At 68.2% G+C, this 54,839-nt stretch carries 53 protein-coding genes and 1 pseudogene (1 of these 54 only partly in view); 22 read left to right on the top strand and 32 right to left on the bottom strand.

Going from position 1 to position 54,839, the window contains the following annotated elements:
- The first annotated feature begins 442 nt into the window (after positions 1-442).
- A complete protein-coding gene (locus tag AB0L53_RS21300; RefSeq protein WP_363996243.1) occupies positions 443-856 on the top strand; it encodes an Imm7 family immunity protein in 414 nt (137 codons plus the stop codon).
- Positions 857-1,376: 520 nt separating this feature from the next.
- The gene (locus tag AB0L53_RS21295) at positions 1,377-2,330 is read left to right on the top strand and encodes a serine hydrolase (RefSeq protein ID WP_363996240.1); all 954 of its coding nucleotides are present in this window, start codon (positions 1,377-1,379) and stop codon (positions 2,328-2,330) included.
- Positions 2,331-2,572: 242 nt separating this feature from the next.
- Here the strand turns inward: AB0L53_RS21295 and AB0L53_RS21290 are convergent, their stop codons facing one another.
- The 5 genes from AB0L53_RS21290 to pstS are packed head-to-tail and all read right to left on the bottom strand — an operon-like array spanning position 2,573 to position 7,057.
- Positions 2,573-3,268, bottom strand: a complete 696-nt coding sequence (locus tag AB0L53_RS21290) for a response regulator transcription factor (RefSeq protein WP_358557449.1) — start codon at positions 3,266-3,268, stop codon at positions 2,573-2,575.
- A 26-nt stretch (positions 3,269-3,294) separates the two neighbouring features.
- Positions 3,295-4,071 carry a phosphate ABC transporter ATP-binding protein PstB gene (gene pstB / locus AB0L53_RS21285; protein WP_363996237.1) on the bottom strand — a complete coding sequence of 259 codons (777 nt, stop codon included), beginning with the start codon at positions 4,069-4,071 and terminating at the stop codon, positions 3,295-3,297.
- Between the two features lie 14 nt (positions 4,072-4,085).
- Entirely contained in the window at positions 4,086-4,961 is an 876-nt protein-coding gene (gene pstA, locus AB0L53_RS21280; protein ID WP_358450525.1) for a phosphate ABC transporter permease PstA, read from the bottom strand.
- Positions 4,958-5,938: a phosphate ABC transporter permease subunit PstC gene (pstC, locus tag AB0L53_RS21275; protein ID WP_357643166.1), complete on the bottom strand. Its 981-nt coding sequence runs from the start codon at positions 5,936-5,938 to the stop codon at positions 4,958-4,960. Before pstC ends, pstA begins: the two co-directional genes overlap by 4 nt.
- A 6-nt stretch (positions 5,939-5,944) precedes the next feature.
- The gene (pstS, locus tag AB0L53_RS21270; protein ID WP_363996233.1) at positions 5,945-7,057 is read right to left on the bottom strand and encodes a phosphate ABC transporter substrate-binding protein PstS; all 1,113 of its coding nucleotides are present in this window, start codon (positions 7,055-7,057) and stop codon (positions 5,945-5,947) included.
- Positions 7,058-7,178: 121 nt separating this feature from the next.
- Here pstS and AB0L53_RS21265 point away from each other — a divergent pair, with 121 nt between their 5' ends.
- Both AB0L53_RS21265 and AB0L53_RS21260 read left to right on the top strand, forming a co-directional pair.
- The gene (locus tag AB0L53_RS21265) at positions 7,179-7,652 is read left to right on the top strand and encodes a low molecular weight protein-tyrosine-phosphatase (RefSeq protein WP_363996230.1); all 474 of its coding nucleotides are present in this window, start codon (positions 7,179-7,181) and stop codon (positions 7,650-7,652) included.
- Positions 7,639-8,424 (top strand): fructosamine kinase family protein, encoded by a 786-nt coding sequence (locus tag AB0L53_RS21260; RefSeq protein ID WP_363996228.1) that lies wholly within the window; start codon positions 7,639-7,641, stop codon positions 8,422-8,424. Before AB0L53_RS21265 ends, AB0L53_RS21260 begins: the two co-directional genes overlap by 14 nt.
- Here the strand turns inward: AB0L53_RS21260 and hisN are convergent.
- From hisN to aroA, 3 genes are all read right to left on the bottom strand, one after another.
- Entirely contained in the window at positions 8,419-9,204 is a 786-nt protein-coding gene (hisN, locus tag AB0L53_RS21255) for a histidinol-phosphatase (protein ID WP_358557428.1), read from the bottom strand. The two genes, AB0L53_RS21260 and hisN, sit on opposite strands and share 6 nt — an antisense overlap.
- A gap of 121 nt (positions 9,205-9,325) precedes the next feature.
- A complete protein-coding gene (gene rsgA / locus AB0L53_RS21250; protein WP_358450547.1) occupies positions 9,326-10,366 on the bottom strand; it encodes a ribosome small subunit-dependent GTPase A in 1,041 nt (346 codons plus the stop codon).
- A gap of 190 nt (positions 10,367-10,556) precedes the next feature.
- Positions 10,557-11,858, bottom strand: a complete 1,302-nt coding sequence (aroA, locus tag AB0L53_RS21245; RefSeq protein ID WP_363996226.1) for a 3-phosphoshikimate 1-carboxyvinyltransferase — start codon at positions 11,856-11,858, stop codon at positions 10,557-10,559.
- Positions 11,859-11,952: 94 nt separating this feature from the next.
- Here aroA and AB0L53_RS21240 point away from each other — a divergent pair, with 94 nt between their 5' ends.
- Both AB0L53_RS21240 and AB0L53_RS21235 read left to right on the top strand, forming a co-directional pair.
- Positions 11,953-12,699: an SOS response-associated peptidase gene (locus tag AB0L53_RS21240; RefSeq protein WP_363996224.1), complete on the top strand. Its 747-nt coding sequence runs from the start codon at positions 11,953-11,955 to the stop codon at positions 12,697-12,699.
- 153 nt (positions 12,700-12,852) lie between these two features.
- A complete protein-coding gene (locus tag AB0L53_RS21235; protein ID WP_363996222.1) occupies positions 12,853-13,185 on the top strand; it encodes a TraR/DksA C4-type zinc finger protein in 333 nt (110 codons plus the stop codon).
- 37 nt (positions 13,186-13,222) lie between these two features.
- Here AB0L53_RS21235 and AB0L53_RS21230 read toward each other — a convergent pair whose 3' ends face one another.
- Positions 13,223-14,038, bottom strand: coding sequence for a methyltransferase domain-containing protein (locus tag AB0L53_RS21230; RefSeq protein WP_363996220.1), 816 nt, complete (start codon positions 14,036-14,038; stop codon positions 13,223-13,225).
- A gap of 234 nt (positions 14,039-14,272) precedes the next feature.
- Between AB0L53_RS21230 and AB0L53_RS21225 the strand changes: the two genes are divergently transcribed.
- The 7 genes from AB0L53_RS21225 (at position 14,273) to AB0L53_RS21195 (ending at position 20,978) form a co-directional block, all read left to right on the top strand.
- The gene (locus tag AB0L53_RS21225) at positions 14,273-14,878 is read left to right on the top strand and encodes a sigma-70 family RNA polymerase sigma factor (protein WP_214640210.1); all 606 of its coding nucleotides are present in this window, start codon (positions 14,273-14,275) and stop codon (positions 14,876-14,878) included.
- Complete coding sequence (gene rsrA, locus AB0L53_RS21220; RefSeq protein WP_225301833.1) at positions 14,875-15,141, top strand: mycothiol system anti-sigma-R factor; 267 nt, start codon at positions 14,875-14,877, stop codon at positions 15,139-15,141. Before AB0L53_RS21225 ends, rsrA begins: the two co-directional genes overlap by 4 nt.
- Before the next feature lie 9 nt (positions 15,142-15,150).
- Positions 15,151-16,089 (top strand): NAD-dependent epimerase/dehydratase family protein, encoded by a 939-nt coding sequence (locus AB0L53_RS21215; protein ID WP_363996216.1) that lies wholly within the window; start codon positions 15,151-15,153, stop codon positions 16,087-16,089.
- A 243-nt stretch (positions 16,090-16,332) separates the two neighbouring features.
- Positions 16,333-17,688 (top strand): HD-GYP domain-containing protein, encoded by a 1,356-nt coding sequence (locus AB0L53_RS21210; protein WP_357949560.1) that lies wholly within the window; start codon positions 16,333-16,335, stop codon positions 17,686-17,688.
- Positions 17,685-18,947, top strand: coding sequence for an HD domain-containing phosphohydrolase (locus AB0L53_RS21205; protein WP_363996212.1), 1,263 nt, complete (start codon positions 17,685-17,687; stop codon positions 18,945-18,947). The genes AB0L53_RS21210 and AB0L53_RS21205 overlap by 4 nt, the downstream gene beginning before the upstream one ends.
- 418 nt (positions 18,948-19,365) lie before the next feature.
- On the top strand, positions 19,366-20,724 hold the full coding sequence (locus tag AB0L53_RS21200) for a biotin carboxylase N-terminal domain-containing protein (RefSeq protein WP_363996209.1): 1,359 nt from the start codon (positions 19,366-19,368) through the stop codon (positions 20,722-20,724).
- A gap of 41 nt (positions 20,725-20,765) precedes the next feature.
- Entirely contained in the window at positions 20,766-20,978 is a 213-nt protein-coding gene (locus AB0L53_RS21195; protein WP_185089469.1) for a biotin/lipoyl-binding carrier protein, read from the top strand.
- Positions 20,979-21,054: 76 nt separating this feature from the next.
- Here AB0L53_RS21195 and AB0L53_RS21190 read toward each other — a convergent pair whose 3' ends face one another.
- Positions 21,055-21,435, bottom strand: a complete 381-nt coding sequence (locus tag AB0L53_RS21190) for a hotdog domain-containing protein (RefSeq protein WP_363996206.1) — start codon at positions 21,433-21,435, stop codon at positions 21,055-21,057.
- A gap of 257 nt (positions 21,436-21,692) precedes the next feature.
- On the opposite strand from AB0L53_RS21190, the gene AB0L53_RS21185 reads away from it, so the two are divergent.
- On the top strand, positions 21,693-23,387 hold the full coding sequence (locus tag AB0L53_RS21185; protein WP_363996203.1) for a protein kinase: 1,695 nt from the start codon (positions 21,693-21,695) through the stop codon (positions 23,385-23,387).
- Between the two features lie 117 nt (positions 23,388-23,504).
- On the opposite strand, the gene AB0L53_RS21180 is transcribed toward AB0L53_RS21185, so the two are convergent.
- From AB0L53_RS21180 to AB0L53_RS21160, 5 genes are all read right to left on the bottom strand, one after another.
- Entirely contained in the window at positions 23,505-25,151 is a 1,647-nt protein-coding gene (locus AB0L53_RS21180; protein WP_363996200.1) for an acetolactate synthase, read from the bottom strand.
- A gap of 85 nt (positions 25,152-25,236) precedes the next feature.
- Positions 25,237-26,007, bottom strand: coding sequence for a hypothetical protein (locus AB0L53_RS21175; protein WP_363996197.1), 771 nt, complete (start codon positions 26,005-26,007; stop codon positions 25,237-25,239).
- On the bottom strand, positions 26,004-26,657 hold the full coding sequence (locus AB0L53_RS21170) for a response regulator transcription factor (protein WP_358203762.1): 654 nt from the start codon (positions 26,655-26,657) through the stop codon (positions 26,004-26,006). The genes AB0L53_RS21175 and AB0L53_RS21170 overlap by 4 nt, the downstream gene beginning before the upstream one ends.
- Positions 26,648-27,808 (bottom strand): histidine kinase, encoded by a 1,161-nt coding sequence (locus tag AB0L53_RS21165; protein WP_363996194.1) that lies wholly within the window; start codon positions 27,806-27,808, stop codon positions 26,648-26,650. The genes AB0L53_RS21170 and AB0L53_RS21165 overlap by 10 nt, the downstream gene beginning before the upstream one ends.
- A 100-nt stretch (positions 27,809-27,908) precedes the next feature.
- Positions 27,909-28,877, bottom strand: coding sequence for a hypothetical protein (locus tag AB0L53_RS21160; RefSeq protein ID WP_363996192.1), 969 nt, complete (start codon positions 28,875-28,877; stop codon positions 27,909-27,911).
- Between the two features lie 100 nt (positions 28,878-28,977).
- On the opposite strand from AB0L53_RS21160, the gene AB0L53_RS21155 reads away from it, so the two are divergent.
- Entirely contained in the window at positions 28,978-29,559 is a 582-nt protein-coding gene (locus AB0L53_RS21155; RefSeq protein ID WP_363996190.1) for a hypothetical protein, read from the top strand.
- A gap of 10 nt (positions 29,560-29,569) precedes the next feature.
- Here the strand turns inward: AB0L53_RS21155 and AB0L53_RS21150 are convergent, their stop codons facing one another.
- Positions 29,570-30,289: a GntR family transcriptional regulator gene (locus AB0L53_RS21150; protein ID WP_358557384.1), complete on the bottom strand. Its 720-nt coding sequence runs from the start codon at positions 30,287-30,289 to the stop codon at positions 29,570-29,572.
- A 485-nt stretch (positions 30,290-30,774) separates the two neighbouring features.
- On the opposite strand from AB0L53_RS21150, the gene AB0L53_RS21145 reads away from it, so the two are divergent.
- Positions 30,775-32,247, top strand: coding sequence for a PAS domain-containing sensor histidine kinase (locus AB0L53_RS21145; protein ID WP_225301849.1), 1,473 nt, complete (start codon positions 30,775-30,777; stop codon positions 32,245-32,247).
- A gap of 132 nt (positions 32,248-32,379) precedes the next feature.
- On the opposite strand, the gene AB0L53_RS21140 is transcribed toward AB0L53_RS21145, so the two are convergent.
- Positions 32,380-32,634, bottom strand: coding sequence for a WhiB family transcriptional regulator (locus tag AB0L53_RS21140; protein ID WP_225301850.1), 255 nt, complete (start codon positions 32,632-32,634; stop codon positions 32,380-32,382).
- A gap of 279 nt (positions 32,635-32,913) precedes the next feature.
- Positions 32,914-33,879: a diacylglycerol kinase family protein gene (locus AB0L53_RS21135; RefSeq protein WP_363996185.1), complete on the bottom strand. Its 966-nt coding sequence runs from the start codon at positions 33,877-33,879 to the stop codon at positions 32,914-32,916.
- Between the two features lie 90 nt (positions 33,880-33,969).
- Here AB0L53_RS21135 and AB0L53_RS21130 point away from each other — a divergent pair, with 90 nt between their 5' ends.
- Positions 33,970-34,362 (top strand): hypothetical protein, encoded by a 393-nt coding sequence (locus AB0L53_RS21130; RefSeq protein ID WP_363996182.1) that lies wholly within the window; start codon positions 33,970-33,972, stop codon positions 34,360-34,362.
- Between the two features lie 47 nt (positions 34,363-34,409).
- Here the strand turns inward: AB0L53_RS21130 and AB0L53_RS21125 are convergent, their stop codons facing one another.
- The 3 genes from AB0L53_RS21125 to sodN form a co-directional block, all read right to left on the bottom strand.
- A complete protein-coding gene (locus AB0L53_RS21125; RefSeq protein WP_357949601.1) occupies positions 34,410-35,189 on the bottom strand; it encodes an RNA polymerase sigma factor SigF in 780 nt (259 codons plus the stop codon).
- A gap of 17 nt (positions 35,190-35,206) precedes the next feature.
- Complete coding sequence (locus AB0L53_RS21120; protein ID WP_214640148.1) at positions 35,207-35,632, bottom strand: anti-sigma factor; 426 nt, start codon at positions 35,630-35,632, stop codon at positions 35,207-35,209.
- 127 nt (positions 35,633-35,759) lie between these two features.
- Positions 35,760-36,161, bottom strand: coding sequence for a superoxide dismutase, Ni (sodN, locus tag AB0L53_RS21115; RefSeq protein WP_214640147.1), 402 nt, complete (start codon positions 36,159-36,161; stop codon positions 35,760-35,762).
- Between the two features lie 30 nt (positions 36,162-36,191).
- Here sodN and AB0L53_RS21110 point away from each other — a divergent pair, with 30 nt between their 5' ends.
- Positions 36,192-36,548, top strand: a complete 357-nt coding sequence (locus tag AB0L53_RS21110; protein WP_363996177.1) for a S24 family peptidase — start codon at positions 36,192-36,194, stop codon at positions 36,546-36,548.
- Here AB0L53_RS21110 and AB0L53_RS21105 read toward each other — a convergent pair.
- From AB0L53_RS21105 to AB0L53_RS21090, 4 genes are read right to left on the bottom strand one after another with little or no spacing between them, the layout of a single operon-like run.
- Positions 36,518-36,955, bottom strand: coding sequence for a CGNR zinc finger domain-containing protein (locus AB0L53_RS21105; RefSeq protein ID WP_363996174.1), 438 nt, complete (start codon positions 36,953-36,955; stop codon positions 36,518-36,520). The genes AB0L53_RS21110 and AB0L53_RS21105 overlap by 31 nt on opposite strands.
- Positions 36,956-37,012: 57 nt before the next feature.
- Positions 37,013-37,756, bottom strand: coding sequence for an amino acid ABC transporter ATP-binding protein (locus AB0L53_RS21100; protein WP_363996171.1), 744 nt, complete (start codon positions 37,754-37,756; stop codon positions 37,013-37,015).
- On the bottom strand, positions 37,753-38,631 hold the full coding sequence (locus tag AB0L53_RS21095) for an amino acid ABC transporter permease (protein WP_363996168.1): 879 nt from the start codon (positions 38,629-38,631) through the stop codon (positions 37,753-37,755). The genes AB0L53_RS21100 and AB0L53_RS21095 overlap by 4 nt, the downstream gene beginning before the upstream one ends.
- Positions 38,586-39,452 (bottom strand): ABC transporter substrate-binding protein, encoded by an 867-nt coding sequence (locus AB0L53_RS21090; RefSeq protein ID WP_363996166.1) that lies wholly within the window; start codon positions 39,450-39,452, stop codon positions 38,586-38,588. Before AB0L53_RS21090 ends, AB0L53_RS21095 begins: the two co-directional genes overlap by 46 nt.
- Positions 39,453-39,713: 261 nt before the next feature.
- Between AB0L53_RS21090 and AB0L53_RS21085 the strand changes: the two genes are divergently transcribed.
- On the top strand, positions 39,714-40,916 hold the full coding sequence (locus AB0L53_RS21085) for an NADP-dependent malic enzyme (RefSeq protein ID WP_357949616.1): 1,203 nt from the start codon (positions 39,714-39,716) through the stop codon (positions 40,914-40,916).
- 140 nt (positions 40,917-41,056) lie between these two features.
- Positions 41,057-42,403: a hypothetical protein gene (locus AB0L53_RS21080; protein ID WP_363996163.1), complete on the top strand. Its 1,347-nt coding sequence runs from the start codon at positions 41,057-41,059 to the stop codon at positions 42,401-42,403.
- 64 nt (positions 42,404-42,467) lie between these two features.
- Here the strand turns inward: AB0L53_RS21080 and AB0L53_RS21075 are convergent, their stop codons facing one another.
- The 7 genes from AB0L53_RS21075 to AB0L53_RS21045 all read right to left on the bottom strand — a co-directional run bounded on the left by AB0L53_RS21075 (position 42,468) and on the right by AB0L53_RS21045 (position 52,609).
- Positions 42,468-43,955, bottom strand: coding sequence for a hypothetical protein (locus AB0L53_RS21075; protein WP_363996160.1), 1,488 nt, complete (start codon positions 43,953-43,955; stop codon positions 42,468-42,470).
- A gap of 215 nt (positions 43,956-44,170) precedes the next feature.
- Positions 44,171-45,679, bottom strand: coding sequence for a hypothetical protein (locus AB0L53_RS21070; RefSeq protein ID WP_363996157.1), 1,509 nt, complete (start codon positions 45,677-45,679; stop codon positions 44,171-44,173).
- 433 nt (positions 45,680-46,112) lie between these two features.
- Positions 46,113-47,615, bottom strand: coding sequence for a hypothetical protein (locus AB0L53_RS21065; protein ID WP_363996154.1), 1,503 nt, complete (start codon positions 47,613-47,615; stop codon positions 46,113-46,115).
- Between the two features lie 394 nt (positions 47,616-48,009).
- A complete protein-coding gene (locus AB0L53_RS21060) occupies positions 48,010-49,176 on the bottom strand; it encodes a hypothetical protein (protein WP_363996151.1) in 1,167 nt (388 codons plus the stop codon).
- A 189-nt stretch (positions 49,177-49,365) separates the two neighbouring features.
- The gene (locus tag AB0L53_RS21055) at positions 49,366-50,466 is read right to left on the bottom strand and encodes a trypsin-like serine protease (RefSeq protein ID WP_363996148.1); all 1,101 of its coding nucleotides are present in this window, start codon (positions 50,464-50,466) and stop codon (positions 49,366-49,368) included.
- Positions 50,467-50,780: 314 nt separating this feature from the next.
- Complete coding sequence (locus tag AB0L53_RS21050) at positions 50,781-51,068, bottom strand: hypothetical protein (protein WP_363996145.1); 288 nt, start codon at positions 51,066-51,068, stop codon at positions 50,781-50,783.
- 227 nt (positions 51,069-51,295) lie between these two features.
- Positions 51,296-52,609, bottom strand: a complete 1,314-nt coding sequence (locus tag AB0L53_RS21045; RefSeq protein WP_363996143.1) for a transposase — start codon at positions 52,607-52,609, stop codon at positions 51,296-51,298.
- Positions 52,610-52,632: 23 nt separating this feature from the next.
- On the opposite strand from AB0L53_RS21045, the pseudogene tnpA reads away from it, so the two are divergent.
- Together tnpA and AB0L53_RS21035 are read left to right on the top strand one after the other, a co-directional pair.
- Positions 52,633-53,060 (top strand): annotated as a pseudogene (gene tnpA / locus AB0L53_RS21040) (IS200/IS605 family transposase).
- 781 nt (positions 53,061-53,841) lie between these two features.
- Positions 53,842-54,839 carry the 5' portion of an acetyl-CoA synthetase gene (locus tag AB0L53_RS21035; RefSeq protein WP_363996140.1) on the top strand. It continues 442 nt past the right edge of the window, so 998 of the gene's 1,440 nt are visible here — the first part of the coding sequence; it begins with the start codon at positions 53,842-53,844; its stop codon lies beyond the right edge, outside the window.

The raw sequence follows: 54,839 nt of genomic DNA, 5'->3' as shown, positions 1-54,839 counted from the left end.
GCGGAAATTGGGCTCCACGCATACGCGTGGGGCCCTTTTTCGTGTTGCGGGGCCTTGCGCGTGGCGCGTGGGGGCCCTTTTCTGCGTTGTGGGGTCAGGCGCCGTTTCCGGGCATTGCCGTTCCCGGGCATTTCTACGTTCCCGGGCCTCGCGCCGTTCTCGGGGCCTGGAGAGTTCGGACCGCACGAGGCGGCCTGCTGGAGCGACGGCGAAGGTGCTGGCGGTCCGCGTGAGGCAGCCTGCTGGAGCGACCGCGGCGGTCCGCGCAAGGCGGTCTGCTGGAGGGATGGCGACGGCGGGAGGGGGACGGCCGACGGTAACGCGGCTTCCCGCTCAGGCGTTGCTGCCCTCTCGGCGGTCCGCGTGAGGCAGCCTGCGGGAGGGATGGCAAGGTCGGAGGGGACTGCGAGGGTGATGGAGAGACGGCGACGGCGGCAGGGGGATGGCGGTGATGGAGTACCACGGGTGGGTGACCATCCGTCAGACGGCCCGCGCTGACGACGACGGATCCGATGGCCTCCTGAAGCGGCAGGTGGAGGAGATCAGTGCCTATCTGGCGCAGCTCCCCGACTACGGTTTGATCGACCTGCGCTGGTTGAACGGCATTCCCTCCTTGCACGTGGCCGGCCAACCCAACCGCGACGGCGGCTGGAGCGGCATCATCATCGAGCTGTTCCAGCGGGTCGGCCAGATCGCGCCCGGCTCCTACGGGCTGCTCCACCTCTGGGACGACGAAGGCGCTCACCCGAACGAGTTCCGCGTCTACCGGCTCGTACGCGGCCGGCTGAGCGAGCACGCCGACACCCTGCTCTCTCCCACGATCCCGACCCTCGAAGACCCCGAACCGCACTCCTGACCCAAGCCGGACTCCTGACCTGAGCCGCACTTCCAACCCGAGCTGCACTTGGCCCGAGCCGGATTCCCGGCCCGAGCCGCACTCCTGGTCTGGCTCCTGACCTGGGCTATCAGTCCGTCAATAGGAACTCGAGATGATACGACTTGGGCGGCCAGCGAGATCGTGGTGTCCGCGCGAGCAAGCCCGTGGTGTCCGTGCGGGCGCAGGAACGTTGGCGTCCGTGCGTCCGTCCGAGCTGACTGAGCTCGTTGGTGAGCATCTCCCGCGGAACAGGCGCGCTGGCAGCTCGTGCTCGCCCTGGCCAGGTCGGGCCGCCAAGCAACTGCCCCACTGAGCGGGGCCGCCCCACTGGGCGGGCGGCCTCACAGAACGAGACCGCCCCACTGAGCGGGTCGGCCCCGCAGGGCGAGGCCACCCCAGAGGGGTTGCCGAATGGGACATCTGTGGCGTCGGCTCGATCGTCAAACTGGGCACCACTGGCCACTAGCGTCACATCGGCACCATTCGTGATAATTCACGAATGGTCGGGGGCAGAGGCGTCGGGGGATTCTCCCGCGTGGCCCTAACGGGGCTTCTCCTGCTGCTCTTGGCCGTCTGGCCGGTGCCGCCCCAGCGGGAGCCGGGTCAGCGTCCGGCCGCCTTCCACCAGCACGCCCCGGTCCTGGTCCAGCAGCAGGCACTGGTCGAGGTCCCCGCGCCGGTGAAGCATCGCAAGAAGCCCAAGCCGGATCCGCCGATCGTGGCCAAGAAGATTACCAAGCGGCTCGATCGCTACCTGGCCGGGCGTCCGGGGCCCGTCACAGCCATGGTCGAAGATCTCACCACCGGGCGCCTCTACCGTTATCACCGCAACGAACGACTGATCACCGCGAGCACCGCCAAAGTGCAGATCCTCATGGCGCTCCTCCTCAAGACCCCCTGGCACAAGCTCTCGAAGGCCACCAGGCACGACGCCGACCTCATGATCCGCTACAGCGACAACCACGCCGCCGACCGTCTCTGGCTGCGCATCGGTGGGGCCGCCGGGTTCACGAAGGCGGGCAAGAAGTACGGGCTGCGCCACACTCAGGGTGTTCCGGGTGACTGCGTTGACCTGTACTGCTGGGGCATCACCAGCACCTCGGCCGAAGACCAGGTGCGGCTGATGAAGGCCCTCGTGTCGGCCAAGAGCCCGCTCCGGGCCAAGGATCGTGCGCAGGTGCTCAGGCTGATGGGCAAGGTGATCGACGGCCAGAACTGGGGCGTGAGCGCCGCCAAGTGCAAGGGCGACCATGTCGCGCTGAAGAACGGCTGGCTGAAGCGCGTGTCCACCAAGCGCTGGGCCATCGTCAGCGTCGGACTCATTCACGGCCACGGCCATGACTACGCGCTGGCCGTACTGGCCGAGAACAACGCCGACACCGGCCAGGGCATCGCGACCGTTCAGGGCGTGGCCGAGCGGATCATGAAATCTTTCCGGTCGTGCCACGCCTGACCGCGCGGGGTAACGCGGGGCCGGTTGTGCCACGCCTGGCCGAAGGGGGTCACGCGGGGCCCGGATGGAGCGTCCCACGGGCTGAACGGGGTTAAGCGGGGTTAAGCGGGGCGGAACGTAGTCGCACAGAGCTGAACAGCTTCACGGGGTCAAGCCCCAAGGGTCATACAGGCCAAGCAGGGTCTTCACGGGGCCGTGCAGGGCCGTACAGGGCCATGCAGGCCGTACAGGGCCATGCAGGGTCACACAGAGTCGGAGGGGGCGGGGGCGATCAGGCGGTAGCCCACGCCGCGGACTGTCTGGATCAGTGCGTCCTCGTCGTCGCCCAGCCGGGCCCGCAGCCGCTTGACGTGCACCGCGATCGTGTTCGTCGAGGTGCTGGACACCGTGTGCCACACATGCCGCATGATCTGCTCCCGCGTGACCGTGCGGTTCGCGTTGCGCATCAGATACTGCAGCAGCTCGAACTCGCGCAGCGGCAGGTGCACGACCCGCCCGTCCACCCGTACCTGGTAGGCCTGCGCGTCGAGTTCGACGCCGCCCACGACCAGCACCTCGCGGCCCTCCGGGGAGGCCGCGTGGATGAACGGCAATAATTCCGGCACCCGGTACGGCCTGGCCACGCAGGCGACGGCACCGGCGGCGAGCGCCTGTACGGCCTGCTCGGCGTGCCCCTCGCCGACGCCGAGCAGAACGGGCACGGCCCGCGAGAGCCGTACCGCCCGTACGAAGTCGACGGCGCCGATGACCGGCAGCGTGGCCGATACGAGTACCACGTCAGGCTGCAGCGCCCCGGCCTGGATCAGGCCCTGGGCGCCGTCGGGGACGCCGGTGACCGAGACGCCCTCGCGTTCGAGGGCGGTGGCCACGTCCTCCACGACCCCGTTGTCCGGGTCCGCGATGAGCAGGATGGGCTTCGTCCTCGTGTCCCCGTTCACACTGGATGCCGCCTGCTGGTGGATCATCAGCCGAAGCGCCCGGTGATGTAGTCCTCGGTCGCCTTCTCTGTGGGATTGGTGAACATGCGGGAGGTCTCGTCCATCTCGACGACCTTGCCGGGCTTGCCCTGCTCGGCGAGGTTGAAGAAGGCGGTCCGGTCGCTGACCCGGGCGGCCTGCTGCATGTTGTGGGTGACGATCACGATCGTGTAGTCGTCCTTGAGCTTGGCCATCAGGTCCTCGATGGCCAGCGTGGAGATCGGGTCGAGCGCGGAGCAGGGCTCGTCCATCAGCAGCACCTGTGGCTGGACCGCGATGGCCCTGGCTATGCAGAGTCGCTGCTGCTGGCCGCCCGACAGGCCCGCGCCGGGCTTGTTGAGGCGGTCCTTGACCTCGTTCCAGAGGTTGGCGCCCTTCAGCGACGTCTCGACGACGCCGTCCATCTCCGACTTGGCGACGCGGCCGTTGAGCCGGAGCCCGGCGGCCACGTTCTCGTAGATCGACATAGTGGGGAACGGGTTAGGGCGCTGGAAGACCATGCCGATCATCCGGCGCACCGAGACCGGCTCGACGCTGGAGGCGTACAGGTCCTCGCCGTCGAGCAGCACCTTGCCCTCCACGCGTGCGCCGGGGATGACCTCGTGCATGCGGTTGAGCGTGCGCAGGAACGTCGACTTGCCGCACCCGGAGGGGCCGATGAACGCGGTGATCGAGCGCGGCTCGATGGTCATCGAGACGTCCTCGATGGCCTTGTGGCCTCCGTAGTAGGCGTCGAGGCCGGAGACCTGGATCTGCTTGGACATAGTGGCTTTACCCCTTATCGGCCTCTGGCAGGTGCGCGCCACCGGGCGATCAGGCGCGCGACCAGGTTGAGCAGCATGACGATCAGGATGAGCGTGAGGGCTCCGGTCCAGGCCCGATCCACGGCGGTGTCGTTGGGACGCCCCGCCTGGTCGAAGACGAACAGGGGGAGCCCCATCTGCGGCCCGCTGAACGGGTCGTTGTTGATGGAGTCGGTGAAGAACACGGTGAGCAGCAGCGGCGCGGTCTCGCCGGCGACTCTGGCCACGGCCAGCATGACGCCGGTGATGATGCCGGTCAGCGCGGTCGGCAGGACGACCTTCATGATCGTGCGCCACTTGGCCACACCCAGCGCGTACGAGGCTTCGCGCAGGTCGTTCGGGACCAGGCGGAGCATCTCCTCGGCCGATCTGACCACGGTCGGCATCATCAGGATCGACAGGGCCAGCGCCCCGGCGAACCCGGAGAACGGCTGGCCCAGGAACAGGACCCAGAACGCCAGGATGAACAGGCCGGCGACGACAGAAGGGACGCCGGTCATGACGTCCACGAAGAAGCTGATGTACCGGCTCAACCGGCCGCCGTTGCCGTACTCGACCAGATAGATCGCGGTCAGCAGCCCGATGGGGACGGAGATGACCGAGGCGAGCAGGACCTGTTCCAGCGTGCCGATGATCGCGTGGTAAGCACCGCCACCCGCGTCGCGGGCGCCGATGTTGCGCATCGAGTGCGTGAGGAAGTCCAGGTCGAAGCGCCCGAGACCGTTCTTGATCACCAGCCAGAGCACGGACACGAGCGGCACCACGGCCAGGGCGAACGCCAGGTAGACCAGCCCCTGGACGACGCGGTCCTTGATGCGGCGGCTGGTCGAGATGTGCTGGATCGCGGTCATGCGGCGGCCCTCGCGTACTCCTTGCGGCGGTTGATGATCATGCGGGCCGCTATGTTGACGAGCAGTGTGATGACGAACAGCACCAGGCCGGAGGCGATCAGCGCGCCCCTGCCGATCGGGGTGGCCTCACCGAAGCCGTTGGCGATGTTCGCCGCGATGCTGTTGGCGTGCGGGGTGAGGATCTCGAAGCTGATGTCGAAGGTGGCGGGGAAGATCAGCGCGACCGCGATGGTCTCGCCCATCGCCCGGCCGAGGCCGAGCATCGAGGCGCTGATGACGCCGGGACGGCCGAACGGCAGCACGGCCATCCTGATCATCTCCCAGCGGGTGGCGCCGAGCGCGAGCGCCGCCTCCTCGTTCATCTTGGGAGCCTGGAGGAAGACCTCGCGGGAGATGGCCGCGATGATCGGCAGGATCATGATCGCCAGGACGATGGCTCCCGCGATCATGGTCTTGCCGCCGATCGCGCCCTCGCCGGCGAAGAGCGGGAACCAGCCCAGGTTCTCGTTCAGCCACTGCGAGGGCGTCTTGAGCAGCGGCACCAGGAAGACCACGCCCCACAGGCCGTACACCACACTGGGGACGGCGGCGAGCAGGTCGATCAGGTAGCCGAGTGGCCCGGCCAGGCGGCGGGGCGCGTAGTGGGAGATGAACAGCGCCACGCCGACCGCGATGGGAGTCGCGATGACGAGCGCGAGGGCCGAGCTGAGCACGGTGCCGAACGCCAGGGCGGCGATGCCGAAGACCTGGCTGCCGTTCGGGTCCCAGACCAGCTCGGAGAAGAAGTGACCCTTGTTCGCCTGCAGGGCGGGGATCGCCTCGCTGATGAGGAAGACGGCGATCGCCGCCATGATCCCCAGCAGGATGACGCCCGCGCCGGTGGCGGCGTAACGGAAGGGCCCTTCACCATGGCTGCGCCGCGAGGCGGACCGGCTCGTGGCCGATCCGCCGTCACGGGTACGAACGTTGGTCGTCATCGGCTGCTAGGAGATCGCCTCGACAGCGGTGCGGACCTTGGTCAGCAAATCGCCCGCGAGCGGGGCGTAACCGAGGTCCTTCAGCGCGGCCTGGCCCTCGTCGCTGGCGGTGTAGGTGAGGAAGGACTTGACCAGCTTCGCCTGGTCGGCGGGCAGGCCCTTCTCGCAGGTGATCTCGTACGTCACCAGGACGATCGGGTAGGCGCCCGCGGTCTTGGTGGCGTAGTCGATGCCGAGCTTCAGGTCGTTGCCCGTGCCCTTGATCTCCGCGGTCTCGATCGTCTTGGCGGCGCTGTCGGAGTTCAGCTCGACGAACTCGCCCGCGCCGTTGGCGACCTTGGCCTTCTGGAGCTGGGAGTTCTCGGCGAACGACAGCTCGACGTAGCTGATCGAGCCCTCGGCGCCCTTCACCGAGGAGGCGATGCCGTCGGAGCCCTTGGCGCCCTGGCCCTTGGCCTCGGCGGGCCACGCCTTGGCGGGCTCGTACGGCCACTCGGCCGTGGCCTTGAGGAACTTGGTGAAGTTGTCGCTGGTGCCGGACTCGTCAGCCCGGTGGAAGGCCTGGATCGGCGTCGAAGGCAGCTTGGCCTGGGGGTTGTCGGCCTTGATGGCCGCGTCGTCCCACTTGGTGATCTTGCTGCTGAAGATGCCGCCGAGGGTCTTGGGGGACAGCTGCAGCCCGTCGACGCCCGGGAGGTTGTAGACGACCGCGATCGGGCCGGTCACCATCGGGATGTTGATGGCCTTGCCGGTCTTGCACCGGGCGTCGGCCTGGGCGGGCTCGCCCTTGTCGTCCTTGAGGGCCGAGTCGGAACCCGCGAAGGCGACCGTACCCTGGATGAAGGCCTGGACGCCCGCGCCAGAACCGCTGGGCTGGTAGTTCAGGCTGGCCCCGGGGTTCTTGCTCTGGAAGTCCTTCTTCCACTGGTCGATCGCGTTGGCCTGGGCCGAGGATCCGGCGGCGTTGATCGTGCCGCTCAGACCGTTGTCGTTACCCGCGGCGGTGGTGGCACCGGCGGACGCGGTGGCGTCGGCGCCGCTGTTGTTGTCTGTGCCGCACGCAGCGAGCGAGAGCGCGCCGACGACGGCGACGGCGGCGAGCCGGCCTGCATACTTCACGGTTGGGTTTCCTCCCACTCGGTCCTTAGTCGCTACGAAGTTATGCAGCCAAAGTGACTCAATCCCCCTACCGAGGGTGAACGGACGGTGAACGGCCCTGGTCACCCTCATGATGGGAGGTATGACCTATCGCGTATGCCTGGTGTGCATGGGAAACATCTGCCGTTCACCTATGGCGGAGACCGTGCTCAGGAGGACTCTGGCCGACCATGGACTCGATGAACAGGTAGCCGTCGACAGCGCCGGCACCGGCGGCTGGCATGAGGGAGATCCCATGGACGCGCGGGCTCTGCGGACGCTGGCCGACCACGGCTATGACGGCTCCGCGCACCGGGCCAGGCAGTTCACTTCCGGCTGGTTCGACCGCTACGACCTGGTGCTGGCCATGGACCGGGACAATCTGTCGTTCCTGCGGCGGATGGCCCCAGAGGGCGTGGAGGTACGGCTGTTCCGCTCGTTCGACCCCGACGCGCCGGACGGCGCCGAGGTGCCCGATCCCTACTACGGCGAGGCCGACGGTTTCGAAGAGGTGTTGCGGCTGGTCGAGGCCGCTTCCGACGGAGTCGCGAAGCACATCGCCGATGAGATCGACTGAGGACCTTGGGGCCTCCCACGGGTGGCGGCTGCAGCGGGGCGTGCTCGCCGACGGGCGCGTGGTGTTCGCCAAGACCGGAGCCGTTTCTCCAGTGTTCACTTCCGAGGCAGAAGGGCTGCTGTGGCTCGGTGAGGTCATCGCCGTGCCGGAGGTGGTCGAGGTTTTCCGGGATCGGCTCGTACTCTCGTGGGTGGACACCGCCGCGCCGACGGCGGCGGCCGCCGAGCGGTTCGGGCGCGATCTCGCGCGGCTGCACCGCGCCGGCGCGCCCGCCTTCGGCGCGCCCTGGCCGGGCTTCATCGCCGACCTGCCGATGGACAACTCGCCCGCCGACGACTGGCCGGCCTTCTACGCCACCCGCCGGGTGCTGCCCTTCGTACGCCAGGCGCGGCTGCCCGCGCGGGACGTGGCGCTCATCGAGCGGGCGGTGTCGCGGTTCGGCGAGGTGGCGGGGCCACCGGAGCCGCCGGCGCGCATCCACGGCGACCTGTGGAGCGGGAACGTGCTCTGGTCGGACGGACGCGCGGTGCTCATCGACCCGGCGGCGCACGGCGGGCATCGGGAGACGGACCTGGCGATGCTGGCGTTGTTCGGGGCGCCCTATCTGGATCGGATCCTGGGTGCCTACCAGGAGGAGACGCCGCTCGCGGACGGGTGGCGGGAGCGGGTGCCGCTGCATCAACTGCATCCGCTGCTCGTCCACGTGGTGCTCTTTGGTGGGACTTATCGCGACAGCTTGCTGGCTGCCGTGGCGCGGGTGCTGGCGCTATGAGGCGTTCAGGCGTCTGAGGACCTCGTCGTGCAGGAGGCCGTTGGTGCAGACCAGGCTGCCGCCCTCGAGCCCGGGGACGCCCGCGAGGTCCGTCCACCTGCCCCCGGCCTCCTCGACGATCACGGTGAGGGCCGCCATGTCCCACGGCGACAACTCCGGCTCGGCGGACAACTCCACCGAGCCCTCCGCGACCATCATGTGCGACCAGAAATCGCCATAGGCCCTGGTGCGCCAGCAGGCCCGGCCGAGGTCGAGGAAGTTGTCGAGGCGGCCCATCTTCTCCCAGCCGCCGAAGCTGGAGTAGGAGAAGGACGCGTTCTCCAGATCGGAGACCGACGAGACGCGCATCCGGGTCGCCTTGGTCAGGCTCTTGCCGGTCCAGGCGCCGCCCTCGGTGGCCGCCCACCAGCGCTTGCCCAGGGCGGGGGCGGACACCAGGCCCACCTTGACCTGGCCGTACTCCATCAGCGAGATCAGCGTCGCCCACACGGGCACGCCGCGCACGTAGTTCTTGGTGCCGTCGATCGGGTCGATGATCCAGGATCTGGCACCCCAGCCCGTCTTGCCGAACTCCTCGCCCACGACCGCGTCACGCGGCCGGGCCCGCCGGAGGGTGCCGCGAATGGCCTCCTCGACAGCGCGATCGGCATCGCTGACCGGCGTGAGGTCCGGCTTGGTGTCGACCTTGAGATCGACCGCCTTGAACCTTCGCATGGTCAGGTCATCGGCGTGGTCCGCCATGACATGCGCCAGACGTAGATCATCGTTATAACCCGTCACGATGAGCCACGCTACCGTGACTTACCTCCCGAACATCAGTCGAGCGGCCCTGCATTTCTGGTAAGTCCCGTTCCCCGACGGATGGCTGGTTCTTCTGATAGGTCCCGTTCGCTGCGGGGCCTCAGGTGCCGTCGTCCGGGGTGCCCTCGCGGCTGGACAGGAGGCGGCGGAGGGACTCCAGGCGGGCCGGCTCGGCGTGCCCGGCCGCCACCCAGGAGTCCAGCGCGCAGTCGGCGTCCAGGTGGGTGCATCCCTTGGGGCAGGTGACCGTGCCTTCGATGAGGTCCGGGAAGGAGGCGAGGACCGTCTCGACCGACACGTGGGCCAGGCCGAAGCTGCGTACGCCGGGCGTGTCGATGATCCAGCCGCCCTCCGGGAGCTCGAGGGCCACTGCCGAGGTCGAGGTGTGGCGGCCGCGGCCGGTGACGGCGTTGACCTGGGAGACCGCGCGGTTGGCAGCCGGGACGAGGGCGTTGACCAGGGTCGACTTGCCCACGCCCGAGTGGCCGACCATGACGCTGAGGCGGCCGGTGAGGTGGTCGCGGAGCTGGTCAAGCGAGCCGCCCTTGTGGACGACGACGTGCGACACCCCGAGCGGCTCGTACATCGCCACCAGCTCGTCGGGCGGCGCCAGGTCCGACTTGGTGAGGCAGAGGAGTGTTTCGATCTCGGCGTCGAAGGCGGCCACCAGGATCCGGTCGATCATGCGCGGCCGGGGCGGCGGGTCGGCGAGCGCGGTCACGATGACCAGCTGGTCGGCGTTGGCCACCACGGGGCGTTCGATGCCGTCGGTGTCCTCGACGTCGTCGGCCGAACGGCGCAGCATCGACGTGCGCGGCTCGACGCGTACGACCCTGGCCAGGGCGTCGGGGCGGCCCGAGACGTCGCCCACGAGGGCCACCCGGTCGCCGACGACGATGCCCTTGCGGCCGAGCTCGCGTGCCTTCATGGCGGTGACCAGGCGGCGCTCGGGCTGCTTGCGTTTCTGGGCCGATCCCTTGGCGCGTTCGGGCTCGACCAGTGTGGTGTAGCGGCCCCGGTCGACGGCGACCACGAACCCCTCCACGGCGTCCTCATGCGCAGGCCGGATCCGGGTCCGCGGCCGTGAGCCCTTGCCCGGCCTGACCCGTACGTCGTCCTCGTCGTACTCCCGCTTTCTCAGCGGTCTACCCCCATGTCACCGTGCGCCGCCCGTCTATCGCGGCGGTCCTGTCCACATGTTGCCCCACCGGGCGGGGTGCCCAGCGAATCGTGCGCGCGTGCCGCTCCACCGCGTCGGTTGTGCCCGCGTGTCCATCCCACCATGCCGACCGGCACGGCCGCCCGCACGAGCATCCGCGTCGGGCGGGTGGTCATCGCTCGCTCAGCATGGTCGTCCACATCTGGACGAACTCCGGGAGCGTCTTGGCCGTCGTCGCGATGTTCTCCACCTCGATGTCCGGGACCGCCAGCCCGATGACCGCTCCGGCCGTGGCCATGCGGTGGTCGTCGTAGCTGTGGAAGACGCCGCCGTGCAGCGGGCGGGGGCGGATGAGCAGGCCGTCGTCGGTCTCCTCCGCGTCGCCGCCCAGCCGGGTGATCTCGGTGACCAGGGCGGCCAGGCGATCGGTCTCGTGGCCGCGCAGATGCGCCACGCCCCGGATCCGGGACGGCGAACTCGCCAGTGTGGCCAGCGCGGCGATCGTCGGCGTCAGCTCGCCCACCTCGCGCAGGTCGGCGTCGATGCCCTCGATCCGCCTGGTGCCGGTCACGGTCAGGGAGCCGGCCTCGCCTGCCGCCTCGTGTGCCGCCGGGGACAGCCGGACCGTGGCGCCCATCGAGGTGAGCAGGTAGCGCAGGGCGTCGCCCGGCTGCGTGGTCGTGTGGGGCCAGCCGGGGATGGTGACCGTGCCGCCCGTGACCAGAGCCGCGCCCAGGAAGGGCGCCGCGTTGGACAGGTCGGGCTCGACGGTCACGTCCCTGGCCGCGATCGGTCCCGGCTCGACCCGCCAGATGTCGCGCTCGCTGTCGTCGACCGTCACCCCGGCCGCCCTGAGCATCTGGATCGTCATCTCGATGTGCGGCTGCGACGGCACGGGCGGGCCGACGTGGCGGATCGTGACGCCCTTCTCGAAGCGCGCCGCCGTGAGCAGCAGCCCCGAGACGAACTGCGACGAGCCCGACGCGTCGAGCGTGACCTCGCCGCCCGGCAGCGGGCCGTGGATGGTGAAGGGCAGGGCGTCGTTGTCGACGCGGGCGCCGAGCGCGCGCAGGGCGTCGAGGATGGGGCCCATGGGGCGCTTGCGGGCGTGCGGGTCGCCGTCGAAGGCGACCGGGCCGTCGGCCAGGGCGGCCATCGGTGGCACGAAGCGCATGACGGTGCCCGCCAGGCCCGCGTCGATGCTCGCGCCGCCGCGGATCGGGCCGGGGGTCACCTGCCAGTCGACGGCGGCCGTGGTCTCGTGCACCGGTGTCAGGGCGGCGCCCAGGGCACGCAGCGCCGCGACCATGAGGTCGGCGTCGCGGCTGCGCAGTGCTTGGCGCACCATGCCGGGGCCGTCGGCCAGTGCGGCGAGGAGCAGCGCGCGGTTGGTCACGGACTTGGAGCCGGGCAATGGGATCGACGCGACCACGGGAGCGGTCGCGGTGGGCGCGGGCCAGTGCGGTGCGGGCATGGTCAAAGAATACTGGCGCCGGTGAAGTTCACGGCTGCCGACGACTCGGACGGGCGCGCATGCGGTCGCAGGTCGTACATGGCAGTGTGGGGACATGTGCGGGAGATACGCGTCGGCGCGCAAGAAGCACGAGCTGCTGGAGGAGTTCCAGGTCGAGCTCGACGGTGACCCCGACCAGGAGCTCGGGCCCGACTACAACGTCGCGCCCACCAAGAACGTCTACGCCGTCCTCAGCCGGGTCCCCAAGGATGCCGAGCGGGCCGTGCGGCAGCTGCGGATCGTCAAGTGGGGGCTGGTGCCGGCCTGGGCGAAGGACCCGTCGGTGGGCTCACGGATGATCAACGCGCGGATCGAGACGGTGGCCGAGAAGCCGTCCTACCGCCAGGCGTTCGCCAAGCGCAGATGCCTGCTGCCGGCCGACGGCTACTTCGAGTGGATGCCGGTCGAGGGCGACAAGAAGAACAAACAGCCGTACTTCATCCACCCGGAGGACGGCGGGGTGCTGGCGATGGCGGGCCTGTACGAGTTCTGGAAGGACAAGTCGCGCGACGACGACGATCCGCTGAAGTGGCTGGTGACCTGCACGGTCATCACCACCGACGCCGAGGACGAGCTGGGCCGCATCCACGACAGGATGCCGATGATGATCGAGCAGGAGCGCTGGGCGGAGTGGCTCGACCCCAAGCTCACCGACCCCGAGCAGGCTTCGGGGCTGCTGGTGCCGGCCGACACCGGGCGGCTGACGGCGGTGGCCGTTTCCACCGATGTCAACAATGTTCGGAACAACGGCCCGGACCTCATCAAACCCCTGCCCCCGGAGGAGGAAACCGCTCTCCGCTAAAGGTGTAAGAGCCACGCTTAGTGGGCATTCGGTGGGGAAAGCGATGCATCCGTTCACCCGGAGTCACCGCCACACATGCCCCCCAACGCGCCGGGTAGGACTTCCGGGGAGTCCCGCTGCGGCTTGCCCCCCTTTACCCGGAGGTGCGGATCCGTGGACGACGCGACCGCTCGTAAGCAGCTGGAGAAGATGCTCGCTGACCTGGACCGATCGATCGGGGTGCTGCAGGGCGACCCCGTCGCGATCCGCGAGCACTCCGCGGCCGACGCGGGGTCCGACCTGACCGACGCCGACCGCGCCCAGGCCATGCTCACCGTGGCCACCGCGCAGCGCAGGGCCGTGATCGAGGCGCTCAAGCGCGTGGACGAAGGCACGTACGGCAGGTGCGTCGACTGCGGCAAGCCGGTCCCGGAGGGCCGGTTGGAGGCCCGTCCGGAGGCCGCGCGGTGCGTGGAGTGCCAGGGCAGGCAGGAACGCCGCCGCTAGCGGTACTTTCGTTGGCGGTACCGCCAACGAAAGCGGGCTAGGTCTTGCGGGCGCTGGCCACGAGGTGGATGCCGACCGTGTCGTCGTCGTCCGGGTGCGCGTCGAGCTCGGTGCGGACCAGCCAGGACAGCGACCTGGCGTCGGAGCCCAGCACGTGGTCGACGGTGGAGGGCGACAGCACGGTGCGCGGGCGTACCCACTCCACCTCCAGACCGGCGCCGGTCAGCAGCTCGCGCAGCTGCGCGCTGCTGAAGCAGCGGGTGATGCTGCCGTCGGGCCACGGCACCAGCATGACCTCGCCCGTCTGCCGCAGGTGCTGCCACTGCTCCTGCTCGGCGAGGATCGCCATGCCCAGCACCAGGGAGTCGACGCAGATCAGCGCCCGGCCGCCGGGCCGCAGCACTCGGAACACGTCGCTCATCGCCGACTCGGCCATGAGCTCGATCGACATGGCGCGTTCTTCGGCGACGACCGCGTCCACACTCTCGTCGGGGAGGAAGGCCAGGTCGTCGGCGCGTACGTGACGGACGCGTCCGGCGTCGCGCAGCCGCGCCTGCGGGTCGGGTGCCAAGGGAGAGCTCAGCGACTGGGAGTTCAGCGAGGAAGAGCTCAGCGAGGAAGAGCTCAACGCCAGCGAGGTGGAGCGGCGGAAGTCGAGCAGCTCGATCACCCGGTGCCCGGCTCGGGCGGCCTGCCCGGACCAGCGTCCGCGGCCCCCTGACAGATCGAGTACGACGGAGGGTTGGGCGGGGAGCCACCGGGTCAGCTGCTCGGCGACAACGGCGCGGTAGAAGGTCCAGTACGGCCCGAGCGTCCCTGAGCCGTTCAGTTCCTCGGCCGGAATGGGCAGCACACGCGACTCCTGGGTTCCGGGAAAATGGCTACCAGCCGGTACGTATGGTTTTCCCCGCACCGGGTCGTTCGTCACCTTCTATTTTGCGGGAACAGACGAGGGCGCGGGCGTGTTGCGACGTGCATGCTCACATTGCTCGAACCCCTCCCCAGTGACGGACCGGTCCGTGACGAGCGGGTATTCTCCCCTGAGTACGGTGTACCGCAACAGCCGGCCACCGGTGATCTTAGGGGGGTGGGTCCGGTGCCCGCGACAGGCGCGGAGACTCTGGAACAGCGAAGTGAGCGGTTCGAGCGCGAAGCCATGCCTTACCTCGAGCAGCTCTACTCCGCGGCGCTCCGGATGACCCGGAACCCAGCGGACGCGGAGGACCTGCTTCAGGAGACCTTCGCCAAGGCGTTCGCCTCGTTCCACCAGTTCCAGGAAGGTACGAACCTCAAGGCGTGGCTCTACCGGATCCTGACCAACACTTTCATCAACAGCTATCGCAAGAAGCAGCGCGAGCCCAAGCAGTCGGGCACCGAGGAGATCGAGGACTGGCAGCTCGCCCGCGCTGAGTCGCACACGTCGAGCGGCCTGAAGTCGGCCGAGGTCGAGGCGCTCGAGCATCTCCCCGACGGTGATATCAAGCAGGCCCTGGCGGTCCTGCCCGAGGAGTTCCGGATCGCGGTCTATTTGGCCGACGTCGAGGGGTTCCCGTACAAAGAGATCGCCGACATCATGGGGACCCCGATCGGCACCGTGATGTCCAGGCTGCACCGCGGTCGCAGGCAGCTCCGCGGACTTCTCGAGGACTACGCCCGCGAGCGCGGCCTGGTCCCGGCGGAGGGATCGAAATGAGCTGTGGCAACCCGCATGACACCGACTGTCGGGAAGTACTCGACAAGGTCTACTCCTATCTCGACGGCGAGCTGACCGAGGGCGACGTGGTCGACATCCGCGTGCACCTCGAAGAGTGCAGCCCGTGCCTGAAGGAATATGACCTCGACAAGGCGATCAAGGCGCTCGTGGCCAAACACTGCGGCTGCGACCCGGTCCCCGGCGACCTGCGCTCCAAAGTGCTGGCCCGCATCGCGCAGGTGAGGTCGGAGCTGTCCGACTAAGATTCCCCCATGCGCGTGCTTGTCACCGGGGGTGCCGGGTTCATCGGTTCGAATCTCGTCGACCGCCTGCTGGCGGATGGGCACGACGTGGCGGTCGTCGACGACTTCTCGTCCGGCTGCCGGGACAACCTGGCCGACGCGGCCACGCATGACCGCTTCCGCCTGCACGAGGTCGATGTCCGCGATCCGGCCTTGATCGAGCTGGCCGCCGAGCTGCGGCCCGAGGTCATCTGCCATCTCGCCGCGCAGATCAGCGTGCGTAAGAGCGTCACCGACCCGGTCCACGACGCCAGTGTGAACGTCCAGGGCACCGCGTCGGTCCTGACCGCCGCGCAGGAGGCCAGCACCCGCAAGGTGGTCTTCGCCTCCTCCGTCGCGGTCTACGGCCGGCCCGCCACGATCCCGGTGCCCGGTGACGCCGCCACCGACCCGCGCTCGCCATACGCCGCCTCCAAGCTGAGCGGCGAGACCTACCTCGCCACCTTCAAGGCGCTCTACGGCATCGAATACACCACGCTCGTGCTGTCCAATGTCTACGGCCCGCGCCAGTCGCCAGAAGGCGAGGCCGGAGTGGTGGCCATCTTCACCGACGGCCTGCTCAGCGGCACGCCCACGGTGCTCTACGGCGACGGCACGCAGACCCGCGACTACATCTACGTCGAGGACGTGGTCGACGGCTTCGTCCGGGCCTGTGGGGCCGAGGGCAACGGGCGCAGGTTCAACCTCGGCACCGGCATCCAGACCACCGACCGCAGGCTGCACGCGCTGATCGCCGACGCGGCCGACGCGCAGGACAAGCCGGGGTTCGCGCCGCCGCGGGTGGGCGACCTGCCGGCCATGGCGGTCGACCCGGTGCCCGCCTATGAGGGGCTCGGCTGGCAGCCGCGCACCGACCTGGCGACCGGGCTGAAGAACACGGTCGCTTGGGCCGCCCGTCGCCCAAGGTAGTGGATTGATTACGCTTTGCTTGCGATTCTCGACTCTGGCCCTGCACAGACCGGGCCTTCTGTAGCGTGACCCACAGGAGTCGGCGTAACGAGTCGACGTGGAGGCGAGCACATGCTGAAGGCTATGATCGCCCGGCTGATCGCGGCCGCGGTGCTGATCACCCCTGTGATGACACTGCTGATGAGCGCGGGCGGGGCCCTGCCTCACGGGGTGTCCTGGACCTGAGCACCCTTGGGGGCCGCAATGCGTGATCTGCCGTGGCCTGCGAAGGTCTATCTCATCGCCGTCATCGGCGCGGCGACCATCCTCCTCGGGCACAGCGTGATCACCTCCGGGCGCCTGGTGGCACCCGGTGATCTGGGCATCCTGCTGGTGCTCGCGCTGCTGTTCCTGGTCTGCGAGTCGATGCCGACATTGCTGAACGTGGAGCAGTTCGCGGTGTCCGTGAGCTTCTCCGCGGCGCTGGCGGCCGTCGTCCTGATCGGTCCAGAAGGGGCCGCTCTGGTGGGTTTCACGGCGGTCTTCAGCGTGCGCCCGGGGCTGCCGTTGATCAAGCGGCTGTTCAACGGGGCGCAGTTCGCGATCTGCGGCTACGCGGCCGGCTGGATCTACCAAGGGCTGGGCGGGGTCTCCGGCGTGCCGGGGGTCAACGCCTTCGACGGCCTCATCGGCCCCTACGCCGCGGCCACGGGCGTGTTCGTACCGCTCAACATCGTGCTCACGCTGACCATGATCCGGCTGGCGACCCGGGTGCGGGCCATGGAGGTGCCGCTGCGGGGCATGGTCCAGTTCCTGCTGTCCTATCTGGGTTACGGCACGTTCGGGCTGCTGGTGGCCGGGCTCTGGGCGACCGTGCAGTCGATCTCGGCGGTGCTGGTGCTGCTGCCGCTGTTCGTCGCCCGCTGGGCGTTCGGTCAATATCACGCGCAGCAGCGCTCGTACGACGCCACGATCGCCGCCCTGTGCCAGGCGGTCGAAACGAAGGACTACTACACCAGGGGCCACTGCACCCGCGTCTCGCTGGCCTCCTCGATGATCGCTCAGGAGATCGGCATGGGCCTGGAGCGGCTGCGCGCCATCCGCTACGCGGGCATGCTGCACGACGTGGGCAAGCTCGGCGTGCCGACCAAGGTGCTGCAGAAGGAGGGGCCGCTGACCGAGGAGGAGTTCGCCGCGATCCAGCTCCACCCGATGCGCGGGCTGGAGATCGTCCGGGGGATCGACTTCCTCGACGAGGCGTACGCCGGGATCATGCACCACCACGAACGCCACGACGGCAAGGGCTACCCGATGGGACTGGCGGCCGACGAGATACCGGAGTTCGCCCGGATCATCGCGGTGGCCGACGCGTTCGACTCGATGACGTCCGACCGCTCCTACCGCCACGCCCGCTCGGTCGAGGTGGCCGTCGAAGAGCTGCGCAAGAACGCGGGCCGCCAGTTCGACCCGGTCATGGTGGCGGCCTTCGCCAGAGCGCTCGAACGCGAGCCATGGCAGCCGCCCCGCCGCGTCGAGTCGCCGCCGCCCGAGGCGACCGAGACCCCGATCAAGGACCATGACGACCCGACCAGGCCGATCGAAGTGGTGAGCGGGCCTTGACACGTGCCTTCCAAAGCCTGGACTCCGGGCAGCTGCTGCTCATCTGCGGGGCGGGGCTGGTCGCGGTGGCCGGCGTCGCGCACACCTCCGCCGTGGGGCTCGACCGGCCCGAGATCGCGATCGGCTTCGGCGCGCTGATCGCGGTCGGCGAGCTGGCCAGGCTCACCATGCCGGGCAACCGGGAGGTCGCGCCCATCGGCGCCGCCGCCGCGCTCGGCTACACGCTGCTGCTCGACCTCAGCGGCAACCCACTGCGCCACACGGCGCTCCAGGTGGTGGCCGTGATCGCGGTCGGCATGATCGCGGGCGCGCTGCCGCACCTGGCGGTCGGCCGCCCGCCGCGCCTCGACGCCATGGCGCGCCGCCTGCTGACCGGCGCGCTGCTCGCCTTCGCCTTCCGGCCGCTGGCCGACCCGCTCTTCCAGCTCACCCGGCAGGACCCGCCGACGTGGTGGCCCGCGCTGGGCGTCATGGTCACGCTCATCACGCTCACCCTGCTGATCGACGTGCTGATCGCGGCCCTGCTCAGGGCCGAGCAGGTGCGCACCGCCTTCAAGGTGGCCGTGCGCGACGAGCTCAACATGGCCTTCCCGCTGGGCGCCGCCGTGGCCGCGTCCGGCGTGCTGCTCGCGCTGGCCACCCACAGCATGGACCTGGTGGCGCTGCTGGTCTTCGCCGCTCCGCTGCTGGTCACTCAGGTGGCCTTCCGCAAGTACGCCGGGATCCGCGCCACCTACCTGCAGACCGTACGCGCCCTGTCGCGGGTCACGGAGGTCGGCGGCTACGTCGAGCCCGGTCACTCGCGCCGGGTGAGCCGCCTGGCCGTGGCGGTCGGCCGCGAGCTGGGCATGGCGGAGCCGGAACTGCTGGAACTCGAGTACGCCGCCCTCATGCACGACATCGGCCAGCTGTCCCTGAGCGACCCCATCCCGGGCGGCGCGACCGTGCTCGCCGATCCCGCGCAGGCCCGCCGCATCGCGGAGCTGGGGGCCGAGGTGATCAAGCAGACGGGAGTGCTCGACCGGGTGGCCGAACTGGTGCGCCGCCAATGCGACCAGATCGCCGAGGACCCGCCGCTGTCCAGCCGGATCATCAAGGCGGCCAACGCCTACGATGACCTGGTCGGGGGGTCGGCTGATCGGGACCGGGCCGGGGCGGCGCTTGAGCGGCTGCGGCTGGCAGTGGGGACCGCGTATGATCCGGCGGCGATCGAGGCGATGACCAGGGTGGTGGACCGGCTGGCGGTCCACAAGCTGTAACGCCCTCTGTGGGTGGTGACCACCGTGGACGGTCCGTGGTGGTTGAGGTCCTCGTAGGGAGAAACCCCCTTTTGGGGAACGGAAGAACAGATACCCGGCGGACGTTTGGGGACACCGCACTGGTCAGCGGGAACCACACCACCGGCTAGACCGACTGACGACGCCACCGGCCTGGAATCCGGTCGCGCCACAGGCTCGCCCGTCCACGCCACCGGCCAAGGATGCGCACGTAACGGCGCCCGGCCCTGTGCGGGGTCAGCGGGCGTTTTCCTGGAGGTCCTTAGCCATGTGCGGTGGGTGGCGGTGGGGGTGGCTTGCCGTAAAACATGGAGTTTGTTGGGTTTCTACAGAAGACGTCGGCCGGATCGGTGGTTTAGCGGGAAAGGGACCTTCCGCCCAACGGCCGTAGATTGGGCGGGTGCTTACTGAGACGCTTGGGGCTGTTCTGGTCGCCAATCGAGGGGAGATCGCCCGGCGGGTCATCCGCACGGTCAAGCGGCTGGGGCTGCGGGCCATCGCCGTCTACTCCGAGGCCGACGCGGATCTGCCGTTCGTGCGCGAGGCGGACGAGGCCGTGCTGATCGGGCCGGCCAACCCTCAGTTGAGCTATCTCGATGCCGGGAAGGTGCTGGAGGCGGCTCGGGCCACCGGGGCGCGGGCGGTTCATCCGGGTTACGGGTTTCTCGCGGAGAATGCGGCGTTCGCCAGGGCGGTGATCGATGCCGGGATGGTGTGGATCGGCCCGGCCCCCGAGTCCATCGACCAGATGGGCGACAAGATCAATGCCCGCAACCTGATGGAGGACGCGGGCGTGCCCGTGGCGGCGGGCACTCGGGAGCCTGTCACTGACCTGGAGCAGGCGCTGCGGGCGGCGGGCCGGATCGGCTATCCGGTCATGGTCAAGACCGCGGGCGGGGGTGGCGGCATCGGGATGAGTGTCGCCCACGACGACGAAGAACTGGCCAAGGCGTTCGAGCAGGCCGCCCGAGCGGCGGCGAGGTTCGCCGCCGGTGACGTCCTCGACGGGCCCGCCATTCTGCTGGAGCGCTACATCGAGCGCGCCCGCCACGTCGAGGTGCAGATCCTCGGCCTGCCCGACGGCACCGTCGTAGCCCTGGGCGAGCGCGACTGCTCCGTGCAGCGTCGCCATCAGAAGGTCGTCGAGGAGTCGCCGTCACCCGGAATCACGCCCGAGCTGCGCGAGCGCATGCTCGCCGCCGCCGTGCGGGCCGGCGAGGCCGTCGGCTATCTGGGCGCGGGCACCGTGGAGTGCCTGGTCGACGCCGACGCGCAGGACTTCGTCTTCCTGGAGATGAACACCAGGCTCCAGGTGGAGCACCCCGTCACCGAGCTGGTCACCGGGCTGGATCTGGTCGAGCTGCAGCTCCGGGTGGCCGCGGGCGAGAGTCCCGAGCTGAAGGCGGAGACCGGTGGCCACGCCATCGAGTTCCGTGTGTACGCCGAGGATCCCAGGAGGTTCTTCCCGGGAGCGGGCAAGATCTCCGCCTGGCGAGAGCCGGCCGGCGAGGGCGTCCGGGTGGACTCCGGCTACGAGGAGGGCAATACGGTCACGCCGTTCTACGATCCCCTCATGGCCAAGCTCTGCGTCTTCGGTGCGACCCGGGCCGAGGCGCTGCGGGCCGGTCGCGAGGCCGTCGCGGGGTTCGTCGTCGAAGGACCCAAGAACAACCTGCCGTTCTGTGCGGAACTGCTGGACAACGCCGAGTTCGTCAGCGGCGACTATGACACCGGCTTGATCGGGCGAATGCGCGCCTAGCGCACATGACATTGTTAGCTCATTGGAAGAGGGGAGTCGCGGTGGCTGAGGTACGCGCGGAGATGGTGGCGAATGTCTGGAAGGTCGTCGTCCAGGAGGGCGACACCGTCTCCGAGGGCGACACACTGGTCATCCTCGAGTCGATGAAGATGGAGATCCCCGTCCTGGCCGAGGACGATGGCGTCGTAGCGCAGCTCAAGGTCAGCGAGGGCGACGTGATTCAGGAGGGCGACCTGATCGCCGTCATCGAATAGCCGCCGGTACGATAGCCGCCGGTCCGAAGACCTTAGCGGGCGGCGCGGTCGATAAACTTAGTGCGATCGATCACTATTAGCGGGTTGCGCGGTCGAGGAACTTGGCGCGATCGACCAGCACTCGCTCGATCGTGCCCCGGCCGACGACGTTCTGTTTGTCGCGGGCCTCGAAGCCGAAGACCAGCCGCCTGCCGTCGACCTCGGTGAGCTCGGTGGTGATCTGTACGTGCGTGCCCAGTGGGCTCGGCGCCAGGTGCACCAGCTCGACACGGGTGCCGACGGTCGTCTCACCGGGAGCGAGATGCGCGTGCACCGCCTTGACCGTCGCCATCTCGGCCAGCGCGAGCAGCCGCGGAGTGGCGAGCACCGGGACGTCGCCGCTGCCGATCTTCTCAGCGGTGTCGGACCTCTCGACCATGATGAGCAGCTGGGAGCGGAGACCCGGAGCGAGCGTCATACCGCCAGCGTACTGCGATCATCACCGCGGCCCGCTGTCAAGGGCCCTGATCTCCCGGAAACGCGGACAAGTGTGGTCAGAAGGCCGCAGGATAGGGTTTGTAGGGCTTACGGCATTTAAGTGGCATGTGGGACTCGTGAGTCGTACACTCTCGAAGTTCCGTGACCTCTGTGTTACCTCACCGCGACACAACTTCGCTTTGTTGGAGATCCTTGGGGTGGGAGAGGTTATAGAGGTAAAGGGGTAACGGGGGAGTCATGGTAGCCCAAGGAACGACGCTGGCGGGGCGCTATCGCCTGGACACCCGCATCGGCGCCGGTGGCATGGGCGAGGTGTGGCGGGGCGAGGACATCGTGCTGGCGCGCACCGTCGCGGTCAAGGTGCTGCTGCCCGGCCGCATGGACGATCCCGGGTTCGTCGCGCGTTTCCAGGCCGAGGCCCGGGCGATGGCGACGATCAACCATCCGGGTGTCGTCGACGTCTACGACTACGGTGTGAGCGGGGACACCGTCTATCTGGTGATGAAGTTCGTCGACGGGGAGCCGCTCGACAAGTTGCTGATGCGGCTGGGCCGGATCCCGCCCCAGCCCGCGATGGAGCTGATCGCGCAGGCTGCCTCGGCGCTGCAGGCGGTGCACCAACAGGGGATCGTGCACCGTGATGTGAAGCCGGGCAACCTGCTGGTCCAGCGCGACGGCACGCTCGTGCTGACCGACTTCGGCATCGCCCGTTCCGACGTGGCCAGCCGGCTCACGGACGCGGGCATGGTGCTCGGCACCGCCGCCTACTGCGCGCCCGAGCAGGCCGAGGGCGCGCCGGTGACGCCCGCGGTGGACATCTACGCGCTGGGCGTGGTGGCCTACGAATGCCTGGTGGGGCAGCGGCCGTTCGACGGCGAGAGCGCGGTCACGATCGCGCTCAAGCACATCCGCGAGGCGCCTCCGCCGCTGCCCGCCGAGATCCCCGCACCCGCGCGCGCCCTCGTGGAACGCGCCCTGTCGAAAGATCCGCTCGCCCGTTACCCGACGGCCAGGGCGATGAGTGAGACGGCCCGCAAGATCGCGGCCGGTGAGACACCCCCTCCAGAGCCCGCGCCGCCGGTGACGGGTGCCACCATGGCCGCGCCGATGGAGGCGTACCAGACCGGGTCCCGCCAGTCGGGTCCCCACCCGACCGGATCCCACCAGGCGGGCCCTTACCAGACGGGGTCCTATCAGGGAGCTCCCCATCAGACGGGGTCCTACCAGGCCGGTGGGCCGCCCCAGACGGGGTCGTACCAGGCTGGGACGTCTGAGGCGCAGACGTTGGCCGGGCCGCGGCAGGGCGCCCGCCGCGCCGGCGCCAAGGCGCCCCGCAGGGGTGCCCTCGTCGCCGGGATCGCGGCCGCGGTCGTCCTCGGGGCGGGTGCCGGTGCCGTCGCGCTGACGAACATGTCGAGCCAGCTCGAACCCCAGCCGACCGCTACCACGTCGGACGTGGCGAACTCCGATCCCACTCCCGACCCGACCCCCACGTCGACGAAGCCCACCAGACGCCCGATCAAGCCGAAGCCGACTACGCAGGAGCCGGTCCCCACCAGGACGGCCGCCGAGCCGACGGAGACGGAGAAGGAGTCACCGACCCCGGACCCGACGGAAAAGAAGACGCCGACCAAGACCCCCAGCAGCTCGCCGAAGCCGAGCACGACGGTCACGAAGAAGCAGGTCCCCAGCGTGGTCGAGCTGCCGTACGCGGAGGCGACCCAGCGGATCCGGGCCGCGGGCTTCCAGAACATCCGGATCGATAACCAGACCACCACCGAGCAGGGCATCGCCTGCGGCCGGATCGGCGAGACCTTCCCCAACGGCGGCACGTTACTAGAGGTGAACAAGCCGGTCAAGATCGTCGTCATCGACGGCGGCCCCTGCCCGTCACCCAGCCCGACCCCGACGCCGACGCTCGGGGCCAGGTAGCTCAGACCCCCGCCGTGGTGCGGGGGTAGGCGATGGGCAGGTCAGATCGCCCGGCGGGTGGGCGATCTGGGGGTTGGTCAGGTCAGATCCTCCGGCGGGTGGGCGATCTGGGTCAGGTCAGATCCCCGTCGTGGTGCGGGGATAGGCGATCTGGGGGTCGGTGGCGATGTTCACCATGTACGGCACGCCGGAGTCGAACGCGCGACGCAGCGCGGGGCCGATCTCCGACGGCCGGGTGACCAGCTCGCCGCCGCCGCCCAGCGCCGTCACCACCTGGTCGTAACGGCACTGCGGCTGCAGCTCGGCGGCCACGTCGTAGCCGTAGAGCATCTGCATCGGGTGCTTCTCCAGGCCCCAGATGCCGTTGTTGCCGCAGATCATGACCACCGGCAAGTTGTGCCGTACGAGGGAATCGACGTCCATGAGCGAGAACCCGGCCGCGCCGTCGCCCAGCAGCAGCACCACCTGCGAGGACGGCCGGGCCAGCCGGGCGGCGATGGAGTAGCCGAGGCCGGTGCCGAGGCAGCCGTAGGGGCCCGGGTCGAGCCAGTTGCCGGGCTGCTTGGGCTCGACGTACTTGCCCGCGTAGGAGACGAAGTCGCCGCCGTCGCCGATCACCACGGCGTCGTCGTCGAGCACCTTGCCCAGCTCGCCGTAGATGCGCATGGGGTGGATCGGGTCGGAGTCGGCCGTGAGCAGGGCGGCGTCGTCGGCGATCGCCGCGGCGGCGGCCTCCGACAGCTGGGACACCCAGCTGGAGTAGGCCGTGGGCTTCAGGCCGGCGTCGCCGCAGGCAGTGCCGAGGCTCCAGAGCACCACGGACAGGTCGCCGGCGGCCGACGCGGCGGGCTGGGTGTGCGTGGCCAGCTGCGACGGCGTGTCGGCGATGTGCACGACCTTGGCCGGCGGCGCGCCCTGCTTGCCGCCGAACCAGCCGTAGCCGAGCCGGAAGTCGAGCGGGGTGCCGACCACGATGACCAGGTCGGCCTTGGCGAAGGCGAGGCCGCGGGCGCGGGTGACGAGCAGCTCATGGCCGGCGGGCAGGATGCCGCGGCCCTGGCCGTTGGGGATGACCGGCAGCCGCCAGTTCTCGGCGAAGTCGCGCGCGGCCTCCTCGGCCCGGTCCATCCACACGTCGGACCCGTATACCAGCACCGGGCGCTCGGCCTCGGCGAGCAGCCTGGCGATGGTGGCAAGGGACTCGGGGTCGGGCTCGAGGGGCGACGGGCTCTGCGTCTCGACCGGGTGCGCCGGCGACGGCGCGAACAGGTCGTCCATGTAGAAGTCGAGGAAGACCGGCCCGCGGTGCGGCGCGACGGCCGTGCGGAAGGCCGCCTCGACGTCCTGGCCGATGGAGTCGGCTCCGGTCGCGGTGAACGACAGCTTGGTGATCGGCCCGAGCAGCGGCGGGTGGTCCATCTCCTGCAGGGCCCCGCTGCCCCAGCGTGAGCGCGGGGCCCGCCCGCCCATGACGACCACGGGGGAGCCGTTGAAGTGCGCGGTCGCGACGCCGCTGATCCCGTTGGTGATGCCGGGGCCCGCCGTGAGGACGGCCAGCCCGGGTTTCCTGGTCAGCCGGGCCGTGGCCTCCGCGGCGAACACGGCGCTCTGCTCGTGGCGTACGTCGAGGATCCGCATGCCCTCGTGCACGGCGCCGTCGTAGAGCGGGAAGACGTGCCCTCCCGACAGCGTGAACATGGTCTCGACACCATAGGCCTTGGACACGGCGACGGCGGCGTCACCGGCGTGCTTCGCAGACTCCATGCCGGGAACCTACCAACGAGCCATCAGAGTAAACAGATGTCAACGGTTGCGTCGTCACGCAGCCATGGCGGCCGGTTCCCGGTCCTCACCTGCAGCAGACATTCGCCATGCCGGCCGGCGCCTGCACGGTGATCTTCCTTGGCGAGGCAGGCTCCTTCATGATGTCGAGGTTGACGTTCTTGGCACGCGCGTCCACGTCGTAGGACAGGCCGGGGACCAGCACGGTGACATCGCCTCTGGTTCTGACGACCGCCCGGACCTTCGTCGGAGCGTTTTCGAAGGACAGGTCGACGTGGCCCGAGCCGATCTCCACGTCGGCCTCGCCGCCCGTGAGCCTGCTGCCCGTGACATCGCCGGAACCGCTCCTGGCCCAGACGGTGCCCGATGTCTCGGCCACTCGCAGCGGACCCGACTCGGAGATCATCCGGACATTGCCGAAGAGACCGTTGACCGCCAGCATGCCGTTGGCCGACTCCGCCGCTACATCGGTCTCCACCGGCACGAACAGCGCGTAGTCGACATCGCAGACCGGCGCGTGCCGCTCGTCCGTGCCTGGGCAAGAGGCATCGAGCCGCAGCGTCCGGCCGTCCCAGTCCTCCTTGACGGTCGGTTTCGTCTTCGACCAGCTCAGTGACCGTTCGAGGAACAGCTCGCCCGCCTCGCCGGGATGGATGCTGACGTTCACGCTTCCGCGCCCCGCGATCACCTTCAGCTGTGACAGCTTGAACGAGATGCTCCTGCTGGTCGTCTCCGTCGGTGGACTGGCGTGGGCGAACCCATCCCAGAACGCGGTACCGCTGATCAGCAACGCGCACACGGTCGCCACGGCGCCCGCGCTCAGCCACAGGGCCCTCATGGCAGACTCCTGATCTTGAGGAACTGCAGGACGGCGAGGACCCGGCGGTGGTCGCCCTCGGCCGGGGACAGGTCGAGCTTGGTGAAGATGTTGCCGATGTGCTTGCCGACCGCTCCCTCGCTGAGCACCAGCTCCTGGCCGATGCCCGCGTTGGAGCGGCCTTCGGCCATCAGCTTGAGCACCTCGCCCTCCCTGGGCGTCAGCCGGTCGAGCGGGTCGCTGTGCCCGCGCAGCAGCAGCTGGGCGACGACCTCGGGGTCCAGCGCGGTGCCGCCCGCCGCCACCCGGCGCAGTGCGTCGATGAAGTCGGTCACGTCGGCCACCCGGTCCTTGAGCAGGTAGCCGACGCCTCCGGTGGCCGAGGCGAGCAGCCGGGCCGCGTAGCGCTCCTCCACGTATTGAGACAGGACCAGCACCGGCATGTCGGGATGCTCGCGGCGCAGCACGAGGGCCGCGCGCAGGCCCTCGTCCGTGTGTGTGGGAGGCATCCGTACGTCCGTGACCACCAGGTCGGGCAGATGCTCCTCAGCGGCGCGCAGCAGGCCCTCCGCCTCGTCCACGGCCGCCACCACCCGCATGCCGGCCGCGTCGAGCAGCCGGACGAGCCCTTCGCGCAGAAGTACGGAGTCTTCCGCCAGAACTACTCGCACGGCAGGTCCACCTCGATCGTGGTCGGCCCGCCGAGCGGGCTGGACAGGCGGAGCGTCCCGTCGACCGAGTCGATCCGCTGGAGGAGGCCGCGCAGCCCGGTGCCGCCGTCGAGCCGGGCGCCACCGCAGCCGTCGTCGACGACGCGCAGGCACAGCCGGTCGCGTTCGCGGACCACGCTCACTTGGGCCTTGGTGGCCGCCGCGTGCTTGGCGATGTTGGTGAGGGCCTCGGACACGATGAAGAACGCCACCGCCTCGATGGTAGGAGAAGCGCGCAGATCGATGTCGACGCGCAGCCGCACCGGGATGGGAGCGCGCGCGGCGATGCCGGAGAGCGCCGCGTCGAGGCCCTGGTCGTTGAGCACGGCGGGGTGCAGGCCGCGGACGAAGTCGCGCAGCTCTTTGAGCGCCTGCTTGGACTCCTCGTGCGCCTGCGCGATCGCCTCGCGGGCGGGCTCGGGCAGGTCGGTCAGCGTGGCGCGGGCCAGCCCGAGGTTCATGGCCAGCGAGACCAGCCGCTGCTGGGCGCCGTCATGCAGGTCCCGCTCGATGCGCCGCCGCTCGGCGTCGGCCGCGTCGATCACCCCGGCACGGCTCTCGGTCAGCGTTTCGATCCGCTGCCCCAGCTCGTGGCGGCTGGGGCCGAGCAGTGTGCGCGCCACCGACAGGTCCAGACGCGCCATTCCCCGCGCCAGCGTCGGAGCCACCAGCAGCAGGACGAACCCGACCGCCATGTACAGGGAGACCACGCCCGGCTCCCTCAGGTTGAACTCGAACACGAGCGGACGCTTCTGCAGCATCGGCTGCAGGAACGCCGTCAGCCCCACTCCGGCCGCCCCCCACGCGGCTGCCACCAGGACGGTCCCGGCCAGCCCCACCAGCGGCGAGAGCAGGTGGTAGCCGATCTGCCGCCAGGTGATGCGGCTGCGCCAGGTGGTCGGCGAGCGCACCGGCGGGATGCGCGCCCCGAGGAACGCCTCGAACCGGGAGCGCTGCACCCGGGTGAAGAGCGGCAGACCGCGGCGCATGAGGGGCGGCACCGCGGCGCACACGAGGGTCAGCCCGGCGAGGATCACGCCGACAGGCAGCCCGATCACGACGTGCGCCGTGTCCAGCCAGGCGCGTGCCGACCACGGGCGGGGGACTTTCATGGCACCAACGGTATTGACCTCCGGGGCCCGCGCGACATGGGCTTGGTGTGTGCCTGCGGGGTAGGGCTAGCCCCACCCCGCGGACGAAGAGGGGTCAGCCTCACAGCGGCGGGACGGACCAGCCCTTCTCCCTGTACAGCGGGGCGTGCTCGGCGTTGACGAACAGTCGGTCCTCGGGATTGGGGATGCGGAAGTAACTCTGCGGGTGCAGCAACTCCCTGGCGTTGTCCGACAGGTCGAGCACGTAGCGGTCGGGCGCCCGCCGCTGGGCCAGGAAGCGCAGCTCGAACGGCAGCAGGGCGAGCGGGTTCGCGTGGTCCCAGAGGCCCAGCCCCGCCTCACGGGCCCGCCGTACGGCCTGCCTGGCCCGGCCCAGTGCCCCTGCTTCGGCGACGGTCCTGGCGCTGCCCGGCGCCGGCACCGCGTCGGCCAACCGGCCCTCCTGGCGGACGAAGGGATCGACGTTGGGCCAGATGAAGTACGGGATCACGTGCCCGGCCGCGAGCAGTCGCTCGTTGTACGGATCGGGGCGGGGTTTGTCGCGCTGGTCGCGGTTGACGTAGCAGAGGAGCCTGCCGTACCGGTCGAGGATCTCGTACGCGAAGGCCAGCCTGATCTTGAACGTCTCGTCGGTGAGGCCCTGCTCGGTGATGTCGAGTTGCATCATGGTCTTGAGCGCCTGGGTGGCCGGGGCGGCATGGGCGGCGTGGTTGGGCGCGGCCGCCGGGCCCAGCCTGCCCAGCAGGTTGTTGTGCAGGGCCGTGCGGAGCGTGAGCTCCTGGTAGCCCTTCTCGAACGGGTCGGTGAGGAAGGTCGTCCAGGCGGGCTTGTCGATGGAGACGAAGCCTTTGGGGAAGTCGGGGAAGTTCGGGTTGCGGGGTAACTCGAAGCTGACTTCGGGGGCGTCGACACCGAGCAGGCGCACGCCGAAGTTGCCGTCGGCCGCGATGTTGATCGTGTCGCCGTCATGCACGATCTTGTCCACCGGCTGGGCCGCGCCTCTAGAGCGGCCGAGGAGAGCGTGTCCGACCGTGACGCCGGGAACGGGTTGTTCGATCGCCTTTGCCATGCCTGCATCATCACCCCGCGATGGCTGCAAGTCCCGAAATAGTTGAACGAATCGGTATTGCGGGCCGTCTCTTGTGGTGAGGGATGAGCTGGAGGTCCAGATGTTACAGATCGGGGTAGCCGTGGCAGCCGCCGCGGCGATGTCGATGGGGGCGGGCGCCCTGCCCGATGGGATGCTCTTCCTGGAGACCCACCCACCGGCCAAGAAGTGGGAGTCCTACAAGACGACGGAGTCGAAGAGTCTCCCGCTCCGGCTGAACCCGTGCGAGCGCCGCACGGCCTCGGCCGCCGACCGCCTGACGACCCGGGCCGTCCACTACCGCTCGGAAGACACGATCAAGTACGAGCAGCTCGTCGTCTACAAGAGCGTCTCCGCCGCCCGTACGGCGATGCGGGGGCTGCGCGCGGACCTGTCCCGGTGCAAGAACTTCGGCAAGGGCCCCGACCGCCACCACTACTACACCAAGCCCCTCAAGGTGGGCGACGACGCTCTACGGGCCGGCAGCAGCTTTTTCGAGAGCGGCGAGCAGACGGTCGTCGTACGGAACGGCGCGACCGTCTACGTCGTGGGCGGATCGGCCTGGCCGGGGAAGAGCCTGCCGCTCAAGCGCTTCAAGGGCCTCATCTCCCAGGCGGAGCAGATGAGGGCGAAGGTCTGCGACCTCCCGAAGACGGCCTGCTGAAGAAGCTCCCTCACGGGCGGCGCAAGCGCGTGACGAACTTGTACCGATCGCCGCGATAGAGCGACTGCGCCCACTCGACCGGGTTTCCGTCGGCGTCGAAGGCGTGCCGCGTCAGGAGCAGCATCGGCAGCCCGACGTCCACGCCGAGCGCCTTCGCGTCATAGGGCGTGGCGAGCACGGTCTCGATGATCTCCTCGGCGTCGGTGAGCCGGACGTTGTAGGCGTTGTGCAGCGTCTCGTACAGGGACGCGTGCACCTCCAGCTCCCGCCGCAGCCTGGGGAAGCGGCGGGCCGACAGGTGAGTGGTGTCTATCGAGACGGGCTCCCCGTTGGCCAGGCGCAGGCGGTGGATGCGCAGGACCCGCCCGCCCGGGTTGATGGCCAGCCGCCGCGCGAGCGGCTCGTCGGCGGTGATGTAGCCGATCTCCAGGATCTTGGTGTCGGGCTCCAAGCCGGCCGTGCGCAGGTCGCCGATGTAGGACGTCAGCTGCAGCACCTGCGCCACCTTCGGTTGGGCCACGAAGGTGCCCTTGCCCTGGATGCGGAGCAGCCGCCCCTCGACGACCAGCTCGGTCAGCGCCTGACGGACGGTGGTGCGCGAGGTCTCGAAACGTACGGCCAGCGCCCGCTCGGGAGGCAGCGCCGCGCCGGGAGGCAGGCTCTTGGTGAGCTCGAGCAGGCTCCGTTTCACGTCGTAGTACTTCGGTACGCGAGGGCCGTCGTCCGTCACGCTCTCACCTTCACTTCTGCCACGGCGGTGAGGGCGTGTCTGATCACCGCGAGATCATCGGAACTCAGATTGGCCCGAGCGGTCAACCACCGGCACGACACAGGCAGGGGCGCGCTCGTCGTCAGACCGGGCTCGCCCGCCGTGATACATGCCGGATCGGGCAGCTCAGGTTGATTGTGAAGGATATACACAGTGGCAGGCGTGGCCGCAACCGAGGCGGTAGCCGACGCCGTAGCCGAAGTCCGGGCAAAGATGAGTGACGTGTCGATCACCTCCGTTGCACGCCGAACGGTCCCGCTCCGAGGGTCGACCGAACGGAACAGTGTGACGGTTTTCACAGTGTGAGATTCCCGAAAATCAGCGGTTGACCGCACGGCGACACGCCCGTGTTCATCGGTGTTCGCGGCCCGGTGAGCACGCCGGCGGGAGGGGCGGGCCGGGTCGCCGGTTTGGTTGTTGCGGCGGAAAGCACGCATGATGCACTCGTGCCGACTCTCAGCGACCTCGTCGTCCGCCACACCGCTCTCGACGCGGCGGACCTCGACTGGCTGCACTCGCTGGTCTCCGACTGGCAACTGCTGGCCGACCTGTCGTTCGCCGACCTCATCCTGTGGGCGCCGCTCCAGGGCGAGGGCGGCGGCTGGATCGCGATCGCGCAGATGCGCCCGACCACCGGGCCCACCGTCTACCACGACGACATCGTCGGCACCGTCGCGGCCAAGGGCGAGCGCTACCTGATCGACACGGCATGGAACGAGCGGCGCATCTGCCGCGAAGGCGACCCCGACTGGTCGACGGGCGTGCCCGTCCGCGAGGAGACCATCCCCGTACGGCGGGCGGTCCCCGTCGGCGAGGCCCGCTTCCTCGCGGTGATCCAGCGCTCCACGAACCTGTCCTCGGCGCGCACCCCGTCGCGCCTGGAGCTCACCTACCTGCAGAGCGCCTCCGACCTGGCGCAGATGGTGGCCGAGGGACGCTTCCCGTTCTCCGGCGAGGAGCCGATCCTGGTCCGCTCCCCGCGCGTCGGAGACGGCCTGCTGCGGCTGGACCGGGCGGGGCGCGTGACGTACGCGTCGCCGAACGCGCTGTCGGCCTACCGGCGGCTCGGTCTGCACGCGGATCTGGTCGGGGCCGAGCTGGGCCGGGTGACCGCCACGCTCTGCTACTCCGACGAGCCGATCAACGAGGACCTGATGATCGTGGCCAGCGGGCGCGCGGCCAAGGAGACCGAGGTCGAGTCCGGCGGGACGATCGTGCAGCTCCGGGCGATCCCGCTGATCGTCGGCGGCGGCCGCATCGGCGCGCTGGTGCTCATCCGTGACGTGACGGAGCTGCGCCGCCGCGAACGCGAGCTGATGACCAAGGACGCGACCATCCGCGAGATCCACCACCGGGTCAAGAACAACCTGCAGACGGTGGCGGCCCTGCTCCGGCTCCAGGCGCGGCGCCTGCGCGTGCCCGAAGGGCGGGAGGCGCTGGAGGAGGCGGTGCGGCGGGTCGGCTCGATCGCGATCGTGCACGAGACGCTCTCTCACGCGCCGGAGGAGTTCGTCGACTTCGACGACATCGCCGACCGCGTGATCGCGATGGCGGGAGAGGTGTCGGCGGCGGAGGCGGCGGTCACCCCGCGACGGATAGGCAGCTTCGGCACCCTTCCGTCGCTCATCGCCACACCTCTGGCGATGGCTCTCACCGAACTTCTCCAGAACGCCTTGCAACACGGCCGCCCCAAACACCTGCAAGTGGTCGTGGAACCGACTCCCGACAGGCTGCACGTGACCGTCTGGGACGACGGTCAGGGTCTGCCCGACGACTTCGAGCTGGACAATTCCACGAGCCTGGGCCTGCAGATCGTCCGCACGCTCGTGGTCGGCGAGCTCTCGGGCAAGCTCTCGATCGCCCCTCGCCTGGAGGGCGGCACAGAGGTGACGCTCTCCATCCCACTTCCGGCCGCCTGACGGCGTGCCTTGTCACGGGCGCGCGTGTCGGCGGCCCGCCACGTGCGGGTTCAGCGGGCGTCTGCCTGGCGGCCCTCCACCACATATGGCGGGTGGGGCCGGGCGATGCCTGCCGTACGAGCTGCGGTTCGGCTAGGCGGAGGCGCGAGCGCGGGCACGGGCGCTGCGGCGCTTCAACGCCCTGCGCTCGTCCTCGCTCAGGCCGCCCCAGACGCCGGCGTCCTGGCCGGACTCAAGGGCCCACTTCAAGCACAGGTCGACCGCCGAACACGAGCGGCACACCTGCTTGGCCTCTTCGATCTGCATGAGTGCCGGGCCGGTGTTGCCGATCGGGAAGAACAGCTCGGGGTCGACGTCACGGCAGGCAGCTCGGTGGCGCCAGTCCATGCGTTTCACTCCTTAGTAGATGGAACCTCTGGTTGGCTCCGTGCGGCTACTACTTTGTGAAGAGTTTCACTAACTCGCGCGAGCAACGACCCGGATCCTGCGTTGGACCGGGGTTGCCCGCTGAGCGTCGGAGCGGACCCGGTAAGGCTTGTTAAAGGTCCTACGTTCCGACGTCAAAGTTGAGCCTGTCAGCCACTGAGAGTGCACGCAAGAGGGTTGGTAGGAAGTTTTGGCGTGGATGGATGTCGGATGCGTCACACAATGACCGAATGTAACCAGCTAGACCAGAACTTGTAATGCGTTCGGGATAGAGCGGAATGTCACTGATTCCCGTTCCCCCAGGTAGTCGCCGTCCAGCTCGAAGGCCACAGGGCGGTCTGCCGCGAGCGTGAACTCGGACTCGTCGTGGAGCTGGACGAGGTGCCGGCCCGATGGAAGGGTGTCACGCTCCGTGAGGATCTGCCGGATGGCGGGAAGTATCGAAGTCACGCCTATCTCTTGGAGTCCCAGCAGGTCGAGCCCGGTCTCGAAGCCGGCCCAGGGCGTGGGCAGGACCGGCCGGGTGCCGATGTAGGTCCAGGGCGAGGCGTTGGAGATGATCGCCATGTACACGCCCTTGGCGGCGGGAATGCCGGGGCCGCTCAGCGTCATCGCCGGATGGCGCTTGTCAGTGGCGAGGTAGTGGCGCAGCGCGGTGTTGACGTATCGCGTGGGTGTCGCCTTCCGGCCCGTGCCGCGCAGCCCCTCGACGGCCCGGATGACCTCGGCGTTGTACCCCATCCCAGCGCCGAAGGTGAAATATCGGCTCTCATCCTCCCAAAGGGCTTGCCCCAACCCCACGGTCCTGCGGCGGCCGTCACGCAGCGCCTCGAGCACAGCGCCCGTGGCCTCGACCGGGTCGTTCGGCAGGCCCAGGTCGCGGGCGAACACGTTCGCGCTGCCCCCGGGGATGACGATCAGCGCGGGCCGCCCGGCGCTGGGGTCGTCCTGGTATGCGGGGTCGTCGCCGTTGACGGCGTTGAGCAGGCCGTTCACGGCCTCGTTGATCGTCCCGTCGCCGCCCAGCACGGCCACCACGTCGTAGCCCTTGGCGTGCGCGGTGGTGGCCAGCGCGGCCGCGTGGCCCCGGTACCGGGTCTGTTCCACGGTCAACTCGACGGCGGCGCCGAGCGCGCGGATCAGTACGTCACGCCGGCGGGCATTCGTGGTCGTGGCCTTGGGGTTGACCAGGAGCATCGCTCGCATGTCGTTCAGACTAGCCGGTGCCCGATATCTGGCTTATCGGCCATTAGTCGGAATCTGGAGGCGGCAAGGGGCACCGATAGGGTTTGGGGCGTGAACCGACCTTGGACACTTCTCGCCGCCGCGCTCATCGTCGCCCTGGAGGGCCTCGTGGCGCTCGGTCTCGGTCTGTACGTCGCGGTGGAGACGCTGGCCGGCGCGGCGGAGGACATCACCAGCGCGCTGGCCGAGTCGGTGTTCGGGGTGCTGATCGGCGCGGGATTGGTCTGGGTGGCCTGGGGCGGCCTGTACAAGATGGAGCGATGGGGGAGATCGCCCAGCGTGCTGGCCCAGATCTTCGTGCTCCCCGTCGCGATCACGCTCATCCAGTCGGACAAGCCGCTCTATGGGATCCCGCTGATCGTGGTGGCCGTCGCCGGCCTCGGCACGTTGCTCGCGCCCCCCACCACCCACGCCCTATATGGCGAGGACTCGCAGAAGGGTTAGCTGTCGAGGGTCGGTCGTCGGCCCTCGATCGCGTTAGCCGTCCAGGGTCAGTCGTCCGCGGTCAGGCCCTCGCGCAGCTGGGCCAGCGTGCGGGCCAGCAGCCGTGAGACGTGCATCTGCGAGATGCCCAGCTCGGTGGCGATCTGCGACTGGGTCATGTTGCCGAAGAAGCGCAGCAGCAGGATGCGCTTCTCACGGGGTGGTAGCCGTTCGAGCAGCGGCTTGAGCGACTCGCGGTATTCGACGCCTTCGAGCGACTCGTCGACGATGCCCAGCGAGTCGGACACGGCGGGCGCGTCGTCGTCACCGGAATCCGGCGCGTCGAGGGACACGGTGGAGTAGGCGTTGGCCGACTCCAGGCCCTCGAGGACCTCCTCCTCGGTCATCTTGAGGTAGGCGGCCAGCTCGGCGACGGTCGGTGCCCGGCCCTCGCGCTGCGACAGCTCGCTGATCGCCTTGGTCAGCGACAGCTTGAGCTCCTGCAGGCGGCGCGGCACGCGCACCGCCCAGCCCTTGTCACGGAAGTGGCGCTTGATCTCGCCGACGATCGTGGGCGTGGCGTAGGTGGAGAACTCCACGCCGCGGTTGAGGTCGAAGCGGTCGATGGACTTGATCAGTCCGATGGTGGCGACCTGGGTGAGGTCGTCGAGCCACTCGCCCCGATTGCGGAAGCGGCGGGCCAGATATTCGACCAGAGGAAGGTGAAGCTCGACCAGTTCGTCCCTGATGCGCTGCCGACGCGGCTCGTCAGGCCCCAGCTCGGACAGCTCGGCGAAGAGGATGCGGGCCCGCACCCTGTCGGGCACGGCGTGGTCGCTGGTGGCCATGGCTCCAGTCCTTTCCGTCACGCCGGCCTCGCCGTGCCTCGGCGCTTACGCAGGACGATCGCCATGCGATCGGGAGAGTCGATCACCGCTTCCACATCGTCTGCCAGGGCGGTCAAGACCATCCAGGCGAAGTCGTCCCGCTTTGGCGCGGAGCTGCCGACCGTCGCGACCTCGACCCTGACCTGCATTTCCTGCCCGGTCAGCTCGAACTCGGCGGTCAGATCGGTCCCGGGCACGGCCTCGCTCAGCAACATCGCGCACGCCTCGTCGACCGCGATCCGCAGATCCTCGATCTCGTCCAGCGTGAAGTCGAGTCGTGCGGCCAGTCCGGCAGTGGCCGTACGCAGTACGGACAGGTAGGCACTCGCGGCCGGGAGCCTGATGCTCACCACGTCGCGGATGCCGGCCACGCCCTCAGCCCGCGTCTCGGTTTCCTCGGTCACGTTCCTCCTCGCGAATACGGCGCTGACTGCAACTTACCGCCCCCGGGAGGTGGTTGGCGGAATCAGACTCGCCATCGACCGAAAAGGCTCTGCGCGGAAGGTCGCCGCACAGAGCCTTTGTGCCGATTTAGGCGGCCTTCGTCTCCCAGAAGATCTTGGAGATTTCGTCGATCTTGCCGAGAAGGTCCTCGGCCTTGGTGACCTCGACCGTGCCCTTGCCGCCGGCCGCGCCGGCGAGCTTCGTGGCCTCCCAGAAGAGCTGGTGAAGCTGGGGGTACTGCTCGAGGTGCGGGGGCTTGAAGTAGTCGGTCCAGAGCACCCACAGGTGATGCTTGACGAGCTCGGCCCGCTCCTCCTTGATGGAGAGCGCCCGGGCCCGGAAGATCGGGTCCTCGTTGGCCGCGTACTTCTCCATGATCGCCTTGACCGACTCCGCCTCGATCCGGGCCTGCGCGGGGTCGTACACCCCACAGGGCAGGTCGCAGTGGGCGGAAGCGACATGCTTGGGTCGTAGCAGTCGTGCGAGCATCAGAAAGTCCTTCCTTGATGCTGAATCAGCTTGGTCCAACTACCGACCTTACTCGGGTCCAAACGCCTGCGGCGGAGGGGGTCACAGCCCATGAGAGTGCGTGTCGAGGGGGATTCGATGCGGCCCGCGCTGGTGCCCGGCGACTGGCTACTCGTACGGCGTGGCGCCGCGGTGCATCCCGGCGACCTGGTCGTGGCGCGGCTCCCGGGCGAGCCCGAGCGGCTCATCGTCAAGCGGGCCCAATGGCACGGCGACGACGGCTGGTGGCTGGAGAGCGACAACCAGCGGGCCAGCGGGCGCCGCGACAGCTGGGACTTCGGCCCGGTGACCGACATCGTGGGCCGGGTGGTGCTGCGCTACTGGCCGCTCTTGCGGCGGGCACGGTAGGCGGCGACGTTGGCCCTGCTGGCGCACCGGGCGGAGCAGTAGCGGCGCGAGCGGTTGGAGGAGGTGTCGAGGAAGGCCCGCAGGCATCGCGGCTCCTGGCAGCGGCCGAGCCGGTCGGCGCCCAGTTCGGCGACGAGCGCGGCCAAGCCCATCACGGCGCCGGCGGCGGCTGTGCCGTGCGCGTCCACAGCGAGGTGGAGGTGCCAGCGCTGCCCGTCGTGGTCCGACAGTTGGGGGCGCACCGGATGGCGCACGAGCAGCGCGTTCAGGCGCGCCACGACGGCCTGCTCGCCGCCGGTCCCGTCGAACAGGGCCGCCAGTTCGTCACGCAGCTCTAGGAGCTCCGGCGGGGGGTGCGGATCGTTCACCAGCCGGACCGCCCACTCGGCGTAAGAGGTGAGGTCCATGCCGGAGTATTACACGAGCCGCGGGGCGCCCCAGCCTCGGACGCCCCGCTTCGCAGGTCAACCTTCCGGGTGCAGGACGCGCCGGAGGAAGGAGCGGGTCCGCTCCTGCTTCGGGTCGCCGATCACCTCGCTGGGCGACCCCTCCTCGACGATCACCCCGCCGTCCATGAACACCACACGGTCGGCCACCTCGCGGGCGAACCCCATCTCGTGGGTGACCACCAGCATGGTCATGCCCTCCTCCGCCAGCTTGCGCATGACGGCGAGCACGTCGCCGACCAGCTCCGGGTCCAGCGCCGAGGTGGGCTCGTCGAAGAGCATCAGGTCCGGGTTCATGGCCAGCGCCCTGGCGATGGCCACCCGCTGCTGCTGTCCGCCGGAGAGCTTGCCGGGATACTCGTCGCACTTGTCGCCGACGCCGACCTTGGCCAGGTTCTCCCTGGCGACGATCTCGGCCTCCTTCTTGCTCCGGTTCAGCACCCGCTGCTGGGCGATCATCACGTTCTGCAGCGCGGTCAGGTGCGGGAAGAGGTTGAACTGCTGGAACACCATGCCGACGTGCCGCCGGGCCGCGTCGATGTCGGCGTCGGGATGGGTCAGCTCCAAGCCGTTGACGAACACCCGGCCCTTGGTCGGCGTCTCCAGCACGTTCACGCAGCGCAGCAGCGTCGACTTGCCCGATCCTGAAGGGCCGATGACGCAGACCACCTGACCGGATTCGACGGTGAAGTCGATGCCTTTGAGCACCTCGTTGTCGCCGAAGTACTTGTGGAGTTCCCTGATCTCTACGGCGTGCGTCACCGTTTCCTCCCCTGGCGCGCTTCGAGGCGGCGTACCACGAACCCGAGCGGAATCGTGATCAGCAGGTACGTGGCGCCGGCCACGATCAGCGGCGTGCTGTTGGCCTGGTCGATCGTGGTGTCGGAGCCGAACTTGGTCAGCTCGGTGGTGGCCGCCGTCACGCCCAGCGTGAAGACCAGCGAGGAGTCCTTGAACAGCAGGATCAGCTCGTTGGTCAGCGGCGGGATCACGATCCTGATGGCCTGCGGCAGGATGATGGACAGCATCGCCCGGCCCGGCTTCATGCCGAGCGACCTGGCCGCCTCCATCTGCCCCTTGGGCACCGCCTGGATGCCCGCGCGGAACGACTCGGCCATGTAGGCCGCGGCCACCAGGCCCAGCGCGAGCGCCACCGTACCGTAGACGTCGCCGGGGAGCTTGAACCCGGGGAACGCGATCGGCAGGCCGAACCCGAGCAGCAGGAAGATGATCAGCGCGGGCAGGCCGCGGAAGATCTCGATGTAGACGAGGGCGACCACCCGGTAGGGGACCACCGAGGACAACCGCATCAGCGCCAGCACGAGACCGAGCGCGAAGCCGATCACATAGCCGGCCACGGTGAAGATCAGGGTGTTCTTCAACGCGACCGTGAACAGCGTGGGGAACATCCCCGCGGCGACCTTGCCGTTCAGGAAGTTCTCGAAGATCTTCGGCCAGTCCGCGAGCAGGAGCACCGCGATGAGGACGAGGGCGAAGACGGCGTACTGGATGGCGAGGCTGACGCGGCGGCGCTGGCGGGGGCTGAGCCCGCTTTTCGCGGGCTCAGCCGTGGTCGGCGTGGTCGTCATGATCAGGAGGTGGGCGTCGGGGTCGTGACGGGCGCGGCGCCCATCCACTCCTGGTACTCCTTGGTCCAGGTGCCGTCCTTGATGGCCTCGGCCAGGGACTCGTTGATGACCTTGAGCAGCGCGGCGTTGCCCTTCTTGACGGCGAAGCCGTACTGGGCGTGGGTCGGCACCTGGCCGGACAGCTCGTAGGCGGAGGAGACGTTCGGCTTCTTCATCCAGTCGACGACGACCGGCAGGTCCTGGATCACCATGTCGACCTGGCCGGACTGCAGCGCGAGCAGCAGCTTGCCGGAGTCCTTGAACTCCTTGGCCTCGATGCCCTTGCTCTTGGCGAGCGTGAGGCTGGTCGTGCCGGCCTGCACGCCGACGCTCAGGTTCTTGCTCTTGGCGGTCTCGAGGTCGGGCACACCGGCGCCCTTCTTGGTCACCAGGCCGAGCACTTCGTCGAAGTAGGGGTTGGAGAAGTCGAGGTGCTGCTTGCGGTCCTCGGTGATCGTCATGCCGGCGGCGGCGACGTCGCACTTGCCGGCGCTGAGCGCGGCACCGCCCTTGATCGAGTCGAAGTCGATGTCCACGATGTCCTGCGTCACGCCCAGCTTCTTGGCGGCCAGGTCGATCATGTCCACGTCGAAGCCGACGACCTTGCCGCTGGCGTCCTTGGACTGGAACGGCGGGTACGGCAGGTTGGTGCAGGTGGTCAGCTTTCCGGGGGCGACCAGCTGTACTCCGCCCGCCGCTGTGGCGGGTGCGGAGGACGAGGCGCTGGTGCCCGTCTGCGAGGTGCTGCCGCAGGCGGACAGCGCCAGGGCGGCGGTCAGGGCGAGCGCACCGGTGGTGTAGCCACGGCGCGTCCTGGGCCAGAGGGCCATGTGCGGGCCTCCTCGAGTGATATGTAAGGAAAGTTGGTTTTTGTGAAGTTTAAATGGCCTTTTGCTGCGGACCGTCATCTGAGAATTAACAATGCGTCAACAGAACGGAGTCGGTCCTGAGACAGACCCCATCTCAGCATGTGGCACTATGGAGCGACGGGTGACCCCCGTAACCCCTCTTACGAGACGATCGAGGAGGGGCACCTGGCGGCTACCGAAGCCAGGCCTCTCGCGCCGTCTGCCGAAGGTCTCATCCGTCCGATGACTACTGGGGTCGCTGTGACTACCACACCCGCTTCCGTTGAATCCCTCGATCTCGATCCCGCCTTCGCGTTGCATCGCGGCGGCAAGCTCGAGGTCCGATCCACCATCCCCGTCCGCAACGCCGACGACCTTTCCCTTGCCTACACCCCCGGGGTCGCCCGCGTCTGCACCGCGATCGCCGACACGCCGTCACTCGTCAATGACTACACCTGGGTCTCCAACGTGGTCGCCGTCGTCTCCGACGGCACGGCCGTGCTCGGCCTCGGCGACATCGGCCCGGCGGCCGCCATGCCCGTGATGGAGGGCAAGGCGCTGCTGTTCAAGGAGTTCGGGGGCGTCGACGCGGTCCCGATCTGCCTCGACTGCACCGACGTCGACGCCCTGGTCGAGACCGTCGTACGACTGGCGCCCTCGTTCGGCGGCATCAACCTGGAGGACATCAGCGCGCCCCGCTGCTTCGAGGTCGAAGACCGGCTGCGGGACCTGCTCGACATCCCCGTCTTCCACGACGACCAGCATGGCACCGCCATCGTGGCCCTCGCCGCGCTGACCAACGCGGCCCGGCTGACTGGCCGCTCCCTGGGCGACCTGCGCGCCGTGGTGGCCGGAGCCGGCGCGTCCGGGGTCGCGGTCACCCGGATCCTCCTGGAGGCCGGCATCGGCGACATCGCGGTCGCCGACTCCAAGGGCATGATCTACGACGGCAGGGAAGGGCTCAACCCGGTCAAGCAGGCCCTGGCCCGCGACACCAACAAGGCGGGCCACAAGGGCTCGACCGAGGAGGCCCTGGCGGGTGCCGACGTCTTCCTCGGCCTGTCCGGTTCGACGGTGTCGGAGGCGGCCATCGCCTCGATGGCCGCGGACTCGATCGTGTTCGCCCTGTCCAACCCCACCCCCGAGGTGCATCCCGAGGTGGCCGCGAAGTACGCCAAGGTGGTCGCGACCGGCCGCTCCGACTTCCCCAACCAGATCAACAACGTGCTGGCCTTCCCCGGTGTCTTCCGCGGGGCGCTCGACGTCCGGGCCACCACGATCACCGAGAACATGAAGGTCGCGGCGGCCGTCGCGCTCGCCGACGTGGTGGGCGCGGACGTCAGGGCCGACTACGTCATCCCCAGCCCGTTCGACGCGCGTGTAGCGCCCGCGGTGACCGCCGCCGTGGCGGCCCAGGCTCGTGCCGACGGGGTCGCCCGCCTGTAGTTCCGCGGGAACGGGAACCTGCGCTTATGCAGGAACCTGCACTTCCTCAGGGAACCGCCAAACTTCCTTTACTCTCCGTGCTATAAAGAGGGCTCTCTGTAAGGATGCGGGCGCCGACTCCTGTTGCCGCGAGGAGAGCGATGGAACGCGAGCCCAATCGACTGCTACAGCAGCTGATCGCGGAGGCCGGCTTCTCCCACAAGGGGTTGGCCAGGCGCCTCAACGACCTGGGAGCCGCGCGTGGCACCCCTGGCCTGAAGTACGACCACAGCTCCGTGCTGCGCTGGATCGGTGGTCAGCGGCCTCGGGACCCTGTGCCGTGCCTCCTTACCGAGATTTTCGCACTCCGGCTCGGCAGGCCCTTCTCCCCCGTGGAGGTGGGCATGCCGGCCATCGTTACACCCCTGGATCTCGGACAGGAGTTCACGCACACGTGGAAGGAGGGGGTCGCGACCGTGACGGCGCTGTGGCGGGCCGATATGGAGAGGCGGCGCTTCCTGATCGATTCGACTTTCGCGATTGGTGCGGGCTCGGTAGGGGCCGTCCGCTGGCTGACGGCCCCGCCGGAGGAACGCCCGGGCGGGTCCGGCGCACGCCGCGTCGGCAGGGCCGACATCACCGCGATCCATGAGGTCACCCGTTCATTCGGTGAGCTCGACAACAGATTCGGCAGCGGACGCGTCCGCGCGTCGGTCATCAAATACCTCGACACCGCGGTCTCACCGCTGCTCAAAGAGGGCGCCTACGGCGAGGCCACGGGCAGGCAACTGGCCGGGGCCGCCGCGGAGCTTACCCGCCTGGCCGGTTGGATGGCCTACGACCTGGAGCAGCACGGTCTGGCCCAGCGCTACCTGATCCAGGCGCTGCGCCTGGCCCAGGGCGCCGACGACCACGCGCTGGGCGGCGAGATCCTGGCCGGCATGGCGCACCAGGCCATCTACATGGGCCAGCACGCCCACGCGCTAGACCTGGCCAGGGCCGCCCAGCTCTCGGCCCGCCGCGCGGGCGTCCACACCCTGCTGTGCTCCGGCCTGGTGCTGGAGGCGCACGCTCAGGCGGGCCTCGGCGACACGCGCTCGTGCGGCTCCGCGCTGCACGCGGCCGAGGTGGCCTTCGACTCGCGGGCTCCCGCCGACGAGCCGGCCTGGCTGAGCTACTTCGACGAGGCGTACCTGTCGGCCAAGTTCGCCCACTGCTTCCGCGACCTGGGAGAGGGGGAGCGGGTCGTGCGGCAGGCGCACCGCTCGCTCGACATGGACGGCCGCTATGTGCGCGGGCGGATGTTCAACCTGTCGCTCCTGGCGGCCGGGTTGCTCCAGTGCGGGGAGTTGGAGGAGGCGTGCAAGGTGGCGGAGACCGCGTTCAAGCTGGCCGGTGAGCTGCAGTCGGTGCGGTCTCGTTCGTATGCGGCCGATCTGCGTCGGCGGCTGGAGCCGTACAAGAGCGAACCCGCGGTGCGGGCGCTGCGCGAGCTGTCGGCCGTATAAGTCCTCTTTCATTAGATGAGCCCGCCGCCGGAGATCCGGCGACGGGCTCGTTCTGTCCTATCTATTACTGCATCATCTCGCCGTTGGGCCCGACGATCGACTTGGTCGCGGCGTACTGGGCCTTGTTGTAGACGTCAGCGGTCTCGCCGTCGAAGTAGGCGGAGCTGATGAAGTCGATCCGGCCGTTGCCGTCCTGGTCGTGGAACATGCTCGTCACGCCGTTGACGAAGCCGGTGCGCTTGTTGTTGTCGTACTTCATCAGCCAGGGGCCGCCGTCGGCGCCGGGGGTCATGGAGCACTTCAGCACCTGGTGCGTCTCGACCTTGAAGGTGTTGACCTGGTAGGTCTTCGTGCCGGTCTTGCCGGCGCACCACTTGGGCGTCACGCCGGTGAAGGCCTTGTCGCCGTCGGGGTGGGGGGCGCTGGGGTAGCCGAAGGCGGTGACGGTCTGGCCCATGGGCTGGTTCCAGGCGACACCCTGGCCACCGACGATGTCGCCGAGGCGGCCCAGGTCCTTGGCGATGCCGATGACGTACTCGGCCATGTAGAACTTGCGCGAGGTGCCGGGCTTGACCCACTTTTGTGTGTAGTAGTGGGTGATGGAGTAGTTGCCGAGTTTGTCGACACCCTTGTCTCCCAGGCCCTTATAGGCGGCGTGCTCCAGCTGCGTCACGGGGAGCGTCTCGGGCGCGCCGAACTTGAAGCCGTTGCCCTTGCCGGTCCTGGCGTCGTCGTACTCCTTCTTACCGACCTCGACCTTCTCCAGGACCGCGCCGGGATAGTCGGGGCCCACCTTGTCGGCCGGGGTGTCGGCGCCCTCGGACCAGCAGTTGCCGAGGGTCAGGACGCACTTGGCGTACTCGGCGGGGCTGATCTCAACCGGCTTGACCCACTTGTCGCCACGCCACTCCTGGAACTCCTTGAACGACACCTTCTTGTCGTTGGGGAGCGCGAAGCCGTTGTGCACGGCCACGAACGCGAAGTCGCCGTCGTAGTCGTCGTAGGTGTCGAGGTCGTAGGTGGTGAACGCGTAGGCGCCCGCGTACACACCGAACGGCGCCTTGCCCTGGTAGTAGCCGGGGACGAACACCCACTTGCGGAAGACGTCCTTGCCGCGCTCGTAGACGCAGTGGCCCGCCGTGGCGACCAGGTTGCGGTTCCTGGCCTGGACCGACGTGGCCGAGCACCAGCGGTAGTTGCCGCCGCCGTCGAGGAAGAAGACCTTGCCGATGGTCTTGGGCAGGTTCACGGCCGTGGTCTTGGTTACGGCGGGCGTGGTGCCGGTGGGGGAGGCCGAGCCGGGCTTGCCGTCGGGTGCCTTCGCCTGCGTGGAGACCAGCTTCTGGACGTCCTTGGCGTCGACGTTGTACTGCGTGGCCTTCTTGAGGGCGGCACCGTTGGCGTCGAGCCAGAAGTAGGCGTTGCTGTAGGCCTCAGCGGCCTTGGGGGCGAGCGGGTCCTGGACCCAGTCGGGGGCGGCGGCGTTGGCGGGGAGGGTGAGGGCGGCGGCGCTCAGGCTGGCGGCGGTCAGGGGGACGAGCAGGCGCTTCACTGGAGATCTCCACAAAGTTAACAAGCAGGTGTGGAGACCCTATCGACCCTCTGGTCACTCTGGTAACAGATTGTGCGGGAATGTTACGGAAAATGGTGGGGGCCCAGGTTGGGGCCTGAATTGTTCTGGAAAAGGCCGAAGGGCCCGGCAGGATGCCGGGCCCTTCGGTAAAGCTGGTGAACGATGACCTAGGTCGTCGTTCGATCCCTAGCGAACTACGGGATGAGCTTGCCGGACCACGAAGCCGCAGCGGACTTGTAGATCGCGGCAGTCTCACCGTCGAAGATCGGCGAGGTGATCGTGTCGTAGCGCTTGTTGCCATCGACGTCCACGATGAGGCTGGTGACGCCGGTGACGTAGCCGAGACGCTTGGCGTTGCTGTAGTTCGCCAGCCACGGGCCACCGTCGTAACCGGCGGTGACGGCGCACTTCAGCGACTGCTGCTCCTCGACCTTGCGGGCCGGGACCTTGACGACCTTGCTGGCGGACTTGCCGTAGCACCACTTCGGCGTAACACCGGTGTAGGGCTTGCTACCGTCAGGGTTGGGGCCGTAGGGGTACCCGAAGGTACGAACGACCTTGCCCGGAGCCTGGTTCCACGCGACACCCTGGCCACCGACGTTGTCACCGAGGCGACCGACGTCCTTGACCTCGTGCACGACGATGTACGGGTCGAGACGGACAAAGCGCTTGACCTTGCCGGGCTTGAACCACTTCTGCACGTAGTAGTGCGTGATGGTGAAGTTGCCAGCAGCGTCCTTCGCCTTGCTGCCCGGGCCGGTCTCCGGGTAAGCCTTGAACGCTTCCTCGGTAACGCTCTCGACGATGGGCTCGCCGAACTTGGCACCGTTGGCCCTGCCCACAGGGGCAAGGTCGTACTTAGCCTTGGTGGTCTCCTCACGGTCGACCACCGCGCCGGGGAAGTCCGGGCCGGTCGCCGCGTCGGCGGCACCCGGGTCCACGTCGTAGTAGTCCGTGGTCTTCGGGTCGAGCTTGCCCTTGGTGTACTCGTCCTCGGAAACCGTGACGTCCTTGACGAACTTCTCGCCCTTGTACGCCTTGTAGGAGTTCCAGTCGACCAGCTTGGGCTTGTTCAGCGAGCCGCCGATGCCGTTGTACACGGTCACGAACGCGTAGTCGCGGTCGAAGTCCTCGTACACGTCAAAGTCGTAGTGCGTGAACGCCTGCTTGCCCACGTACAGGCCGTAAGGCGCCTTGCCCTGGTAGTAGCCCGGGACGAAGACCCAGCGCGAAACGACCTCGTCGTTGCCGGCGATGTCGTAGACGCAGTGACCGGCCGTGGCGACCAGGTTGCGGTACTGCGACTGGACCGAGGTGCCCGAGCACCAGTACAGCTTGCCGTCGCGGCCCTCGAAGAACACCTTGCCGATGGTCTTCGGCATGTTGACGTTCTGGGACTTGACGGCGACCTTCTTCTCCTCGCCGATCGGCACGGAGGAGCCGGGCTTGGTGTCGGCGCTATAGCCGCCACCACGGGAGATCTTCTCAACCTCGAGCTGGTCGGGGTTGAAGGCCACGGCGTTCCTGAGGGCCTGGTAGTTGGAGGCGCTCCAGAAGTTCAGGGTCTCAGCAGCCTGGGCAGCGGTCTTCGCGAGCGGGTCGCTCGCGACGTCGCTGGTGGCCTGAGCGGTGCCGGCGAGGCCGGCAGCCAGCAGACCGGTGGCCAGAATGGCACCACCGGCGGGGAGGAGGATGCGCTTCAAGGTAACTCCTTGGTCTGTCGTGGAGCGCTTCTTGCGCCCCATGCGTCAGTAAAGGGATAGCCAGGAACATACAGTGTCGATCTTGAAGTTAGGTAGCTGCTTTGGAGGGAAAAACGGCGCTAAGTCGTGCGTGATCGTTCTGTGATGTTTAAGTCGCGATAGAGGATGACTTGCCGGAAGTGCCGGATGACACCGTTTCCGCAGATCAACATAAGGAAGTTGTCAGTGTGGCTGCGGTGGCTCGAGTGCCGCCTTCCGAACGACCATCCGGTTGATGTGACGCAGATCACATCGACTTGATGGCACCGTCCGGGTGTCCCATGCGTCCAAAAGCCCTTCAGATTTGTCCGGGAACGCCGAAGGGCCCGGCGATGCCGGGCCCTTCGCGAGTTACCACTGTGCGCACCGTCCTGGAACGGTCGCGGTGTGTTACTTAGATGATCTTGCCGGACCACACGTTCGCAGCGGACTTGTACACCGCGGCGGTCTCACCGTCGAAGTACGGCGAGGAGATGTAGTCGACTCGCTTGTTGCCGTCCTGGTCGTTGAAGGTGCTGGTGACACCGTTCACGTAGCCGAGACGCTTGCTGTTGCTGTAGTTGAGCAGCCAGGGGCCACCGTCGGCGCCCTCGGTCATCGCGCACTTGAGCGCGACGTGCTCTTCGATCTTCTTGGCGGCCGAGCCGACGACCTTCTTGCTGGTCTTGCCGTAGCACCACTTGGGCGTGATGCCCGTGTAGTTCTTGTGGCCGTCAGGGTGCGCCGCGGCCGGGTAGCCGAACACGCGGACGTACTTGCCCGTGGGCTGGTTCCAGGACACGCCCTGGCCGCCCACGACGTCACCCAGGCGACCGACGTCCTTGGCAGCGCCTTCGATGATGAAGAACTCGGTCTTGTAGAACTTGGTCGCCGTGCCGGGCTTGGACCACTGCTGCGTGAAGTAGTGGGTGATGGTGTAGTTGCCGCGAGCGTCCTGGTCCTTGGAGCCGAGACCCTTGTAGGCGTCGTACTCGGCCTTGGTGACGTTCTCGGTGACAGGCACGCCGAACTTGAAACCGTTGCCCTTGCCGACCTTGGCGGCCTGGTAGGTCTCCTTGGCGACCTCGACCTTGGTGACCTCGGCGTTGGGGTAGTCCGGACCAGCCGGCTCGGCCTTGCTGCCGCGCTTGGCCCAGCACGCCTCGATCGACGTCGGGTCGAGCTTGCACTTGCGGAACTCGTCCCGCGAGATCTCGACGTCCTTGGCGTCCTTGATGCCCTGGTACTTGTCGAAGTCGGCCTTGGAGACCTTCTTCGCGGTACCGCCACCGAGCTGGATGCCGTTGTACACGGTCACGAACGCGTAGTCGCGGTCGTAGTCCTCGTACACGTCGAAGTCGTAGTGGGTGAAGGCCTGCTTACCCACGTAGATCCCGAACGGCGTCTTGCCCTGGTAGTAGCCGGGCACGAAGACCCACTTGGACATGACGTCCGAGTTGGTGGCGGTGTCGTAGACGCAGTGACCGGCCGTGGCGACCAGGTTGCGGTACTTCGACTGGACCGAAGTGGCCGAGCACCACTTCTTCTCGCCCTTGCTGTTGACGAAGAACACCTTGCCGATGGTCTTCGGCATGTTCACGTTCTGGACCTTGGTGGAGGTCTTCTTCTCCTGGCCGATCGGGACAGACGAGCCAGGCTTGCTGTCGGCGCTGTAGCCGCCCTTGCTCTGCAGCTTGGCGACGTCGCCGGAGTCCCAGACGTTGGACTCCTTCGCGGCCTTGAGGGCGGCGTTGTTGGTCGCCGACCAGAAGTCCGCGATGGCCTTGGCGTCAGCGGCGCTCTTCGCCATCGGGTCGGAGGCTACGTCGCTGGCGGCCGTGGCCGTACCGGCGAGGCCGGCAGCCAGAAGGCCGGTAGCCAGGATGGCGCCACCGGCGGGGATGAGGATGCGCTTCAAGGGAACTGCTCCTTGCTCTGTCGTGGGTCGCAACACGCGTCCCATGCGTCAGTAAAGGGATAGCAAGGAACATAGCGTGGTGATCTCCGCAGGTAAAAGCCGTTCTGCCCCATCCGGAAGGCACCCTTACCGTCGTGACCTTTCCGTTACCAGTCAGAGATCTTAGCGGAGTGTGATCAAATTGCCACGTTTTCGCAGGGTATGAAGGGGGTTCGGCGGAAGGGCCGTGAGGAGTGCGACACGCTTCGCTGTCGCTCCAATGTGACTCAGATCACAGGAACCAGATTGGCGCGAGCTCCGTCTAATATCGCCGAATCTGCATAGATGATCTTGCTGTACACGCAAAAAGGGGCTCGGCCGAACCCGGCCGAGCCCCTTTTTGCGTGTTGAGTGATTACTTGTACAGCTCGCCGTTCGGGCCGACGATCTTGCCCGACCACGTGTTCTTGGCCGAGTTGTACACAGACGCCGTCTCACCGTCGAAGTACGGCGAGGTGATGTAGTCGATGCGGTCGTTGCCGTCCTGGTCGGCGAAGGTGCTGGTCACGCCGTTGACGTAGCCCAGACGCTTGCCGTTGCTGTAGTTGGCCAGCCAGGGGCCGCCGTCGAAGCCGGGCGTCACGGCGCACTTGAGGCCGATGTGCTCCTCGATCTTCAGCCACGGAGCACCCACGGCCTTGGCGGTGGTCTTGTTGTAGCACCACTTCGGCGTCACGCCGCTGTAGGGCTTGTTGCCGTCGGGGTGCGGGCCGGCCGGGTAGCCGAACGCGCGGACCTGCTTACCCGTGGGCTGGTTCCAGGACACGCCCTGGCCGCCGACGACGTCGCCGAGACGGCCGGCGTCCTTGGACAGCAGGATGTAGTAGCGCCCGCCCCAGTTCCGCTTGGGGCCGACAAAGCCGTCGTACTCCTTCTTGGTCACCTGCTTGACGCCGTTGAAGGAGATGCCGTTGTAGACGGTCACGAACGCGTAGTCGCGGTCGTAGTCCTCGTACACGTCGAAGTCGGTGTGGGTGAAGGCCTGCTTGCCCACGTAGATCCCGAACGGGGCCTTGCCCTCGTAGTAGCCGGGCACGAAGACCCAGTTGTCGAGCAGCGCCTTGTTGCTGTCGGTGTCGTAGACGCAGTGGCCGGCCGTGGCGACCAGGTTGCGGTAGTTCGACTGGATGGACGTGGCCGAGCAGTAGCGGAACTTGCCCTTGCCGTCGACGAAGAAGACCTTGCCGAGCGTCCTGGGCATGTTCACGTTCTGGGCCTTGCCGGGGGCCTTCTTCTCCTCCCCGATGGGAGTGGCGCTGCCCGGGTTGCCGTCGGGGCTGTAGCCGCCCTTCGAGACGACCTTCCTGACTTCCTTGGCGTCCCAGGTGTACGCGGTGGCGGAGCGGAGGGCGGCGAAGTTCGACGCGGCCCAGAAGGACGCGACCGAGGAGGCCTGTTGCGTGTTGCGGGCCATGGGGTCGGTGGCGATGTCGCCTTGTGCCTGAGCGGTGCCTGCCAGGCCGGCGGCCAGGAGGCCGGTCGCCAGGACGGCGCTACCGGCCGGGAGAAGGATGCGCTTCAAGGTAAAACTCCAGACGCGGGGCGCCTCGTGCACCCCAGAATGCAGCAAACGGACAGGCGGGAACCTATCGGTCTGACTCTGGTCGTGGGAATTACCCGTAACTGCCGTAAAGGGCGACGATCATGGCCGTAACCATCTTGAGATGTGAAACCGGCTGATCACTCGGGGTGGCGATACGCTGGGTGTAACTTACGTCACATTTTGCGGTGTTGCGAGCCCTGCGGCGCGTCGGTAGACCTCGCCGGTCGTGGCGTTGAAGGTCGGCGAGGACACCGCGTCATAGCCGCCCTTGGCGTCTCTGTTCCAGGTCAGGCTGTTGATCCCGGTGAGGAGTCCGAGCTTCTGCGCGGGCTGGTAGTTGAGCAACCAGGGGCCGCCACTGGCGCCGGCGCTGAAGTCGCACGGCTGGAGCTGCACGCCGTACTGAAGGTCGAGGCTGGGGGCGACCGTGCGTCTCGTGCTCCCCGAGCAGACCTTCAGCGTCTTGCCGTCGAACGGGTGGCTGCCGTCGGGCTGCGGGCCCGCCGGGTAGCCGAAGGCGGTGATCGTGAGGGCCAGGCCCTTGCCGAGCGTCAGGCCCTGCCCGCCGACGTTGTCCTGCAGTCGGCCCACGTCCTGCATGGTGAGCTGGCCGCTCTTCTCGACCCATTTGAAGCCGCGGTGCACGGTCACGAACGCGTAGTCGAAGTCGTAGTCGCCCTTGCCCGGCCAGTCCTCGTGCATGCTGATCGACGCGCCCACGTAGATGCCGTCGGGCGTCGCCCCACCGGGACCCGGATTGGGGACGAAGATCCAGTAATCGGCGGGCTTGCCCTGGCGCGAGTCGTACGCGCAGTGTCCGGCGGTCGCCACCACGCTGCGGTTCTTGGCTGCGATCGCGCTGGCCGAGCACCAATATTCCTTGTCGCCGAAGCGGAAGAAGACCTTGCCCATGGTCTTGGCGGCCGCGCTGTCCTTCGGGAGGGCGGGTCCGACGTTCGGCAGGATCTGCGGGCTCTTCGCCGGGACGATCCGCGGGCTCATCGCTGGGACGATCTGGCCGCCCCCGGAGGCGGTCTTGGAGGTGGGCGAGGACTGCGAGGCCGGCGTGGCGGGGCTGTACTGGTCGGCATTCTTGAGCCGGTCAGGCTTCCAGTATTCGGCGACCTTCTTCATGTCCGCCGCCGACTTGGCCAGCGTGACCGAGTAGACCCGGCTGTTCGGCGCGGCCGAGGCGGTCCCCGCGAGGGCAGGCAGCATCAGCAGCGCGCTGAGCGCAGCCGCTACCAGGTGCCATGCCCGGGGGATCATGGAAATGCCTTGCCTTTGGGGGTTAGTACTTCTGGGGGTGTAAGGATGGATTTTTCCAGATCACTCACTGTATTGCAGCTCGGATGGAGATTCGTTATCTGATCAAGCGTGACTTGTGTCCCATAAGGAGTGCGTCAAGGGGTTCGATCCGGATAGCGTCTCCGATCCATGTGAGGATCGTTTCCGCATGTCAGAGGCATAGTACATGAGCCGACTTCGTTGTCCATCCGCCTTTCCTGTGTGTTTCTTGATCACGCGTGAGAAGGGCCCCGGCCGGGGGTCGCCGGGGCCCAGGGTGGGTTGCTGTCTCGTAGTTACGGCATGTTGCCGGTCCACCGGTTCGCGGCGGCCTTGTACACGTTGTAGGTGTCGGTGTTGAAGTACGGCGACGAGATGTGGTCGTAGCGATCGTTACCGTCCGTGTCCCACGCGACGCTGTTGACGCCGATCAGGTAACCGGTCCGGGTGGAGCTCTTGTAGCTGTACAGGAGCGGTCCACCGCTGGCACCGGCGGTGAAGGCGCACTTGAGGCCGATGTGCTCCTGGAGGTTGTACTTCGGCGCGGCGGGCATCGGGGCCGTCTTGCCGTAGCACCACTTCATCGTGCGGCCGGTGAACGGCTTGTCGCCGTCGGGGTGCTCGCCCGCCGGGTAGCCGAAGGAGAAGACGTTCGCCTTGGTGCTGCGGTTCCAGGTGAAGCCCTGGCCGCCGACGTTCTTCCGCGTCCACTGCCACTTGTCGTTGACCTTCTCCCACCACTACCACTTGACCTTGATGCCGTTTTGACGTGCTCCTCCACATTCATCAATGTGGAGGGTTCCTGTGCTGCTTAGGCAGCAGCTCGCAGCGCGGGTGCGGGCGAGACTATGGGACAGGATGCTTGACGTTTCAACGGCCCCGCTATCGCGGAGTCTCCACGTCCTGTGACCGCCCGTCCGGCGGCAGAGTTGTACCGATGAAGCTGGTTTCGGGCGGCGTTGGTATCGGCGTTGCCGATCCATCCGCACGCCAGGTTCTTGCACGCGAACCGCGACTGCGTCTCGCGTGACCCTTTCGTGGTGGTGTGGCAGCGGTGGCACTCCTGGCTGGTGCCGCGCGGGTCGACCTCGGCGACCAGGCCGCCGCGGTCAGCACTCTTGTAGGTCAGCAACTCCACCGTCCGGCCCCACGCCTGGCCCGCGATCGAGCGGTTCAGGCCCCGCTTCTGAGCGACGCCCCGCCCCGGCTGCCGCACGGTCCCGGACGCCGAAGCCATCATGGCGGCGATGGTCAGGTCTTCGACCACGATCGCGCTGAACCGCCGTGCGAGGCCGGTCGTGTTCTGATGCTGCCAGTCGACGGCTCGGCGCTTGGCTGTCGCGCGGAGCCGGGCGATCTGGTCATAGGTGCGGCGTTCCCGGTTGGAGACCGGGGCGCCTTTGCCGCGGGTGGCACGCTGACGGGCACTTTTGCGCTCCAGACGCAACAGCCGCTCACGCTGCCCGCTACTGAGCCACGGGCCGTGCCGAAGATGCTCCCCGGTGGACAGAGCCAGCGGGACCGCGATGCCCCGGTCCATGCCCGCCTTCGGCCCGATGTGCGGCACAGGGGCGGACACGAGCAGTTCGGTACGGAAGGCGATGGTCCACCCGTGGGCGTCTTTCACCAGGCGAGCCCCGGTGACCCTCCCCGGTGGTCCGCCCTTGGTGAGGCCGGGCAGGTCTTTGGTCCACCGGAACCTCACCCGCCCGAGTTTGGGCAGGTTCACCGCACCCCACCTGCGGTTGATCCTGGCGATCTGCAAGTCGCGGGCCTGGGGGACGTCCACCGCCATTCGGCACCCGAACCGGCCCTTGAATGTTGGGCGTTCGGCCGGGTGGGCGGGGTTGAAGAAGTTCGCCCACGCCTGCCGGTAGGTCTTCAGCACGGCCTGCGCGGCCTGAGCGGGCAACTGCCCCATCCACGCGATCTCGTGGCGGGCCTGCCGAATCGCCGCGTCGCACTCCTTCAGCGACGCAAGGCGGCCCTGGCGAAAGGTGGTGAACTCATGGAGCAGGTTCCACACGGCACGCGCGGTGTGCGCCTGACCGTCCAAGACGGCTGCCTGCCGCTTGTCCAACGCCAAGCGCGCCACATGCGCACGCCTCCGTTTCACCTGCTCCACGCGCTGATCGTATCGTTTGGTTTATGTCACCGGAATGGAATGCGAATCCCGAGGTGAGAAGGGGACGATATGTCGTTCACACCCTTCATGCCCATTTGGTGTTCGTGACAAAGTACCGGCTGGGGTGTTCACCGGCGAGATGCTGATCCGCTGCGAGGAACTCATGCGCGAGGTATGCGCCGACTTCGAGGTTGAACTGCGTGAGTTCAATGGCGAGCACGACCACGTCCACCTGCTCATCCACTACCCGCCCAAACTCGCCCTGTCCAAACGCGTCAACTCGCTGAAGGGGGTCTCGGCCCGGATGCTTCGCAAGGAATACAGCGCACACGTCCGCGAACACCTCTGGGGCGGACATTTCTGGTCGGGTTCCTATTTCGCCGGGTCGCTCGGCGGGCCGCCGCTCACCGTACTCAAGCAGTACATCGAACAGCAGAAACGACCCGCGTGAGCGAAGCTGCCGACCAACCTGAAAGATCAGGACACCCTAGCACCCTGACGGGAACGCCCACGTGAGCCTTGACCCCCGACGTGAACACCGGAGCATTGGCCCACATTCTGGGAGATGCCGTAGGGGGCCTTGCCCTCGCAGGCATTGTCGCGTCCCAGTACGACGGGATGAAGATCCAGTTGTCGTAGAAGGTGTCCTTCTTGGCGTCATAGACGCAGTGGGCCGAGGTTGCCACCAGATTGCGGTACTTGCCCTGCACGGAACTGGCCGAGCAGTACCGCCGGGTTCGCTGAGTTTGACCCCGGCAGCGTGAAGAACACGCGTCCGACCGTGTTGGGCAGGTTGACCTGCTTACTCTTGACGGTCTTGGTCGTCTTCCCCTCGCCGATCGGGGGGCGGATCCGGGCGGGTCGTCGGGGGTGGAGTTGACGCCCTTGACGCCGTTGGAACGCGCGTCGAGGTTCGTGTCGTAGTCGGCCGCCTGCTTGATGCGGTCAGGGGTCCAGAACTGGACCGCCTGCTCCGCGGGAGTGGCCGCGTTCTTGGACACGACGTCGGACGCTGGGAACGTTAATGAATGGCGCAACCCGACAGCCAGGAAAGGATGTGAAAAGGTCTGGCCCGGTTCCATTCCGTTATGGAAATAGCCGGATCGCATGTATTCCGAGAAGGCATTTCCGCAGGTTGGGGTCGGTTTTAATTTCTCCTGGAACCACTGGTAACAGTGATTATCAAATGCCACCGCTTATCAACCGAATGTTATTCTGGTTAGATGGGTGGCATGGATCCACGCACCCCCTGTCTCATAGGTACGGCCCAGCGCACCGTCCGCGACCAGCCGGGCCCGGAGCCACTCGACCTGTGGGAGGACGTCGCGCGCGAGGCGGCTCGCGAGGCGCGGCTGCCGGTCGAGCGACTCGACTCGATCCAGCTCGTCTACACCGACTCGTGGCAGTACGACTCCCCGGTCGGTCGGCTCGCCGACCGCCTCGGCGCCGCGCCCCGGCACCGGGCCTACTCCATGGTCAGCGGTACGGCCCCGCAACTCCTCATCGGCGAGGCCGCGGGCAGGATCGCGGCGGGGGAGCTCGACTCGGCGCTGATCGCCGGCGCCGAGGCGCTGGCCACGCGCCGGGCCTATCGGCAGGCGGGCGAGCACGTGCCGTGGAGCCATCCGGCCGATCCCAAGCCGCCCTACGGCTGGGAACGCCCGCCGCATCCGGCGGAGCTGGCCCACGAGCTGTTCTTGCCGGTCCACACCTACCCGATCATGGAGACGGCCCGCCGCGCGTCCCTCGGTATGTCGATAAATGAGGAAATGGCGGATCGGGGGCGGATGATGGCGCCGATGACCGAGGTCGCCGCCGCGAACCCGCACGCCTGGCGGCGTACTGCCCGAACCCCGGAGGAACTGGTCACCGGCAATCGCTTCATCGGCTGGCCGTACACACGCAACACCGTGGCCGTGGGGGAGGTCGATCAGGCGGCGGCCGTCGTCCTGGTCGCCGCCGGACTCGCCGACCGGCTCGGCGTACCGCGCGATCAGCGCGTCTATCTGCGCGGCTGGGCTTATGGCGAGGACACGTGGGAGGTGGCGGCGCGGCCCGCGCTCGGCGCCTCGCAGGCCATCGGGCGCACCGCCGAGGCCGCGTTCGCGCGGGCCGGGCTGGGTCTCGACGACATCCACGCGCTCGACCTTTACAGCTGTTTCGCGATCGCGCTGCGGCAGGCGTGCGACGCGATCAAGCTGGACCCGCTCGACCGGCGCGGCCTGACGGT

The sequence above is a fragment of the Nonomuraea sp. NPDC052129 genome (genome assembly GCF_040680095.1).
In the GTDB taxonomy this organism is placed as follows: Bacteria; Actinomycetota; Actinomycetes; order Streptosporangiales; family Streptosporangiaceae; genus Nonomuraea.
Note: the sequence above shows the minus strand (reverse complement) of the source record. Positions and strands in the feature narration are given on the sequence as shown.

Coding starts and splice junctions, on each gene's coding strand:
- AB0L53_RS21300 (WP_363996243.1), top strand. CDS start 443: ATGGCGGTGATGGAGTACCACGGGTGGGTGACCATCCGTCAGACGGCC.
- AB0L53_RS21295 (WP_363996240.1), top strand. CDS start 1,377: ATGGTCGGGGGCAGAGGCGTCGGGGGATTCTCCCGCGTGGCCCTAACG.
- pstB (WP_363996237.1), bottom strand. CDS start 4,071: ATGTCCAAGCAGATCCAGGTCTCCGGCCTCGACGCCTACTACGGAGGC.
- pstA (WP_358450525.1), bottom strand. CDS start 4,961: ATGACCGCGATCCAGCACATCTCGACCAGCCGCCGCATCAAGGACCGC.
- pstC (WP_357643166.1), bottom strand. CDS start 5,938: ATGACGACCAACGTTCGTACCCGTGACGGCGGATCGGCCACGAGCCGG.
- AB0L53_RS21265 (WP_363996230.1), top strand. CDS start 7,179: ATGACCTATCGCGTATGCCTGGTGTGCATGGGAAACATCTGCCGTTCA.
- AB0L53_RS21260 (WP_363996228.1), top strand. CDS start 7,639: ATGAGATCGACTGAGGACCTTGGGGCCTCCCACGGGTGGCGGCTGCAG.
- aroA (WP_363996226.1), bottom strand. CDS start 11,858: ATGCCCGCACCGCACTGGCCCGCGCCCACCGCGACCGCTCCCGTGGTC.
- AB0L53_RS21240 (WP_363996224.1), top strand. CDS start 11,953: ATGTGCGGGAGATACGCGTCGGCGCGCAAGAAGCACGAGCTGCTGGAG.
- rsrA (WP_225301833.1), top strand. CDS start 14,875: ATGAGCTGTGGCAACCCGCATGACACCGACTGTCGGGAAGTACTCGAC.
- AB0L53_RS21215 (WP_363996216.1), top strand. CDS start 15,151: ATGCGCGTGCTTGTCACCGGGGGTGCCGGGTTCATCGGTTCGAATCTC.
- AB0L53_RS21210 (WP_357949560.1), top strand. CDS start 16,333: ATGCGTGATCTGCCGTGGCCTGCGAAGGTCTATCTCATCGCCGTCATC.
- AB0L53_RS21190 (WP_363996206.1), bottom strand. CDS start 21,435: ATGACGCTCGCTCCGGGTCTCCGCTCCCAGCTGCTCATCATGGTCGAG.
- AB0L53_RS21185 (WP_363996203.1), top strand. CDS start 21,693: ATGGTAGCCCAAGGAACGACGCTGGCGGGGCGCTATCGCCTGGACACC.
- AB0L53_RS21180 (WP_363996200.1), bottom strand. CDS start 25,151: ATGGAGTCTGCGAAGCACGCCGGTGACGCCGCCGTCGCCGTGTCCAAG.
- AB0L53_RS21175 (WP_363996197.1), bottom strand. CDS start 26,007: ATGAGGGCCCTGTGGCTGAGCGCGGGCGCCGTGGCGACCGTGTGCGCG.
- AB0L53_RS21165 (WP_363996194.1), bottom strand. CDS start 27,808: ATGAAAGTCCCCCGCCCGTGGTCGGCACGCGCCTGGCTGGACACGGCG.
- AB0L53_RS21160 (WP_363996192.1), bottom strand. CDS start 28,877: ATGGCAAAGGCGATCGAACAACCCGTTCCCGGCGTCACGGTCGGACAC.
- AB0L53_RS21155 (WP_363996190.1), top strand. CDS start 28,978: ATGTTACAGATCGGGGTAGCCGTGGCAGCCGCCGCGGCGATGTCGATG.
- AB0L53_RS21140 (WP_225301850.1), bottom strand. CDS start 32,634: ATGGACTGGCGCCACCGAGCTGCCTGCCGTGACGTCGACCCCGAGCTG.
- AB0L53_RS21135 (WP_363996185.1), bottom strand. CDS start 33,879: ATGCGAGCGATGCTCCTGGTCAACCCCAAGGCCACGACCACGAATGCC.
- AB0L53_RS21125 (WP_357949601.1), bottom strand. CDS start 35,189: ATGGCCACCAGCGACCACGCCGTGCCCGACAGGGTGCGGGCCCGCATC.
- sodN (WP_214640147.1), bottom strand. CDS start 36,161: ATGCTCGCACGACTGCTACGACCCAAGCATGTCGCTTCCGCCCACTGC.
- AB0L53_RS21105 (WP_363996174.1), bottom strand. CDS start 36,955: ATGGACCTCACCTCTTACGCCGAGTGGGCGGTCCGGCTGGTGAACGAT.
- AB0L53_RS21090 (WP_363996166.1), bottom strand. CDS start 39,452: ATGGCCCTCTGGCCCAGGACGCGCCGTGGCTACACCACCGGTGCGCTC.
- AB0L53_RS21085 (WP_357949616.1), top strand. CDS start 39,714: ATGACTACTGGGGTCGCTGTGACTACCACACCCGCTTCCGTTGAATCC.
- AB0L53_RS21080 (WP_363996163.1), top strand. CDS start 41,057: ATGGAACGCGAGCCCAATCGACTGCTACAGCAGCTGATCGCGGAGGCC.
- AB0L53_RS21055 (WP_363996148.1), bottom strand. CDS start 50,466: ATGATCCCCCGGGCATGGCACCTGGTAGCGGCTGCGCTCAGCGCGCTG.
- AB0L53_RS21050 (WP_363996145.1), bottom strand. CDS start 51,068: ATGAAGTGGTGCTACGGCAAGACGGCCCCGATGCCCGCCGCGCCGAAG.